The following is a 54,494-nucleotide window of genomic DNA, read 5'->3' as shown; positions in this document are numbered from 1 at the left end:
AGGCCCGCGTCATCGAGCTTGACGATGCCCGCCACCAGGCCATAGACGCCCACGGTCATGATGATCGAGATGCCGACCAGCACCGTCAGCTTCGAGGTGAAGGGCTGGTCCGCCACGGTGCCCAGCGTGATGACGATGATCTCGGCGGACAGGATGAAGTCGGTGCGCACCGCGCCCTTGACCTTGTCCTTCTCCGCCGCGACCACGTCGATCTCAGGCTTGGCGATGGCGTCGACGTGGTGCTTGACCTCGGCTTCGTGCTCGGCCTTGTGCAGGTACTGGTGCGCGAGCTTCTCCACGCCCTCGAAGCACAGGAACGCACCGCCCACCATCAGCAGCGGAATCACCGCCCATGGCAGGAAGGTGCCGATGAGCAGGGCCAGCGGCACCAGGATCGCCTTGTTGATGAACGAGCCCTTGGCCACCGCCCATACGACGGGCAGCTCGCGGTCCGCCTTGACGCCGGACACCTGCTGCGCATTCAGCGCCAGGTCGTCGCCGAGCACGCCCGCGGTCTTCTTGGCCGCCACCTTGGTGAGCATGGCGACGTCGTCGAGCACCGTGGCAATGTCATCCAGCAGCAGAAAAAGGCTCGCGGCCATCGGCAACTCCCTTGCAAGCGAAAAATCAGAGATTCGTCAGCGCCAGCGTCAGCAACGCAGCCACCGACAGGCCGAAGATGCTCAGGCCCAGCTTGCGGCGCCGATGCGTCAGCAGCCACAAGGTCACGCCCGAGAGCGACAGGAAGATCAGGCTGCCGGCCAGCGTGTCGATCAGCAATATCCACGCCACCGGCATGCCGTTGCCCTTGTGCATGCTCGTGAGCGTGGCGATCAAGCCATTGCTCGTCGTGGCCACGCCCACCGAGCGGTTGCCTTGCCAGTAGTCGACCTGCACCGTCTCGCGCGGCCCGCCGAAATTGAAGATCCAGTGCGCAGGCTGCGTGAGTGCGGGCGCGGTCTTGTCGCCCTTCTCGGCCCAGGCCACGGCGCGGCCGGGTTCGATGCGCGTGTTGTTGGGCGGGGCGTTCAGGCGCAATGCATCCTGCAGCCAGGCGGCCATGGCCTCCGGCGTCTCGGGCACCGGATCGGGCAACGCCAGTTGCGCGCGGCTGCGTTCCTGTGCCTGGGGCAGCTTGAGCACGTTGCGATGGTTGAGCCAGATGCCGCTGAAGCCCATCACCAGGCCCAGCACGGCGCCCCAGAGGCCGAACCAGCCATGCATGTCGCGCAACCAGCGCACCAGCGCCGTGCGACGCTGCTGACTCGTGTCGCGCGCGGTAACCGCGGTGGTGGTGTTCATCAGGCGACGCTGCGCTTGAGGCGGACTTCCTCGATCTTGATGCCGCCGACGGAGGTGGTGCGGGCCGTCTTCATCTCGCGCTTGAAGCCGGCGAGTTCATGGAAGCGGATCGCGCGGTCGTTGCGCAGCGGCACCCAGATGGTGACGGAGGTGCAGCCCTCTTCTTCCAGGCCTTCGCGGGCGGCATCCCACAGCGCGACGCCCACACCCTTGCCCCAGTGCTCGGGCTTGACGTAGATGGCCCAGATCTCGCCGGCGGTGGACGGTGTCTTGGGGTCGCGCGAGCGGTCGAAGCCGACGAAGCCGACGACCTGGCCGTCGAGTTCGGCCACGTGGACCTGGGGCTCGCTGAACTCGATGGCTTCGCGCCACTTGGCCTCGCGCGTGGCCGGGGCCAGCGCCTTCAATTGGTCTTCGGGCAGCAGGCCCTCGTAGGCGGCGCGTGCGGCGGCGGCATGGACTTCGGCAACAGCGCGGGAATCGCTCATCTCGGCGGGGCGAACTTGGTAATCAGACATGGATCGAACAACAAACGGAATCGGGGCGCTATTGTCGCTGCCCCGCTAAACTGCCTTGCTTCTTATCCCCTGCACCCCCAACGGAGTTCGTCATGGCCAAAGGTCAACAAAAAACCAACAAGGAATCGAAGAAGCCCAAGAAGGACACTTCGCCCCCCAAGGCGCCAGCGGCCGGCGGCGGCGAACTGGTGCGTCCCACCGTCACCACCGCGGTGATCCCGCGCGGCAAGCTCAAGAACAAGTGAGCGAATCGCCGCCCGCCCAGCCACGCAACCCGCTGCACGGGCTGACGCTGGAAGCCATCGTCACCGCGCTGGCGGATCACTATGGTTGGGAAGGGCTCGGCGAGCGCATTCCAGTGCGCTGCTTCACGCATGACCCGAGCGTCGGGTCGAGCCTCAAGTTCCTGCGCAAGACACCGTGGGCGCGGGAGAAAGTCGAAAGCCTCTACCTCTTCATGCTGCGCGACATCCGCCGCAACCGGCTTGCGGAGCCCGGCGACGATCCATGAGCATGACCCGATGAGCGAAGAAGTTCCAGCGCTCCCACGCTGGACCGTGCGCGTAGAGCCGGCCGGCTATGCCTTCGACGCCGCACCCGGCCAGAGCCTGCTGCGCGCGGCGCAACAGGCCGGCGTGGAACTGCCCAGTTCGTGCCGCAACGGCACCTGCCGCACCTGCCTGTGCCGCATGCTCGAGGGCAGCATCCGCTACCAGATCGATTGGCCCGGCGTGAGCGTCGACGAACGTGACGAGGGCCTGATCCTGCCCTGCGTGGCCGAGGCCACGAGCGACCTCACGCTCGACGTTCCGCTCGCCTACCGGTTCCTGTAGCAACGGCTTTCATGAACGGCCGCCCTGTGCATGGCGGGCCGCGCTTCCCTGTATTGCCTCTTGCGTTCGCATGTGAGGGGGCACATCGTCGCAACCGGTCAGTCTCCGGGCCCGCAAGCGCACCGGGCGCCTCCGGGGTCGCCGGACACCTGCGCTACGCCGTAACCCTGGAGGCTGCGGATAGCCGCAGGATCCTCGCGGCTGCCGCGGCTATTTCCTGGATGGCGTCGCGTCGGCCGTCGCCACGATCCGGTCGCGCCTGGCCAGGGATGGAAACAGCCACAGCCAGCCCACCGCCACCAGCACCGTGCCCACGCCGCCCGCCACCACCGAGCCCACCGGGCCGAGCAAGGCGGCGGTGGCGCCCGATTCGAACTCGCCCAGCTGGTTGCTCGCGCCGATGAAGATCGAATTCACCGCACTCACACGGCCACGCATCTCGTCGGGCGTTTCCAGTTGCACCAGCGTCTGCCGGATCACGACATTGACCATGTCCGCGCCGCCGGACACCGCCAGCGCCAGCAGCGACACGACGAAGTTCTGCGAAATGCCGAACACGATCATGCAGACGCCGAAGGCCGCCACCGCCGCCAGCAGGGTGCGGCCGACCTTGCGCTCGATGGGCCGGCGCGTCAGCGCGATCGAGGTCAGCAGCGCCCCCACGGCGGGTGCGCCACGCAGCAGGCCCAGGCCCCAAGGCCCGGTGTGCAGGATGTCCTTGGCATAGATCGGCAGCAGCGCCACCGCGCCGCCCAGAAGCACCGCGAACAGGTCGAGCGAGATCGCGCCGAGCACGGTCTTGCGACGCCAGATGAAGTCCACCCCCGCGAACAGCGTCTGCAGCGTGACCGGCGCCTTGGGCGGCGGCGCATGGGCATAGCGCAGCCGCGCCACCAGCACGCCGCCCGCGACGAACAGCAGCATGCAGGCGCCATAGACCACGCTGATGCCGGCCACGAACAGCAGCCCGCCGATGGCCGGACCCGCGATGATCGCGCCCTGCGTGCCGGCCGAGCTGAAAGCCATCGCACGCGGCAGCATGATCGGCGGCACCAGCATCGGCGTGAGCGCCTGCTGGGCCGGCATCTGGAAGGCCCGCACCGCGCCCAGCACCAGCGACAGGCCCAGCAGCAGCCCGCGCGAATCGAGTTGCAGGCGGCCGGCGACCAGCAAGGTCAGCGCCACTGCCGCCTGCACGGAAAGACACGCGGCCACGATGCGTCCGCGATGGTGCCGGTCGACGATGTGGCCGGCGTAGAGCGCCAGCAGCAGCGCCGGCACGAACTGGAAAAGACCGACCAGGCCCAGGTCCCACGCCTTGCCAGTGAGGTCGTACATGTGCCATCCGATGGCCACCATCAGCATCTGCGTGCCGGCCGTGCCGAACAGGCGCGACATCCACATGTGCATGAAGGACCGCTCGCGCGTGAGCTCGGAAAATCCTGGGGCGGCTTGGGGCTCGGGCATCGCTTCGAGGATAGCCGAGCACCCACACCCCTAAACTGACCGCCGATGATTCCCCGCGATCACGAAGCCCACGACACTGTCCGCGCGATTCACGAGGATGCGCACCTGCTGGTCCTCGACAAGCCCGCCGGCCTGCTCTGCGTGCCGGGCCGCGGCCCGGACAAGCAGGACTGCCTGAGCGCGCGTGCCCGGCAGCGATGGCCCGATGCGCTGGTCGTCCATCGGCTCGACATGGCCACCAGTGGCCTGGTGCTGATGGCGCGCAGCGCGCCGATGCAGCGTGCGCTGGGCGATGCCTTCGCGGAACGCCGCGTGGACAAGCGCTACGAGGCGGTGGTCGACGGCCTGCTGCCCGTGTCGGCGGACTGGGCCCTGATCGACGCCCCGCTGATCGCCGACTGGCCGCGCCGCCCCCTGCAGAAGATCGATGCCGCCGGCAAGCCGAGCCAGACGCGCTGGCGCGCCCTGCGCCAGGGGCACGACGCCACGCACGTGGAACTGGAACCGCTCACCGGCCGCTCGCACCAGTTGCGCGTGCACCTGCTGTCGATCGGCCATCCGATCCTCGGCGACGCGCTGTATGGGAGCGACGCGGTGCAGGCCCGCGCGCCGCGCCTCCTGCTGCATGCCACGTCGCTGGCCTTCACGCATCCCGCGACGCAGGAGCCGATGCGTTTCGAAAGCCCGGTCCCTTTCTTCATCCCGGACTGACCGTCGCGATCAAGCGAGGCTGCGCGCAGGCGCCTCGGGGTATGGGTCAGGTCTTGACGACGAGCACCGGCATGTGCGCGTCTTGCAGCACGCGCTGCGTCACGCTGCCGAGCAGCAGCTTCTCGATGCCCGAGCGCCCGTGCGAACCCATCACGATCAGGTCGGCGCCGATGGCATGGGCCGTGTCGGTGATTCCTTCATGCACCACGTGGCCGTCGATGACGCGCTGGTCGCTGTGCAGGCCCTCGGCCGCGAGCGCGGCCACGCCGCGCGCGAGCGCCGCATTGGCGCTGGTGGTGGCCGCGGCAAGGTATTCGTTCTGGCCCAACGCATAGTCCGCGCCGACGCCGATGAAGGGGTAGTTGTCGATCACGTGGATCAGCGTGATGCGGCTGCCGAACGCCAACGCAAGCGCGCTGGCCTTGCTGACCGCGGTCATCGAAGTCTCGGAGCCGTCGATCGGAACCATGATGTGATTGAACATGACCACCTCTCCTTCTTGCATGCGGTGCGCAGATCAATTTAACGTGCAGCGGGCACGGTGAATGTAGGACCGCAACAGCAAGCCCACAAGCCCGGCCAACCCTCGGGCGCGCACTTTGGCGGCCCACGCAAGTCGCGGGCCATGCAGGATGTCAGCTGTCGTCGCCCTGGAAGGCGCCGGCCCTGCAGGTGACGACAAGGGTGTCGCGCCAGCCGCCATGGTTCTCGTTCCAGGGCTGGATCGGGGTGGACTCGTGGATGACGCGGGCATCGTCGAGCAGCAACAGGCTCCAAGGCTGGGTCATCGTGAAACGCTCGCCGCGCCGGCCGTTGGCCTCGAAAACACGCGTCTCGCCACCCTTGACGTTGTGCCTGCCGACCAGCGCCACCGCCACCAGGTCGACGCCGTCGCGGTGCGCGCCCTCGGGCGTGGGCCGCCCGATGCCGCCCGCGGTGTCGATGCGGAACTGGTGCGCCTCCACGAACCAGGTCCGCGCACCGCGCAAGGTGCTGGCGGCATGCGCCAGGCTCAGCATCAGTTGCTGCCACGCCGGCTGCACCAGCGTGTGCGCCTCCATCGGCGCGAACCAGCGCTGCATGCCGCCATGCAGCGCGTTGTATTCCACCGGCTGCCAATGGGCGCGGTGCGGCACCAGGTGAAGCACATCGCTGGCCACTGTGAAGCAGGCGTGGCGGCGCTGCCGGTAACGGCCGCCGTCCTTCAGGTAGTCGTCAGGCGGCAGGGTGTCCCAGTCCGGATGCATCGCGTCGAGTTCGTCGAGCGAATGCCCGATCCATTCGGCCACGGCATCCGGGTCCAGCACGGCATAGCCGTCTTCGCGCAGCGCGGTGTCGAGCTGGGCGGGCGAGCAGAAGCGCGGTGCGAACTCCGTCATGGGCGTGCAACCCCGCGCCCTGCACTGTCGTGGGCGCGCATCTACGCCGAGACCTTCACGCCCTTCCAGAACGCCACGCGGTCACGAACTTCTTCGGCCTCGGGCTTCGGGTCGGCGTAGTACCAGGCGGCGTCGGCGTTGAGTTCGCCGTTGACGAGCAGCGAGTAGTAGTTGGCCGAGCCCTTCCAGGGACAGGTGGTCCGGTGGTTGCTGAAGGTGACGAAATCGCGATTCAGCGACGTGATCGGGAAGTAGTGGTTGCCCTCGACCACGACGGTGTCGTCACTCTCGGCGATGGTGGCGCCGTTCCAGGTTGCTTTCATGTAGATGCCTTGCGACGGACTGCCTCTGGCGAGGCATGCGCCCCCTCGGGGGCAGCGATTGCACGCAGTGATGAGCGTGGGGGCGCCCATCTTATCCGGGCGCATCCCGCGCTGCGCGGGCAGCGCCTATTGCGCCGTCGCGACGGGCAGCCAGTGCACGCTGAACAGGCGCTCCGCATCGGTCCACACCGGCCCGATGCCGAAGCCCGCCTTCACCGCCAGCGTGCGCAGCCCGTCGATGCTGAACTTGTGCGAGTTCTCGGTGTGGATGGTCTCGCCTTCGGCAAAGGTGAAGCGCTCGCCGAGCAGGTTCACCGCGTGCGCGCGCCTGCTCACCAGGTGCATCTCGACGCGCTGCAGCGGCGCGTTGTAGAAGGCCGCGTGGGTGAAGTTGCCGGGGTGGAAGTCGGCCCCCAGCTCGGCGTTGGCGCGGTGCAGCAGGTTGACGTTGAAGGCCGCGGTCACACCCTGCGCATCGTTGTAGGCCTCGTGCAGCAGCGCTGGGTCCTTGATCAGGTCCACGCCCAGCAGCAGGCCGCCGCCGCGCAGCATGCGCGCGGCGCTCTGCAGGAAGGCGAGCGCTTCCTCGGGGCTGAAGTTGCCGAGCGTCGAGCCGGGGAAGAAGCCGACGCGGCGGCCACCGTCCATCGCCGGCGCGGGCAGCGCGAAGCGGCGCGTGTAGTCGGCCACGACGGGGACGACTTCCAGGCCCGGGTAGTCGGCGCGCAGGCGCGCCACCGCGCCTTCGAGATGCTCGCCCGAGATGTCGATGGGCAGGTAGCGCCTGGGCGTTTCCAGCGCGTCGAGCAGCAGGCGCACCTTGGTCAGCGACCCCGCGCCGAACTCGACGATCTCCGCCGCCGGCCCGATGTGGTTGGCGATCTCCGCGGCCCGGTCCGTGAGGATGCGCAGCTCGGTGCGCGTCGGGTAGTACTCCGGCAGCGCGCAGATGCGGTCGAACAGCGCCGAACCGGTCCCGTCGTAGAAGTACTTCGGCGGAATGCTGCGCGGCCTGCCGGCCAATCCCCTGAGCATGTCCTGCGCAAAGTCGGAAAGCGGCTGCTCCTGCAGGGCCGGCAGCGAGTCGAGGTCGAAGGATGGATTTCGCATGTCTCAATGCCCCCGCGCGAGCCGCAGCCCGGTGAACTGCCAGCGCGCGGCCGGCGGGAAGAAGTTGCGATAGGTCGCGCGCGCATGCCCGTCCGGCGTGGCCGAACTGCCGCCGCGCAACACCAGTTGCCCGACCATGAACTTGCCGTTGTATTCGGCCGCGATGCCGGGCAGCGGACGGAAGCCGGGGTAGGGGTCGTAGGAGGAACGTGTCCACTGCCAGACATGCCCGGTGAGCTGCCGCATGCCGGGCAGGGTGCTCGCGGCTTCCCATTCGAACTCGGTCGGCAGCCGCGCGCCGGCCCATTCGGCATATGCGGCGGCTTCGTAGAAGCTCAGTTGCGCCACCGGGGCCTCGGGCTCCAGGGGGCGCAGGCCGTGCACGCCGAAGACATGCCAGCCCGCCGCATTGCCGCCACCGTGCAGCGCCATGCGCGGGTCATCCGGCGGCAGCCAGTACGCCGGGCAGCGCCAGGCCTGCGCCTGCACCGCAGCCCAGCCATCGGAGAGCCACAGCTCGGGCCGCTGGTAGCCGCCGTCGGCAATGAACTGGGCATAGTCGCCGCAGGTCACCAGCCGGTCGGCCATCTCGAAAGGCCGCAGCAGCACCTGGTGGCGAGGCGTCTCGTTGTCGAAGGAGAAGCCCTCGCCTCCGTGGCCCACTTCGACCAGGCCGCCTGCATGCCGCAGCCAGCGCACCGGCGCCGGCACGGCCGCCAGCCTCAGCGCGGGGCCGGATGCAGGCCGGTAAGCCGGCAACATCGGGTTGCACGACAACGCATGGAGGATGTCGGTCACCAGCAGCTCCTGATGCTGCTGTTCATGCTGCAGTCCCAGCGTGACGATCGCCTCGACATCCGGCCAGGCCTGGCCGCCCGGCTGTCTCAGCAGCGCATCCACGGCCTCGTCCACATGCGCGCGATAGCCGCGCACTTCCTCGACGGAAGGCCGAGTCAGCAAGCCTCGCTGCGGCCTTGGATGGCGAGGGCCGAGGGCCTCGTAGTAGGAGTTGAAAAGGTAATGAAAGCGGGTGTCGAAAGGACGATAGCCGACGGCATGCGGCTGCAGCAGCACGGTCTCGAAGAACCAGGTGGTGTGGGCCAGGTGCCATTTGGTCGGACTCGCGTCCGGCATCGACTGGATGCACTGGTCCTCGGGCGACAACGGCGCAGCCAGGGCGAGGCTGTGGGCACGCACGGCGCGGTACTGCTGGCGCAGGGTGTGTGCCGCCTGCGCAAGCGGCTTGTCCGGATTCATGCGGTCTCCGATCGCGGGCAAAGCGTGTTTGTAGCCGATTGGGTTGATCGATGCGCGTAGGACGAATTCGCGCAGGCGCCGGGCGGTGGTCAAACCTTTGGGCTACGTCGGGCAAATCGGCCCTGTAACCGATGGTGAATCCCCAGTGGCGACATGGATAATCCGCCGATGAGCACCCTGCCCTCCCCCACTGCGCGTCCTCACATCGTCATCATCGGCTGCGGCTTCGGCGGGCTGGAAGCGACACGGGCGCTGCAGCGGGCGGATGTCGACATCACCGTCATCGAGCGCACCAACCACCACCTGTTCCAGCCACTGCTCTACCAGGTGGCCACGGCCGGCCTGGCGGCACCCTCGATCTCGGCGCCGTCGCGCAGCCTGTTCCGCAACCAACGGAACATCACGACGCTGATGGCCGAAGTCAGCGGCTTTGCGCCGGCCACGCGCGAGGTGATCCTGGCCGATGGCCAGCGCATCGGCTATGACCATCTGGTGGTGGCTGCGGGCACCACGCACAGCTACTTCGGCCACGACGACTGGGCGGCCCATGCACCGGGCCTGAAGACGCTGGCGGACGCATTCACCGTGCGCGGCAAGGTGCTCTTTGCCTTCGAGGCGGCGGAGCGGGAGTCCGATCCGGCAAAGCGCCGCGCCATGCTCACCTTCTGCGTGATCGGGGCGGGCCCGACCGGCGTCGAGATGGCCGGCACGATGGTCGAGATCGCGCGACACACCCTGAAAGGCGAGTTCCGCCACATCGATCCGGCCGAATCGCGGGTGCTGCTGATCGAGGGCGGCTCGCGCGTGCTGCAAGCCATGCCGGCAAGCCTGAGCCAGAAGGCGCAGGCGCATCTGGAGGATCTGGGCGTGGAGGTGCAATTGAACGCCAAGGTCACCGCCATCGACGCCGAGGGCCTGAGCTTCCAGACGGGTGGCGGCGCGGACGGCGCGGCACCCAGCGTGCAAAGGATCGACAGCCACTGCGTGGTGTGGGCCGCGGGCGTGACCGGGTCGCCGCTGGGACGCATCCTGGGTGAGTCTCTGGGCATGAGCGTCGACCGTGCGGGCCGCCTCAAGGTCGAGCCCGACCTGGCCCTCGCCGGCCACCCCGAGATCAGCGTGGTGGGCGACCTGGCCGCCGCCATGAGCTACCCCAAGGGCAAGGAGCCCAAGCCGGTGCCCGGCGTGTCGCCCGGGGCCAAGCAGATGGGCCGCACCGCTGCCGCCAACATCCTGCGGCGGCTCAAGGGCCAGCCGACCGAGCAGTTCCGCTACGCCGACTACGGCAACCTGGCCACCATCGGCCGCAACGCCGCGGTGGTCGACCTGAGCACCCCCTTCGGCCCGCTGCGTTTCAGCGGCCGCATGGCCTGGCTGTTCTGGCTGTTCGCGCACGTGTACTTCCTGATCGGTTTTCGCAACCGGCTGATCGTGCTGATGGACTGGGCCAGCGCCTATGGCACCTACCAGCGCAGTGCGCGGGTGGTGCCCGAGACGCTGCCGGAGCACCGGCCGAAAGACCACGCCTGAGGCGCCGGGGGCGATTCGCGCCCAGGCGCACCGCATCGCCCTCCCGGAGATTTTTCCTTCGCAAGCACGGACATTTCCGCGATGCGCCATGCCGGGTTCCTGCATCGGAAGACGCACGGATGGCGCCCAATCCAGGTTCGCTGGGTCAGTCGAGCCAAGACATCGACCTGAGCACTTCAGCCCGCCTCGGGCGGGTCGTCTTTTTCAGGGAAATTCAAATGAACGACGTTATCGATCAAAAGGGTCAAAAGGACCAGGGCACCACCGCCCTGTTCGACACCGCACTGGCCCTCATCGGGGCATGGATTGAGATCCTGCAGGCCGAGATCCGCTCGCACTGCACTTCCGCCCGCCCGCTGAGCAAGCAGATCCACCCGCTGACGCGAAAGGTTGCCGAGGCCGTCACCGTGGGCCGCAAGCTGCGCCGCAACGACCTCGCCGCCATTACCGCAACGATCGACTTCTATACCTCGCTGATCGAGGCGCGCCGGCAGGAGGAATCACATGCTGCCTGAGGATCCGCTGCTGTTGATCGGCTTCCAGATCTTCATCGGCCTGTGGACCGCGCTGGGGTTGGCGGTCGCGCACCTGGGGTGAGCACGGCCACCTGCCTGCCGCTCACCCCTTCGCCGTCGCCTCCGCCTCCTGCAGCAGCCGCCACATCACCTTGCCGCTCCCGCTCTTCGGCAGCGCATCGACGAACTGCACCTTGCGCGGGATCTTGTAGACCGCCATGTTCTCGCGGCACCAGTCGATGATCTCCTGCTCGGTGGTGTCCTGGTGCGTGGCGCGCAGCACGATCACGGCCTTGACCGATTCGCCGCGGTAGTCGTCCTTCGTGGCGATGACGCAGGCTTCCTGGATCGCGGGGTGCTTGAACATCAGCAGTTCCACCTCGGCCGGCCAGACCTTGAAGCCGCTCGCATTGATCATGCGCTTGAGCCGGTCGGTCATGAAGAAGTAGCCGTCCTCGTCCATGCGGCCCATGTCGCCGGTGCGGAAGAAGCGCTTGCCCTCGAATTCGACAAAAGCGGCGGCGGTCGCGTCCGGGCGCTTCCAGTAGCCCTGGAACACCTCGGGGCCGTGCGTGATGATCTCGCCCGATTCACCGACCGTTAGCTCCTGCAAGGTCTCCGGGTCGACCACGCGCGAGTCGGTGCTCATGTACGGGATGCCCAGGCATTGCTGCTTCGGGTTCTCGAACGGATTGGCATGCGAGGGCGCGGCGGTCTCGGTAAGGCCGTAGCCTTCCTGGTACTTGAGGCCGTAGGAATCCAGCAGGCGCTGCGCAATGGCCTGCGGCATGGCCGCGCCGCCACCGCCGATGTAGACGAGGCTGCTCAGGTCGTAGTTGGCGAAGTTGGGGCTGGCCAGCAGGTCGATGACCATGGTGGGGATATTGGTCCAGCTCGTGACCTTCCAGCGCGATATCAGGCGGCCGGCCACGTCGCGGTCCCAGCGCGGCATGATGACCATGGTGCCGCCGAACACGATGGTCGTGTGCATCAGGCTCACGGTGCCGGTGATGTGGAACATCGGCACCACGGCCAGCATCACGCCTTCCGACGAACCCAGGCCCCAGAGCTGGCTGGCGAAGGCGTTGTGGTTGAGGCTCGAATGGTTGTGGATGCAGCCCTTGGGCAGGCCGGTGGTGCCGCTGGTGTAGGGCAGCAGCGCCATGTCGTTGGCGCCCACCACGTGTTCAGGGGGCGTGTGGCCTGCATTCAAGGCGTCGGTCCAGTGCATCGCCTGGCCGCCGGCCAGCGCGGGCAGCGGGTGGCGCGTGAGCAGCCAGTCGCGCCAAGCCGCTGCCGGCGCCTCGTCGCCCGACACGTCGGTATCGAAGGTATCGGTGAACTGGGTCACGATCAGGTGGGCCAGCCGCTGATCCGCGGGCAGCGCGTCGCTGGCCTTGGCCAGTTCGGCTGCGAGGTCGCCGGTGGTGATCGCGACCTTGGCATCGGGGTCGACGATGTAGTGCTTCAGTTCCTCGGCCCGGTTCATCGGGTTGACCGGCACCACCACCGCATTGGCCCGCAGGATCGCGAAGTGCGCGATCACCAGTTGCGGGCAGTTCTGCATGTCGAGCACCACGCGGTCGCCGCGCTTCACACCGAGAGCATGCAGCGTGCCGGCCAAGCGTTCGGTTTGCGCCAGGAAGTCGCTGTAGGTGATGACGCGGCCGAAGAACACCAGCGCGGGCTTGTCGGGGTAGCGCGCGGCGCTGGTGGCCAGGTTGTGCCAGAGCGAGGTGGCGGGGACGGTGATGGATTTGGGCAGGCGGGCAGGCCAGAACTTGTAATGCGGGCGGTTCATTGGGTCTCCAGAGTCATCCGAGCCTACGCGGCAGCGCAGCATATTCGAATACGGGAAGCCCCCAAGGCGTCACTTCGGCGACCCGGACGGGATGCGCCGCATGACTACAGACAAGCTCCCCGCAACGGCTTACAACCGCTGGTCGTTCAACCCACCGAGGAGTCGAGATGCCCGAAAAGCATGCAAGCGTTCACTGGGAAGGCGCCGGCAAGACCGGCAAGGGCCAGATCAGCACGGAGACCGGCGCACTCAAGGCCTACCCCTACGGCTTCGCCAGCCGCTTCGAGGACGACCGCAAGGGCACCAACCCCGAGGAGATCCTCGGCGCGGCGCACGCGGGCTGCTTCACGATGGCCTTTGCGTTCGCGCTGGAAGGCGCCGGACTCGCGGCCACCAGCATCGACACCAAGGCCGCCGTGCGGCTGGTGAAGGACGGCGACGGCTTCAAGATCGATCGCATCGCGCTGGAACTCGAGGCCGCGATTCCCGGCATCGACGAGGCCACCTTCCAGAAGATCGCGGCCGGGGCCAAGGCCGGGTGCCCGCTGTCGAAGGCGCTGGCGAGCGTGCCGGAGATCACGATGAAGGCGACGCTCAAGACCTGATGTATTTGCAGGGGTGGCGCACACGTCGCCCCGTTGCCCGAACCCTGTTCGCGGGGGTCGTCCGCCGTCGTGCTACCGCGCGGTATGTTGCTTGCAAACATCAACTACCGGCGCACTTCATCGGGGATTTCCCCCGGCCTCATTCGATCTGTCATTCCGGCGACCCGGCCGTTACTTGACGCACTTCAAGAATCGGAGCGGGGCATGGCGTGCGCGCCATCTCCTTCCCTCGATCGATTGAAACCCGGAGACAGACAGATGAAGAAGAGCAGCGTCAAAGCCTTTCGCTTGACCGCCATGTGCGTGGTGTTGGGCAGCGGCCTCGTGGCCTGCGGCGGCGGTGGTGGTGGTGGAGGCTACAGCCTGCCCATCGTGACCACTCCCCAGAAAGCCGACACGCCGCCACCCGACACGCGCGTGGCAATCGCGTCGGTCACCGTCTTCGGCGACAGCCTGAGCGACGTGGGCACCTACAAGGCCGCCACCGGCGACCCGGCCAACCCCGGCAAGTTCACGGTCAACCCCGGCAAGGTCTGGGTCGAGAACATCGCCGACTTCTTCGGCCTGGGCGTGACGCCGAACCGCTCGCTCACGCTGGACGAAACCGCCAGCGGCGTCAAGGGCGCCGGCGTGGGCACGGCCACCGTGATCGGCGGCAACGGCTATGCGGAAGGCGGCGCGCGCGTCGACGCGCTGCCGAGCGAAAGCGGCATCGGCAACAACCAGATCGTGGCGCCGATCTCGCGCCAGATCACCAGCTACCTGGCCAGCCATGCCAAGTTTCCGGCCAGCGAGCTGGTCGTCCTCGACGGCGGCGGCAACGACACCTATGCGCAGTTCAGCTCGGTGTGCTGGGGCACCGACGACAACGGTCCGGGCACCGGCAGCGGCAACGCGACCATCGCCGGCGCGACCAGCGAGATCATGACCGCCGCCTATTCACAGGTCGCCAACATCAAGCGCATCCATGACAACGGCGCGCCGGTGGTGCTGGTGGCGGCGGCCTCCGACTGGAGCGGCAACCCCTTCGGCGCGCACTACCTGAGCGATGCCTACCAGGCCACGGGCTGCTACACCAAGGTGCCTGCGTCGCAGATCACCGCCTGGACCAACCAGTTCAACGCCATCCTCAAGGCCGGCATCGCGGGCATGGGCAACGTGGTCTACATGGACGCGGCGGCCGACTTCGCGGATGCCGTAGCCAACCCGTCGAAGTACGGCTTCGTGAACGTCGACACGCCCGCCTGCACGGTCGCCAGCGCCGCCTTGTGCACCGCCGCCACGCTGCGCGCGCCCGATGCCGCGACGACCTACCTGTGGTCCGATGCGTTCCACCCGACGCCGCGCGGGCACCAGATCTTCTCGGACGCGGCGCTCAATGCGCTCAAGGCATCAACGAAGAAGTCGTCGTGACGGATTGGATTGACGCTTGCTCAGAAGGTGTGAAGATTTCGTAGCGCAGGGCGCCTGCCGGGAGGCCGGTTCGCGGAGCGGAGCCGTACTCCAGTACGGCGAGCACCGCAGACCCGAGATCGGTGGCCGCAGTAGAAATATTCACACCTTCTCGCGGAACAGGCCGTTGAGCTCCACGCCCGATGCCGCGTCCGCGAACCCATCGAACCTGCCGCGTTCCGCCAGCCCGCGGGCGGCGCGCATGAAGCCGCCCCAGGCCGCGCGCGCCAACGCGCCGCCGACACTCACGCGCCGCACGCCCAGCGCCGCGATGTCATGCATCGTCAGGTCGCTGGCCGAGCCGACCAGCAGGTTGACCGGCTTGGGCGACACGGCCGCGACCACGATCTCGATCTGCTCGCGCGTGCGGATGCCGGGCGCGTAGAGGCAGTCGGCGCCGGCTTCCGAGTAAGCCTTGAGCCGGACCACGGCATCGTCCAGGTCCGGCCGGCCGGCGAAGAAGTTCTCGGCGCGGCCAATCAGCAAGGTGTCGCCGCCGGCCTTGTCGATCGCATGGCGGGCCGCCCGGATGCGGGCCACCGCCACCTCGATGTCCAGCAGCGGTTCGGCCGGGTCGCCGGTCGAGTCCTCGATCGACAGGCCGGCCACGCCGGTCTCGATGGCCAGGCGCACGCTTTCCGCGATACCCTGCGGGTCGGGCGCGAAGCCGCTCTCGAAGTCCGCGTTCACCGGCAGGTCGGTGGCGGCCACCATCTCGCGCAGGTGGTCCAGCACCATCTCGCGCGACATGTCGCCATCGGCACGGCCGAGCGACCAGGCACAGCCGGAACTCGTCGTGGCCAGCGCCTTGAAGCCCAGCGCCTTGAGATAGCGTGCGCTGCCCACGTCCCACGGGTTTGGAATGACGAAGCAGCCGCTGGCGTGCAGTTGCCGAAAGGCGCGGCGCCGGGCCGCGATGTCGGAGGAGGAAGGGGTCACGTTTGTCACCTCTGTGGCGTTATCCGGGGCCCATCGTAGCGGGCGAATCCACCCATGGCGCGGAACGTTTGCGCTGTGGCAAGCTCGACCTGCCATGGCTCATCGATCACCCGTCCTGCCTTTTTCGAGGCGCAGCCTCATGCGCGGCGTCCTCCGCGGCCTGTTCGGCGCCGCACTGGCGCCCACGCCGCTCGCCGCTTTCGCGGGCTTCAATTTCTTCACCAGCGAATACACCGCGAGCCGGGCGGAGCTGGAGGCACAGATCGTCAAGCGCTTTCCCGTCCAGCAGCGCTATGCGGAGATCTTCGAAGTGCTGCTGCGCGATCCGCGGCTCGCGCTCGATGCCCGCAACAATCGCGCCGCCATCTCGGCCATCGTGGTCATCGGCAGCCCGTTGATGCAGCCGTCCGCGGTCGGCGGCATCGTGTCGGTCAGCAGCGCGTTGAAGTACGACCCTGCCGCGCTGGCATTGCGGCTCGACCAGCCGCGCGCCGATCGCATCGAGCTGCAAGGCCTCGGCGGGCGCGACGCCGCGCGGCTGCAGCAAGTCGGCGGCCTGGTCGCGCAGGAGTTGCTGCGCGACTACCCGTTGCACACCTTCAAGCGCGAGGAGCTGACCGTGGGCCGCAAGACCTACGAGATCGGCGCGATCACGGTGCTGGACGATGGCATCAAGGTGGAGCTCAAGTGAAGCCTGAAATGACGGCGGGCGTTCGGTGGATGCCGGTGCTGGCATGTGCATTGCTGGCTGCGTGCATCGTGCCACCGGCCTCGCCCCCGGCCGGCTTCGACCTGCAGGCTCATCGCGGAGGCCGCGGCCTCGCGCCCGAGAACACGCTGGCCGCATTCCGTAATGCCATGCGACTCGGCGTGACCACGCTCGAACTCGACATCGGCCTCACGGCCGACAACGTGGTCGTCATCTCGCACGACACCGCGCTCAACCCCGACCACACCCGCGACGCGCAGGGCGCATGGTTGCCGGCCGTCGGCCCGGCCATCCGCACGATGACGCTGGCGCAAGTGCAGGGCTACGACGTCGGAAGGCTGAATCCGGACAGCAGCTACGGCAAGCCCTTTGCCACCCAGCAGCCCAGCGATGGCGAACGCATCCCGACACTGGCCGCCCTCTTCTCCATGGCCCGCGAACGCGGCGACGAGCGAATCCGCTTCAACATCGAGACCAAGGTCGACCCCACACGGCCGGAAGACACCGCCGCGCCCGAGCCGATGCTGCGCGCCTTGCTCGCCGAGATCGACAAGGCCGGCATGGCCTCGCGCGTGACCATCCAGAGCTTCGACTGGCGCACGCTCGCCCTGGTCGGCCAGCTCGCGCCGGACCTGCCGCGCGCCTACCTGAGCACCGCGCGAACCCTGCGCGACAGCCGCTGGACGCTCGGCCTCGATGCCGCCAGCTTCGGCTCCACGCCCTTGCTGGTGCAGGCCGCGTCCGCGGGCGGCAAGGCGCCGGTGATCTGGTCACCCGCTTTCAACGACCTGACTTCCGCGCAAGTACGGCAGGCCCACGCCCTGCGGATGACCGTGCTCCCCTGGACGGTGAACCAGCGCGCCGACATGCTGCGGCTGCTGGACATGGGCGTGGACGGCATCATCACGGACTTCCCGGATGTGCTGGCCGACGTGCTGCGCGAACGCGGCGCCGCGCGTTCGCCAGGCTGACGCGTTCCGTCCACGCAAGCCGCGCGCGGCGCATCCGTCTCACTGGTGGAACTCCCTACTGACGCCATGCGGCATCAGACACATCATCAATTCATACGACCTTGCAATCAAACGCATGACTGCGTTGGACCGCCTTGTTCTGCGCTTTATTGCAAGGTCGTATCACACCACCCCTATAGGGAGCCCCAGTGAAACTTGCAACGTTCCTGTCCCCGGCCGTCTTCGCCGCGACCGCACTGGCCGCGTTCAGCGCCATCGCCGCCGACGTCAACGTCCGCCTCATGCACGTCGACCAGAACCCCGACGTCACGACCTTCTACAACGACGTCGCGCGCCGCTTCGAGGCCACGCACCCCGGCGTGAAGGTGGAGATCCAGTACCTCGAGAACGAGTCGTACAAGAAGAAGCTCACCACGCTGCTGCAATCGCCGGACAAGCCGAACATCCTCTACAGCTGGGGTGGCGGCGTGCTGCGCGAGCAGGTCAGGGCCGGTGTCGTCGAAGACCTGACGACGCCGATGAACAGCGGCTGGAAAGACACGTTGATGGCCGCCTCGGTGCCGCCCTACGCGATCGACGGCAAGGTCTGGGGCGTGCCCTTCCAGACCTCGCAGGTCGGCTTCTTCTACAACAAGGACCTGTTCGCCAAGGCCGGCGTCGACGCCGCCTCCATCAAGACCTGGGACGACCTGCTCGGCGCGGTGAAGAAGTTCCAGGCCGCGGGCATCACGCCGATCATCGCGGGCGGCGGCGACAAGTGGCCCCTGCATTTCTACTGGTCGCACCTGGCCATCCGCATCGGCGGCAAGCCGGCCTTCGACGCCGCCCTGCGCAACGAGGGCAAGGGCTTCGCGTCCGAGACCTTCGTCAAGGCCGGCGAGATGTTCAAGCAACTGGCCGACCTCAAGCCCTTCCAGCCCGGCTACCTCGGCGCCACCTTCCCGCAATCGTCCGGCCAGTTCGGCGACGGCAAGGGCGCGATGGTGCTGATGCTCAACGGCATGCTCGGCTCGATGAAGGCCAACTCGGCCGACAAGGCCGGCATCCCCGACGACAAGCTCGGCTGGATGCCGTTCCCGACCGTGGCCGGCGGCAAGGGTGACCCGAGCGACACCCTCGGCGGCATGAATGGCTGGCTGGTCACCAAGGGCTCGCCACCCGCGACCGTCGAATTCCTGCGCTTCTTCATGGACGCCAGCAACCAGAAGATCGCGGCCGAGAAGGGCCTCTACATCCCGGTGGTAAACGGCACGCAGGAATCGATCAAGCGCCCGGTGCTGCGCCAGCTGGCGGAGAACGTGTCGAAGTCGAAGTACCACCAGATCTACTACGACCAGATGCTCGGCCCGTCGGTGGGCGCCGTCGTGAATGACGTCTCGGCCGACCTCGCGTCGGGCCGCACCACACCTGCGGATGCTGCAAACGCAGTACAGCAGGCCTGGAAGCTGGCCAACTGATACGACCTCGCAATCAAACGCATCACTGCGTTGGATCGCCTTGCCGTGCTACAGCACTGTCTGCGGCGCTCCGCCTTGTCCTGCGCTTGATTGCAAGGTCGTATGAGCCCCCGCTTGAACACCGAGCCGCGGTCGACGCCGTGGGGCCGGCTGCGCATGGCCCACGGCGCGCGCGCCTCGGCCACCGTCGTGCTGTTCTTCCTGCCGCCGGCGCTGCTGCTGTTCACGCTGTTCGTGGCACTGCCGATGGGCGAGGCGGCGTGGTACAGCTTCTTCAACTGGAGCGGCTACGGCCCTCCAACCCAGTGGGTCGGCTGGCGCAACTTCCAGCTGCTGTTCCAGACGCCGGCCTTTCGCACGGCGCTGGGCAACAACCTGCTGATCATCGTCGCGTCGCTCGTCGTGCAGTTGCCGCTCGCGCTGGCGATGGCGGTGCTGCTGTCGGACAAGGTGCGCGGCACCACCACGTTCCGCCTCATCTTCTTCCTGCCCTACATCCTGGCCGAGGTCGCGGCCGGACTGATCTGGCGCTTCGTCTACGACGGGGACTACGGCTTCCTCGCCAGGATCTGGGGCATGTTCGGGGCCACGCCGCCCTACGTGCTGGCGGAGCCCGAACTCGCGATGTACGCGATCCTCGTCGTGGTGATCTGGAAGTACTTCGGCTTCCACATGATCCTCTACATCGCCGGCCTGCAGCAGATCGACCGCAACCTCAACGAAGCCGCGCGCATGGACGGCGCAAGCGACTGGCAGATCTTCTGGCGCATCACCCTGCCCTTGCTGGCGCCGACGATCCGGCTGTCGGTGTTCTTCGCGATCCTGGGCTCGATCCAGCTCTTCGACGTGATCATGCCGCTTACCAAGGGCGGCCCCTCCGACAGCACGCAGACCATGGTCACCTTCCTCTACACCTACGGCGTGACACGCATGCAGATCGGCTTTGGCAGCGCAGTGGGAGTGGTGCTGTTCTGCATCTGCGTGGTGTTCGCTTTCGGCTACAAGAAGACGTTGATGCGCAATGACTAGCAGATCCTTCGGCGACCCCTCGTCCATCACCGGCTCGATGTCGCCCCTGCTGCGCTATGCGGTGCTGTTCATCGTGGCGGCGATCGTGCTGGTGCCGCTGTTCGCGACCGCGCTGGGCGGCTTCAAGACACTGGGCGACCTGCGGGTGAACCCGTTCGGCCTGCCCGCGCACTGGGAGTGGAGCAACTACTGGGACATCCTGGGCGGCGGGCGCTACTGGCGCCTGATGCTCAACTCGCTGGTGATCGCGGTGCTGACGGTGGTGCTGACCGTCACCGTCTCCGCGATGGCCGCCTTCACCTTCGTGCACGTGCGCTTCTACGGCTCGGACTTTCTCTTCAACTACCTGCTGCTGGGCCTGATGTTCCCGGCGGCGACGGCGATCCTGCCGCTGTTCATCAAGATCCGCGACCTGGGCCTGCTCGACACCTACTGGGGCGTGGTGCTGCCGCAGGTGGCCTTCGGCCTGGCGACGAGCATCCTGCTGTTTCGCAACTACTTCAAGCAACTGCCGCCCGACCTGTTCGAGGCATCGCAGATCGACGGCTGCGGCTACTTCCGGTTCTTCTGGTACATCGTGCTGCCGCTGTCGCGGCCGATCCTGGCGACCGTCGCGGTGATCGTGTTCGTGCACAGCTGGAACGGCTACCTGCTGCCGCTGGTGGTGTTCAACCGCGACACCCTCTACACCTGGCCGCTCGGGATCATGGCCTACCAGGGCGAATACTCGACCGACTGGCACCTGGTGCTGGCCTTTATCACGCTGACGATCCTGCCCGCGGTGGTGATGTTCTTCGCGGCGCAGAAACACATCGTGGCGGGGCTGACCTCGGGTTCCGTCAAGGGATGAAACGATGCATGCGGCGCCCGCGCCTTACCGGATTCCCGGCCAGTGGGCGGGATCACGCCGACGGCGTACTCCACTCCGCGAATGTCCCCCGCCCTGCGGGCTCCTCCTTTATTTCGCTGCGTGGAGCACACCATCGACGTGATCTCGACGCGCAGTGGTTGGTCGGAGGGGAATACCCGCAGCCCTCGGCCCGCGCCGCTGCCTCGCTAGAGTTTCGTACGTCGCGGAAGCCGAACAGTCTCATGGCGCAGTGAATGACCCCTCAACGAAAGACACCTGAATGAGCAAAGTCGGCATCGGCATCATCGGCTGCGGCAACATCAGCGAGGCCTACCTCAAGGCGGCATCGACCTTTCCCATCCTCGACATCCGCGGACTGGCCGACTTGAACCCGCGGGCCGCGCAAGCGCGTGCGACGCAGTTCGGGCTGAGGGCCTGTTCCGTGGACGAGTTGCTGCGCGACCCCTCCATCGAGATCATCGTCAACCTCACCATCCCGGCGGCACACGTCGAGGTCGGGCTGCAGGTCCTGCGCGCCGGCAAGCATGTGCATTCGGAAAAGCCGCTGGGCCTCACCACAGCCCAGGCACGCACGCTGCTCGAAGAGGCCGACAAGCGCGGCCTGCGCGTCGGCTGCGCGCCCGACACCTTTCTCGGCGGCTCGCACCAGACCTGCCGCAAGCTCATCGACGAAGGCGCCATCGGCCAGCCGCTGGCAGGCAGCGCCTTCTTCATGTGCCCGGGCCATGAACGCTGGCATCCCAACCCGGCCTTCTACTACGCGGCCGGCGGCGGGCCGATGCTCGATATGGGGCCGTACTACATCACCGCGCTGGTGAACCTGATCGGGCCGGTGGCGCGCGTTTCAGGCGCGGTGGCGCGGGCGCGTTCGGAGCGCATCATTACCAGCGAGCCGCTGAAGGGCACGAAGATCCCGGTTGAGGTGGCCACGCACGTCGCCGGCACGATGGAGTTCGCCAGCGGCGCCCTGGTGTCGATTGCCACGAGCTTCGACGTGCCCCGGCATCGCCATTCGCACATCGAGCTGTACGGCACCGACGCCAGCCTGAGCGCCCCGGATCCCAACCGCTTCTTCGGCGCCATCGAGATCGCCCGCGCCGGCCTGGACTGGGTGCCGCAACCCACCGAACATCCCTACGCCACCGGCAACCACCGCATCATGGGCGCGGCCGACCTGGCGCATGCCATCCGCAACAACCGCCCGCACCGCGCGTCGGGCGCGCTCGCGCTGCATGTGCTCGAGGTGATGGAGGCCTTCCAGACATCGTCGGACAGCGGCCGCCACGTCACGATCGAGACGCGGCCGGAACGTCCGGCGATGCTGCCGACCCATCTGCCCCCGGGCGAACTCGACTGATCAACCCACGGAGAAATGCCAAAAATGCGTGAAGCACTCATCGTCTGGGGCGGCTGGGCCGGCCACGAGCCCGAACAATGCGCCGGCATCGTCGCCGGCATGCTGGCGTCGCACGACTTCAAGGTGCGCATCGAGACCACCACCCGGGCCTTCGCCGATCCGTCCATCGCCGACCTGAGCGTAATCGTGCCGATCTTCACCATGTCGAAGATCGAAAAGGACGAAGTCGCCAACCTGGCCCAGGCCGTGCGCAACGGCGTCGGCCTGGCGGGCTTCCACGGGGGCATGTGCGATGCCTTCCGCGACTCGGTCGACTACCAGTTCGTGACCGGCGGGCAGTGGGTCGCACACCCCGGCAACGTCATCGACTTCCGAGTCGACATCGCGCGGCCCGATGACCCGGTGATGGCCGGACTTGACGGCTTCGACTACCGCTCCGAGCAGTACTACATGCACGTCGATCCCTCGAACGAAGTGCTGGCGACGACCACCTTCAATGGCGAGCACGCGCCCTGGATCAAGGGCGTGGTGATGCCGGTGGTGTGGAAGCGCAAACACGGCCAAGGCCGCGTTTTCTACAGCGCGCTGGGGCACGTGTCGAAGGAGTTCGAGGTGCCGCAGATGCGCACGATCTTCGAGCGCGGATTGCTGTGGGCGGCGCGGTGACCACTCGGCTTTGAGAGGCCCCGGCGATTCGTGGCGCGAGCGTGCAACTGATCACGCCGGAGGCCTTCTTCGACCGGCCGGCCACTGGATTGCCGCTACGACAAAAGTTAGTCTGGACGCGGGAGTTTCAAATCCGTCGAGGCCGTTCGTTCTAAGTCTGCGAGCCGCGAGAACGGATCCCCCGCGAAAGGACACGCCATGAGCACGCACATTGAACTGATCGTCGACGAGCCCATACCGGGCCACTATTGCTGGGTCCTGCTCAAGCAGGAATCGCCCGACCAGAACCCGGTGCCGGTCGACTACGCCGCCGGCCCGATGCCCACCTACACGGCCGCGATGATGGCCGGCATTGCCGCCCTCGAGCGCCGCGCCGAAGCGCACGCGGCGCAGGACGGGCCGAACACGCTCCACTGATCCAGCCCCCGCGCTATCAGCGCGGACGCGGGTGCTCCTGGCGCCAGGTCCATGGCGCCACCGGATCGTCGTCCTTCCACAGCCCCGCGTGCTTCGCCCTTGCCTCGTACTCCGCAAACTCATACTGGCCGCGCTCCTGCGGCGTCTGTTCCCTCGCGAAATGCGGCTCCCACCACGCCAGGCCCAGCGTGACCATGGCGAGCCCCGCGTCCAGCGTCCTGGCACACGGCTCTCGCGTGCATGAAGACGGCGCGACCATCACCCTGCACACGCTCCTGCCGTAGCGATCCGGGCTGGCACGGCATTCGAGCGCCACCATCCTGTCGAGCACGAGCCCCTGCAATGCCTGCCTGGCGCGATGCCCGAAAGCCTGGTTGCTCTCCGGTGCATCGATGCCCGCGAGGCGAACCGTGACGAGGTTCTGCGGCAGCGCTGCTTCGTCGCAGAGCGCCTTGAGGGTGTCGCCATCCGAGACGGAGAGGACGAGGCAAAGGATGGCGGCGGCGGCAATGGGCATGAAGCATATGGTGCCAAACAAATCGAGTTGCGCTACGCTCAATGCCGCCAGCCTCGATCGCGGCTGAATGGAGTACATGTGGCAAAGGAACAGAAGAAGAAGCTCGCCGCGCCAGCGCAACCACGCCTATCGCGCGCCGAACAGCAGGCGCTCGGCAAGGGCATGCGCGAGAAGTGCCCGCGCGAATCGCACGCCGCGTGGCAACCGTCGTCCCGCCGCCCCGACCCGTTGGCCGTGTTGGCCCAGGCCAACCAGGGCCGCGACCCGCAGCTGGTGCCGCTGCGGATGGGCCGCATGGTGCGCACGCCCTTCACCTTCTATCGCGGTGCCGCGCTCAACATGGCGGACGACTTGGCGCACACGCGCGTCACCGGCATGCGCGTGCAGGCGTGCGGCGACTGCCACCTGATGAACTTCGGCGCCTTTGCCACGCCGGAGCGGCGGATGATCTTCGACATCAACGACATGGACGAGACGCTCCCCGCGCCCTGGGAGTGGGACGTCAAGCGGCTGGCGGCCAGCTTCGTGGTCGCAGGCCGCAACAACGGGTTCAGCGCGAGCGCCGCGCGCGATGCGGCGCTTGCCTGCGTGCGCAGCTATCGCGAACGCATGGACGAGTACAGCCGGATGTCGGTGCTGGACGTCTGGTATTCATGCGTCGAGATCGAGGAGGCGCTGAAAACCATCGGCGACGACTCGACCCGCAAGCGCATGCAGAAGCGCGTGGACGCGGCACGCCAGCGCAGCGTGCTCGAGCACGACTTTCCCAAGCTCGCAGCACTGGCGGGAGCGGCGCCGGCCATCAAGGACAACCCGCCGCTCATCTACCACCCGCGCGACGAGCACGAGCAATCCCTGCTCGACCGCACCCGCGAGGCCTTCGGCACCTACCGCGAATCGGTGCAGGAAGACAGGCGCGCCCTGATCGACCGCTACGAAATCAAGGACGTCGCGATCAAGGTGGTGGGCGTCGGCAGCGTCGGCACCTTCTGCGCCGTGATGCTGCTGATGGCCGGCAAGAGCGACCCACTCTTCCTGCAGGTGAAGGAGGCGCGCGCGTCGGTGCTGGAGGCCTACGCCGGCAAGAGCCTGCACCCCAACCACGGCCAGCGCGTGGTGAACGGCTACCGCCTGATCCAGTCGGCCAGCGACATCTTCCTCGGCTGGACCGAGGGCGGTCTCGGCCGCCATTTCTTCGTGCGGCAACTCCGGGACATGAAGGTCAGCGCGCTGGTCGATGCCTTCTCTCCGGGCGTCATGAACGACTACGCCATGCTGTGCGGCTGGACGCTCGCGCGTGCCCATGCGCGCTCCGGCGCGCCCGCGCAGATCAGCGGGTACCTCGGCAAGAGCGACGCCTTCGACAAGGCGATCGCCAAGTTCGCAAGCGCCTACGCGGACCAGAACGAACGCGACCACGACGTGCTGAGGAAGGCCGTGCTGTCGGCACAGGTCGAGGCAGTCGTCGAGCCCGACTGAACGGGCGCGACTGGCGGTGGCCGGCTACGTCGCGGCGACTGCCGTCGGCAACACGTAGTCGCGGTACTGTTCGCGCAGCTTCATCTTCAGCAGCTTGCCGGTGGCGGTGTGCGGCAGTTCGGGCACGAACAGCACCTCGTCGGGCAACCACCACTTGGCGATGCGTTGGCCGAGAAATTCGAGCACCTGCTCGCGCGTGACTTCGTGCCCCGGCCGCCTGACGATGAGCAGCAGCGGCCGCTCCTGCCAGGTCGGATGCGACACGCCGATGATGCAGGCCTCGGCGACGCCGGGGCAGCCCATCGCCGCGTTCTCGACGTCGATCGACGAGATCCATTCGCCGCCCGACTTGATCACGTCCTTGGCGCGATCCACCAGTTGCAGGAAGCCATCGGGGTCGATGGTCGCGATGTCGCCGGTGCGGAAGTAGCCTTCGGCGTCGAGTGGCGATCCGCCTTCGCCGCGGTAGTAGCCACTCGCAATCCACGGGCCGCGCACGTAGAGGTGGCCGAAGGCCTTGCCGTCCCAGGGCTGCACCGTGCCCTCGTCGTCGACGATCTTCAGGTCCACGCCCCAGACGCCGCGGCCCTGCTTGAGCTTGATCCTGAGCTGGTCTTCCTCGGGCATCCGCTTGTGCTTGTCCAGCAGCGTGTTGATGGCGCCGATGGGGCTGGTCTCGGTCATGCCCCATCCCTGGACCACCTCGGCGCCGAAATCGCGCTCGAAGCGCTCCAGCATGGCGCGCGACAGCGCCGCACCGCCGATGCCGATGCGCTTGATGCCGAGCGCGCGCGCATCCAGTTCGGGATGCGCATCGAGGTACTGGAACAGCAGCATCCACACCGTGGGCACGCCTTGGGAGAAGGTCACCCTCTCGTCGCGCATCAGCGTGTAGACGCTGTGACCGTCGAGGTGCGGGCCGGGGAACACCATCTTGGCGCCCACCATGGCCGCGGCATACGGCGTGCCCCAGCCGTTGGCATGGAACATCGGCACGACCAGCAGCAGGGTCTCGGTCGAGCTGATGCCGAAGGTGTCGGGCGCCAGTTCCATCAGGCTGTGCAACACGGTCGAGCGATGCGAATACAGCACGCCCTTGGGGTTGCCGGTGGTGCCCGAGGTGTAGCAGAGCGACGAGGCGGAACGTTCGTCGAACTCGGGCCAGATGTAATCGGTGCCCTGCGCACTGACGATGTCTTCGAAGCACAGCAAGTTGGGCAGGTCGGCCGCTGGCATGTGCGCGCGGTCGGTCATCGCGACGAAGGCCTTCACGGACTGCAGTTTCGGCGCCAGCTTCTCGACCAGCGGTGCGAACATCACGTCGAACATCAGCACGCTGTCCTCGGCGTGGTTGATGATGTAGTCGATCTGCTCCGGAAAGAGCCGCGGGTTCACGGTATGCAGCACCGCGCCCATGCCCGACACGCCGTAGTACAGCTCCAGGTGCCGATGGGAATTCCACGCCAGCGTACCGACGCGATCGCCCGGCCGCACACCCAGCGCGCCCAGCGCCCTGGCGACCTGCTTGGCGCGGTCCCGGATGCCGCGCCAGTTCGTGCGGTGCACCGTGCCCTCGGGCAGGCGCGAGACGATCTCGGTGTCCGGATGAAAGGTGGCCGCATGCTCGACGAGCGAAGAGATAAGCAAAGGGCGGTCCTGCATCAATCCCAGCATGGGCGTGTCTCCGTGGTTTCGTGAAGATGGAAAAGTCGGCGAGCACATCGTCGCCTCTGGATGGGCGCGTGGCAATCCGGGCCAGCCTCATGCAACGTGGCGCAGGCCCGCCCGTGCCCCGCCTTATCATCGCCGCCGATGTCCCACACTCCATTGCCGCCCGCAGGCGCCATCACCGACGTCGCCGGCATCGAGGTCGGCCACTTCTCCGACACCCGCCGTCCGACCGGTTGCACCGTGATCCTCACGCGCGAAGGCGCGGTCGGCGGCGTCGACGTGCGCGGTGCTGCGCCCGGCACGCGCGAGACCGATCTGCTGGCCCCTGGCAACCTGGTCGAGCGCGTGCATGGCGTGATGCTCGCCGGCGGCAGCGCCTGGGGCCTGGCCGCCGCGGAAGGCGCGGTGCGCTGGCTGGAGGAGCGCGGCGTGGGCATGGATGTGCGCTACGGCACGCTGCCCATCGTGCCGGCCGCCGTGCTGTTCGACCTGCCGATGGGCGACCCGCGCATCCGGCCCGACGCGGCGGCGGGCTACGCGGCCTGCCAGGCGGCTTCGCGCCAGCCGCCGGCCGAAGGCAATGTCGGGGCCGGCAGCGGCGCGCTGGTGGGCAAGCTGTTCGGCATCGACCGGGCCATGAAGGGTGGCATCGGCACGGCTTCCGTGACCGTGGCCGGCGTCACGGTCGGCGCGCTGGTCGCATGCAACGCACTGGGCGATGTGATCGACCCCGACACCGGCCAGGTGGTGGCCGGCGCGCTCACGGCGGACGGCCGCTCATTGCTCGACACCCGCCGTGCGCTGCTGCGCGGCGAGTTGCCCCAGCCATTGCTGGCCGGCACCAACACGACACTCGGCGTGGTCGCGACCGATGCGGTGCTGACCAAGGTGCAGGCCAATCGCCTCGCGATGGCGGCGCACGATGGGCTGGCGCGCAGCATCAACCCGGTCCACACGATGAGCGACGGCGACACGCTGTTCGCGCTCGCGACCTGCCGCACGCCCGACACCGGCGCCACGCCGGGCATGACCGTGCTGAGCGCGATGGCGGCCGAGGCAGTGGCGCGGGCGACGCTACGCGCCGTGCGTGCTGCGGAATCGCTGACGGTGGGCGGCCGCCATGCGCTGGCCGCGCGGGACCTGCGGTAGCGGCGGCGCTGCGAAGGCAGCCGGCACGCCCGGCTTCGCGCGCGGCCCGATCGTCGGTGCGTGGTCGAGCGAAAGCTTGTCGAAGTCGCCCCGCACGACAGCCACCAGGTCCAGTGCGACGAGGACCAATCCGCATCCCGCCGCGCAACGCACCAAGTCGCTGACCAGCCGAAATTCGGGAAAGATGTCCTGCCCCGCCAGCACGGCAAGCAATCCGATCGATACCACCTGCACCGCGACCTGCGCGGCAACCGGAAGACGCAGGCTTTCTTGTGTCATAGGCACACCTCCCGCTCGGTAGGTTCAGGCCGCCGCCCATCGGCACGATGACTGGGAGGCGTTTTCATGCGGCCTGGCCGATGTCGACGAGCAGCGAACCGGCCCATGAAATGTAGATATTGGACGGTCTCGTATCAATTCCCCCGCTTGGGTGCATTCATTCCTGCATACCTGGTTTGTATGCCATGCGTGCATGCCGCGCGGTCAATCATTTGGCCTCGCGAGATCGGGCTGGGTCGCCAGGATCATCGAGACCAGTTCGGTCCGGTTCTTCACGCCGCATCGGCGCATGAGCGGGCTGATCCTGCTCTTGATGGTTTCGGCGCTCTTGCCGAGCAACTGGCCGATCTCCTTGTTGGTCTTGCCCTGAATCAGAAGTCGGACGATGTCGGTTTCCACCGGTGTCAACCTGAGGCGCCTGGCCGGTGCATCGGGCACCGCCATCGGCGACGGCTGCACCCGACACAGTGCCCTGTGAAGCGCAGGCAGCAGCGCATGCTTCAGCGCTTCGCCGCGTGCCTCGAATTCGGGCGGCACGTTGTACAACGCAATCGAGGCCATGAAGTGCTCCGGTCCGTGCGCAAAAATACCCGTCAGGCCCAGCAGGTTGTACAAGCCGGCACCCGTGAAACCGGCCAGCCACCGGGGGTCCAGGCCCTCGATGTCGCCTGCGCGGCCCGCGTCGAAAAAGAGGTGCCCCTTGTTGGAGGACATGATCCGGGTCATCAGCGGGCTGATCACATTCGCACCAAGCCGCACAATCGATTTCAGGTACGGCTCGGGAAGGCTCGCGTTGATCAGCTGTATCCCGGTATAGCCGGCCGAATGGGCCAGGGCCTGGCCAGCCACCGCCGCACGATGCGGCACCAGCTCCTGAAGCGGCCCATCCATCCACTGCATCAGTGAATTGGCATGATCGACCTTTTCCAGGCTCATGGCCCAGCCGGCGCCCGGCGTTTGTATAGTCACTTCATTCCCCCTGAAAGGCCGCTCGTGCGGAAGACGCAGCCTGCTTTCAACGCACGACGATCACACTGGCGTGTTACCAAGTGCAACGCGTCTGCCATTCTCACGACGAGACGGAAGGCGCGTCAAATGCTTTGCCTGCAGCAGCCCCTACCTGAACACTTTCGATGCACATGCCACGCGCACTTCGTCTCTTTCTGCTGACCATCCGGGACCTGATCGTCTCGGTCGGGCCTGTGATCTTCATCGTGATCGGGCTGCTGATCGCGGCGTACTGGTACCTCGACCCGCAGCCGCCCAAGAGCGTCGTGCTGGCGACCGGGCCCCAGGGCAGCGCCTATGCCGAGTTCGGCAAGCGCTACCAGCAGGCGCTCGCCGCCAGCGGCATCAAGGTCGAGTTGAAGACCACCGAGGGCGCGCTCGACAACCTGGCGCTGCTGCGCAGCGGCGGCGCCGACGTGGCCTTCGTGCGCGGCGGCGCGGCCGATGCGGTGGCGGATGAAGAGGCGGGCATCACCTCGCTGGGCAGCCTGTTCTACGAGCCGGTGTGGGTGTTCTACCGCGAGGAGGCGGGCCGCAAGATCGACCGCAAGACGGGCTTGCTCACGTCGTTGGCGCAACTGAAGGGCCTGCGCGTCAATGTCGACAAGCCCGGCAGCGGCGTGCCGCAGATCATGGACAAGCTGTTCGCCGCCAACCACATGGACGCGAAGGACATGGAGCTTTCGAACCTCGACCCGGCGCCGGCCGACGCGGCGCTGCAGGCCGGGCTGATCGATGTGGTCGTGCTCGCGTCGGCGCCGCAGTCGCCGCTGGTGCGTGAACTGATGCGTGCGCCGAACATCAAGCTGATGCCCTTCGACCAGGGCGACGCCTACGCGCGGCGCTTCGCCTTCCTGTCTCCCGTGGCCTTGCCGCGCGGCGTGGTCACGCTGGACAAGGACATTCCGCCGCACGACGTGGCGCTGCTGGCCGCCACGACCTCGCTGCTGTCGCGCGAGCAGACCCACCCGGCCTTGCGCCAGCTGTTCGCGCAGACCGCGCAGAAGCTGCACGGCGAGGCGGGCTGGTTCAATCGCGCACGCGATTTCCCCAACACGCGCACCAGCGAACTGCCGGTCAGCCCCGAGGGCGACCGCGCCATCAACGGCACGCCGCCGTTCTGGCAACGCTACCTGCCGTTCTGGGCGAGCAATCTGGTCGAGCGCATGTGGCTGGTGATCGGCGGCCTGATCGTGCTGATGCTGCCGCTGTCGAAGGTGGTGCCGCCGCTCTACACCTTCCGCGTGCGCTCGCGCGTGTTCCGCTGGTACGCGCGGCTGCGCGAGGTGGAGGCGAAGCTGGAAAACGGCACCGGCGAGCACGATGCGCTCCTCAAGGAGCTCGACGACATCGACCGCAAGGTCAACAAGGTGGCCGTGCCGCTGTCGTATGCCGACGAGCTTTATGCGCTGCGCAACAACATCTTCGCCGTGCGCAAGCGGGTGCTCGCCGCACGGGAGTGAAGTGTCCGGTCAGCGCGTGAGGCGCAGCAGCTTGCCGCTGGCGCCATCGGTCAGCACGTAGAGCCAGCCGTCCGGCCCCTGACGCACATCGCGGATGCGCTCGACGCGCTCGGCCAGCAGGCGCTCTTGCGATGTGACCGTATCGCCGTTGAGCGTCAGGCGCCACAACGAAACGCCGGCAAGCGCCCCGACGAACAGGTTGCCTTGCCATTCCGGGATGTTCGACGCCGAATAGAAGGCAATCCCACTCGGCGCGGTCGACGACTTCTGCGTGCCCGGCGTCCAGGCCGATCCGTCGAACTTCTGCCAGTACCAGGCGGGTTGCTCCATGCCGGCCTTGGCCGTGCCTTCGCCCACCTGGGTCAGCGTGCCGTATTCCTGGCCGTAGCTGATGATGGGCCAGCCGTAGTTGCGGCCCGCCTGCGTCAGGTTGACCTCGTCGCCGCCTTGCGGGCCGTGCTCGCTGGTCCACAACTGGTTGGTCCCGGGCCGCATGGCCGCGCCCTGCGGGTTGCGGTGACCGTAGCTCCAGATGGCCGGCTGCGCGCCCGCCACGCCGAAGTTCGGGTTGCCGGGCGCCGGAGCGCCGTCGGTGGTGATGCGCACCACCTTGCCATTGCCTCGCGTCAAGTCCTGCGCAAAGCCGCGCTGGGTGTCGAGCTGCCGCTCGCCCATCGTCACGAACAGGTAGCCCTGGTTGTCGAACGCGAGCCGCGAGCCGAAGTGCCCCTCGCTCGCGACTTTGGGCGCCTGTCGATAGATGACCGTGACATTCGACAGCGTGCGGTTGTCCGCATCGATCACGGCGCGCAGCACTGCGGTGCCGTTGAGCGTGGCATCGGCGGCGTCGCTTTCGGCGAAGGTCATGTAGATGCGCCTGTTGGCGGCAAAGGCCGGATCGAGCGCGACATCGAGCAAGCCGCCCTGGCCCGTGCTGTCGACCGCGGGCACGCAGCACACCACATCGTTGCCGCCATTGATGGCAGAGGCATCGGCATTGCGGATGTGCAATCGGCCCGTGCGCTCCGTGATGAGCATGCGGCCATCGGGCAGGAAGGCGAGCGACCAGGGAGAAGGCAGGCCCGTGGCCACCTCGGTCACTTTGAGCGGACCCGACGGCGGCGCTGGCGTCGGCGCGGCAGCGGGTGGTGGCGCGGCGACCGGGGTTCCGGCGGCGGGGGGGGCCGGAGGTCCGGCTGAAGGTCCGGGCGCTGGAGCGGGTGCGGATGGCGGTCCGGCAACGGGCGTGCCGGCAGGGGACGGTGCGGGTGGCGTGGTGCCGGCAGGCGCCGGTGCAGGTGCCGGCGCGCCCTCCGTCGCGGTCGGGCTGACCGCCGCGACGGGGAATGCGACGCCACCGCCACCGCCCCCACCGCCACAACTCGCCAGCAACACGGGTGCGGCGGCCCAAAGCAAACGCATCGACGTTGTCATCCCTGACCTTCTTTCTTTATCGGTGATCTACGACAGCATATGGTGCCCATGGTGCGACTGTCGGGGCACCAGACGCTCAAAAAAAACCGCCTTGCGGCGGTTTCGTTTGTAAGCGCAGGCCCCGTTTGGGGGCCCTTGTAGCCCAGGCGTTCTACTTGAGCGCCTTGTACCGCATGCGATGCGGCCGCGCGCCTTCTTCACCCAGGCGCCGCTTCTTGTCGGCTTCGTACTCCTGGTAGTTGCCGTCGAAGAAGGTCCACTGGCTGTCGCCCTCGGCCGCGAGGATGTGCGTGGCGATGCGGTCGAGGAACCAGCGGTCATGGCTGATGACCAGCACCGAGCCGGCGAATTCGAGCAGCGCATCTTCCAGCGCGCGCAGCGTTTCAACGTCGAGGTCGTTCGACGGTTCGTCCAGCATCAGCACGTTGCCGCCCGCGATCAGGGTCTTGGCCAGGTGCAGGCGACCGCGCTCGCCGCCCGACAGCGTGCCGACCTTCTTCTGCTGGTCGCTGCCGTTGAAGTTGAAGCGGCCCGCATACGCCCGGCTGGCCATCTGGAACTTGCCGACGTTGATGATGTCGAGGCCGTTCGAGATGTCTTCCCAGACGGTCTTGTTGTTGGCGAGTTCGTCGCGGTGCTGGTCGACGAAGGCCATCTTCACGGTGGAGCCGACGATGACTTCACCCGAATCCGGCTTTTCCTTGCCCGCGATCAGCTTGAACAGCGTCGACTTGCCGGCGCCGTTCGGGCCGATGATGCCGACGATGGCGCCTGCCGGCACGTTGAAGCTCAGGTTGTCGATCAGCAGGCGGTCACCGAAGGACTTGCTGACGTTCTTGAACTCGAACACCTGGTTGCCCAGGCGCTCGGCCACGGGGATGAAGATTTCCTGCGTCTCGTTGCGGCGCTGGTATTCGACATCGCTCAGCTCCTCGAAGCGGGCCAGGCGCGACTTGCTCTTGGCCTGGCGTGCCTTCGGGTTCTGGCGCGACCATTCGAGTTCCTTCTTCAGCGCCTTGGCATGGGCCTCTTCGCTCTTCTGCTCCTGCGCCAGGCGCTCGCCCTTTTGCTCGAGCCAGGTGCTGTAGTTGCCCTTCCATGGAATGCCGCGACCGCGGTCCAGCTCCAGGATCCACTCGGCTGCGTTGTCGAGGAAGTAGCGATCGTGGGTGATGGCCACGACGGTGCCGGTGAAGCGCTTGAGGAACACTTCCAGCCACTCGACGGATTCGGCGTCAAGGTGGTTGGTGGGTTCGTCGAGCAGCAGCATGTCGGGCTTGGACAGCAGCAGGCGGCACAGCGCGACGCGGCGCTTTTCACCGCCAGACAACACGCCGATCTGGGCGTCCCACGGCGGCAGGCGCAGCGCGTCGGCAGCGATCTCGAGTTGGTGCTCGGAGTCGGTGCCGGCGGTAGCGATGATGGCTTCGAGTTCGGCCTGCTCGGCGGCCAGCGCATCGAAGTCCGCGTCTTCGGCCGCGTACAGCTCGTACACCTGTTCGAGCCGGGCCTTGGCCGCGTAGACCGCGCCCATCGACTCTTCCACGGACTCGCGCACCGTGTGCTCGGCGTTGAGCTTGGGTTCCTGCTCGAGGTAGCCGATGGTGAGGCCGGGCATCGGGATGGCCTCGCCTTCGATCTCCTTGTCGACGCCGGCCATGATCTTCAGCAGCGAGGACTTGCCGGAGCCGTTCAGGCCCAGAACGCCGATCTTGGCGCCGGGGAAGAAGCTGAGGGAGATGTCCTTCAAGATCTGTCGCTTGGGCGGCACGGTCTTGCTGACGCGGTTCATTGTGTAGACGTACTGGGCCATGTTGGGTGTCTTTGTCTTTACTGGGGTGAAATCAGGTTGATCTTGGGAAAGTAGGTCTTGTAGCGGGCGCGGTCGCGTGACACGAGCGTGCACCCTAGCAGTTGGGCATGCGCGCCGATGTAGAAATCAGGCAGCAGCGAAGGTCGCGTGCCGCCCGCCTTGCGGTATTTTCGGAACGCCACCGCCGCACCGCGTGCAGCGGCATACGGCAGCTCCAGCCGCTCGTAAAGCCGCGCGGGCAAAGCGGCATCGGTGTCGCGGTCGGAGTTGAAATAGGCCGACACCTCGGCATAGATGAGCGGGTTGATGGCCAGCTTGCCGCGCCCGAGGCAGTCGGTGATGGCAGCGGCGGACCAGTCCATCCACTTCGGGTCTTCATGAATCACGTCGATCAGCACGTTGCTGTCGATCAGGAACATCTCGCTCACTTCAGCGCGCGCCCCGCGTCATCTCGAGCCACTCGTCGGCCGACATGTCGAGATTGGACGTGGCGCTGCCACGCAGCAAGGCGATGGCTTCCTCGGCAGGCGTGTTCTTGCGCTTCACGGGACGGACCACGATCTGCTTGTTCTTGTATTCGAATTCAACCTCGTCGTAGGGCTTGAGCCCGGCGAGTTCGCGGATGTTCTGGGGAATGGTGACCTGCCCCTTGGAAGTGAGTCGCATGCCGCGCTCCTGGTAATACTGGCGTGGTAAGAGTTTAACGCATGACCCCAGCGCATCGGTTGCGGGGGCCGGGCGGGCCCGTTTGCAGGAACCTGGACAAGGCCTTTCGGAAGCGTCCGGGTCGCGGTTTTGCCGAGTCATGCGACAATACGGGTCGTTGCCGGGTCCAGTTGCCCGCAACAGCGGCTCTTCCGCCGGGGACAAGTCGGCTTATCACAGGCCTTCGGCTCCCACCCTTGATCTCATCAGCCTTTACTGGCCGGGTCGCTCCCAAACAAAAGAGCACCACGGCGGGCCGATGCCACTGCGCCATGGAAGGCGCTATTACTCTCAATGAACTTTGACGATCTGAAGTTGGCTCCGGCCATCCTGAAGGCTGTGCACGAGCACGGCTACGACACCCCCACCCCCATCCAGGCACAAGCCATCCCCGTGGTCCTCGAAGGCCACGACCTGCTGGGCGGCGCCCAGACCGGCACCGGCAAGACGGCAGCCTTCACGCTGCCGATGCTGCATCGCCTGGCCACCGGCGAGACGGCCACCAACAAGTTCGGCGGCATCGGCATCCGTGCCCTGGTGCTGACCCCCACGCGTGAACTCGCGGCCCAGGTCGAGGAGTCCGTGCGCACCTACGGCAAGTACCTCGAACTCGACTCCACCGTGATCTTCGGCGGCGTCGGCATGAACCCGCAGATCAGCAAGCTCAAGAAGGGTGTCGACATCCTCGTGGCCACGCCGGGCCGCCTGCTGGACCTGCAGCAGCAAGGCATGCTGGACCTGGCGCAAGTCCAGATCCTGGTGCTCGACGAAGCCGACCGCATGCTCGACATGGGCTTCATCCATGACGTGAAGAAGGTGCTGGCACTGGTGCCGAAGGACAAGCAGAGCCTGCTGTTCTCAGCCACCTTCAGCGACGAGATCCGCGATCTCGCGGCCACGCTGCTGAAGAATCCGCAAAGCGTGCAGGTCACGCCGCGCAACACCACGGTGCAGCGCATCACGCAAGTGATCCATCCCGTGGGCCGCGGCAAGAAGAAGCAACTGCTCGCGCACATCATTAACGAGCACAACTGGAGCCAGGTGCTGGTGTTCACGCGCACCAAGTTCGGCGCCAACAACGTGGCCGAGTTCCTGACCAAGAACGGCATCGAAGCGATGGCGCTGCACGGCAACAAGAGCCAGAGCGCGCGCACCCAGGCGCTGGCCGGCTTCAAGAGCGGCGACATCCGCGCGCTGGTCGCCACCGACATCGCTGCCCGCGGCATCGACATCGACGAGTTGCCGCACGTCGTCAACTACGAGATCCCGAACGTCAGCGAAGACTACGTCCACCGCATCGGCCGCACCGGCCGCGCCGGCAACAGCGGCGAGGCCGTGAGCCTGGTCTGCCTCGACGAAGAAGGCTTCATGCTGGAGATCGAGCGCTTCACCAAGCAGACCATCCCGGTCAAGCTGGTCGACGGCTTCGGCCCCGAATCCGGCGAACGCGCCGAGCCGATCGCCATGGGTCGCCAGACGATCTGGGGCGGCGCCGGCCGTCCGCCGAGCCGTGAAGTCATGCAGGCGGCTGCGAAGGCTGCGCGCACCGAGATGCTGCAGCGCGTTCGCGAAAACAAGGCTACGCAAGGTGGCGAGCGTGGCGGCAACGGCGGCGGTCAACGTCGCGGTGGCGGCGCAGGCAATGCAGGTGGTGAAGCCCGCAACGCAGGTGGCGCAAACCACGGCGCCAATGGCGGTGGTACAGGCGGCGGTGCTGGCGGCCAGGGTGGACGTCGCCGTCGCGGCGGAGCAGGTGCCGGCGCAGGCGCTGGCGGTCACCAGGGCGCTGCCCGCGCACCGCAGCCGCACGCCACGCATCACGGCCATCAAGCCAACCACGGCATGCCGCACGAAGAGCGTCAACCGCGCCATCACGGCAACAGCCACAGCCCGACGCAGGCCGACCAGGTCGCGCATCGCCGTGCTGAATCGGTCGTCAGTGGTGTAGCTGCAGGCCAACCGGATCCGTTGCGCACCAGCGTCGACAGCATGGGCGGCGGCCGCGGTCGTCGCACCGGCGGCGGTGGTGGTGGTGGCGGTGGTGGCGGCTACGGCGGTGGCAACCGCTCCGGCGGCGGCGGCCGCTCGAGTGGCGGTGGCTTCGGCGGCGGCGGCGGTGGCCGTTCGGGTGGCGGTGGCTACGGCGGCGGTGGCCGTTCCGGCGGCGGACGCTCGTACTGAGTACGCACCTGCGGACCCAGCATGAAAGGCGCTTCGGCGCCTTTTTCCTTGGGCGGAATGCGTTGCCCACCCTTACACTGGCCGCCCCTCTCGCTCATCCCAACAGGAGACTGCGATGACCAGCACGCTCAGGTACGTCATCTACATGGCCATCTTCAGTTGGCTGCTGCTGCTTGTCGCGAGCCTCATTCGCGTCAGGGGATGGACCTTTGCGGGAACGATGCTCGCCCTCGGCAACCGCGAGAAGATGCCCGAGGCGACACCGTTGGCTGGACGCGCCCTGCGAACGGCGCAGAACACCCTCGAGAATTTCGTGCTCTTCGCGGCGGTCGCGCTGGTCGCCCATGCCGCAGGCGTCGACGGCCCGAAGGTCGCGGCGGGCGCGCAGATCTTCTTCTGGGCCCGCGTCCTCTACGTACCGGTCTACTACGCCGGCATCACCTACCTGCGCACCGGCCTGTGGGTGGTCAGCATCGTTGGCCTGGCCATGATGCTCTCTGCGATCCTGTAGCGGCGCTCGCGATCCGCGGCAGCGCCAGTCAATCCGCTCGCCGATGCTCCTGGTGCTCCTTCTCGAACCGCCGTTCGGCCCCGACAAGGTGGCTGATCAGCACATGCGAGATGAGGTTGACGCCAATACCGCCGAACATCAGCGGGAACAGGTACAGGGCAAATGAAATCTCCGACAGGAACAAGGCGTCATCGGCCAGGGACGGGGTCTTTGCGGCGGCCGCGGCCATGTGCCGCAGGAAGTAGATGTCGACGCCGGCAAGGATGACCAGCGTGACGCCCAGCACGAGCACCGTGATGCGTGATACGGCGCGCTTGTAGAGAAGCGCAACGTAGATACCGATGGGAATGGCGATCGAGCCGATCGCCATGAGCCAGAAGTCCAGTTCCGCAAATACCGAATCGCTCATCTGTGGTGGGGTTGTGCTTGAACGGAGCCGATTCTGCAGGCAAAGCGTTAGATTGCGCCATGCCCGACATCCCTCCCAACTTCGCCACCCTCTTCCTTGCCACCGGCAACCTGCTGAACCTGGCGCTGCCGAACCGCCTCTATTACGAGAACCAGGACGGCTACACGAAGCAGGAGTACGAACGCAAGATCGCATGGACCGGGGAGCGCTTCCGCGCGCTCAACGCGGACGTACTGGCGGTGCAGGAGGTGTGGGATGAAGCGGCGTTCAAGGACGCGATCGGCGCCAGCGGCCTGCGCTATGACTTCGTGTCGGTGCCGGGCGCGGAGAACACGCCGCCGGCCGGAGGCGCGCAGGGCACGCCGTGCGTGGGTATCGCGACGCGCCTGCATGTGGAAAATGTTCGCTCGTTCACCGAGTTCGAGCCGGGCTTCGTCGTCGACGTGCCGGGGCTCGGTCCGCACACGCGCTTCGAGCGCCCGCCGTTGCTGGCCACGGCGCGCATGAAGCATGGCCAGTTGGTGCATGTGATGTCGGTGCACCTGAAGTCGAAGCGGCCCAAGTTCCTGCAGGACGCCAACGGCAATGCCATCGAGGACCGCGACGACCGCAAGGTGGCGGCGCGCGCGTCACTGCGCTCGCTGCTGATGCGCGGCGCGGAGGCGGCTGCGCTGCGCTGCATCGTCATCGACCTGCTGCGCGGCTCCGGCACGCCGCTGGTCGTGATGGGCGACTTCAACGACAGCCCGCACAGCGTGACCACGCAGCTCGTCGCCGCGACTTCGGACGTGGCCTACGACAAGGCCGCGCGCGACGTGGCGCTGTTCAACGCCTACGAGATGCAGGGCGAGTCGGCGCTGAAGAAGGACGTGGCCTATTCGCACATCCACCAGGGTTACCCGGAGGTGCTGGACCAGATCCTGGTCAGCGAGGAGTTCATGCCCGGCAGCCACCACAACCTGGGCGACGTGCGCCGCGTCGACTACTTCAACGACCACCTGCACGAAGGGCGCGACCGCTCGCGCTCGGACCACGGGTTCGTGCGGGCGCTGCTGCGGCTGCGGACGAACTGATCGCCCGGGGGCCGTCAACTTCAGGGAAGCAACTCGAACTTGAGGTCGGCCAGCGGCGTGACCTTCTCGTCGCGCGTCAGCTTGTATTCGGTGTTCGGCCCGAGCCACTTGGCCCAGAGCTTGTCGATCTCGCCGGCCTTGTCGAGCGCGTAGAGCGCGGCGTTGACCTTGGCGAGCAGCACCGGCTCGTCCTTCTTCATGCCGATACCGACCGGCTGCAGCACCATCGGCTCCTTGATCATCTTCAACTCCACGCCGGAAGTCTTCGATTGGTTCACGAGCTTGGTGATGGTCATGGTGTTGGCGACCATGCCCATCGACTTGTTCTGCTGCACGGCCATGAAAGCCGAGCCGGTGTCCTGGAAGGTGACGGGCTCGGAGCCGTTCATCTTGATCGACAGTTCGGAGGTCGAGCCCTTGGTCGAGCTCAGGCGCTTGCCCTTGAAGTCAGCCTTGGTGGTGCCGGGGTCCGACGCCTTCACAGCCAGCATTTCCTTGGCGACGTAGTACGGGTCGCTGAACTGGATCTGCTCGCCGCGGCTCTTGGTATAGGCCAGGTTGGCGACGGTGACGTCGACGCGGCCGAGCTTGACCTCGGGCACGCGCGCTTCCACCGACAGCGGCGTGACCTTGGCCGCGACGCCGAGCTGCTTGGCGAGCGCGTTGCAGAGATCGACGTCGAAGCCCACCATCTCGCGCGTCTTCGGATCGGGTGCGGCGAAGGGCGGCACGTCGGCGAAGGTGCCGCACTTGAGTTCCTTGCGTTGCTGGATCTCGGCCCACTGGTCGGCATGGGCCAGCATGCCCAGCGTGGAAAGGCAGCAGCCGATGGCGGCGAGACGGAAGGCGGTCTTCTTCGACATGATGATGGAACTCCGGTTGGATGATGTGTGAACGTGGTTGGAATCAGTGCGCGCGCAGGTCCGACAGGAAGCGCTTGGCGCGCGGGTGCTGCGGGCTGTTGAAGAAGGTCTCGGGATCGGCCTTTTCGAGGATCTGGCCGGCGTCCATGAACCAGACGCGGTCAGCGACCTCACGGGCGAAGTTCATTTCATGCGTGACGCACATCATGGTCATGCCGTCATTGGCCAGGCTGCGCATCACCGACAACACCTCGCCGACCATCTCGGGGTCCAGCGCGCTGGTCGGTTCGTCGAAGAGCATGGCGGGCGGCTCCATCGCGAGCGCGCGCGCGATGGCCACGCGTTGCTGCTGGCCGCCCGACAACTGCGCCGGATAGGCGCCGGCCTTGTTCGCCAGGCCCACGCGTTCCAGCAACTGCATCGCCTTCTCGCGCGCTGCCGAACGCTTCACGCCGAGCACGCGCATCGGCGACAGCATGATGTTCTCGAGCACCGACAGATGCGGGAACAGGTTGAAGCTCTGGAACACGAAACCGATGCGGCTGCGCAGCTTGTTCAGTGCCGCGCTGCCCATCGGCGCATGGATGTCGTGCCCGTCGAACAGCAGCTGGCCCGACTTCACTTCCTCCAGCCGGTTGACGGTGCGGATCAGCGTCGACTTGCCGGAGCCCGAAGGCCCGCAGACCACGACGACCTCGCCCTTCTTCACTTCGGCACTGACGTCGGTGAGCGCCTGGTAGTCGCCGTACCACTTGTTGATGTTGTTGAACAGAATCATCGGGATGTCCTCGGCGCCTTGCGGGCGGCCCTGGGCTGGAACGGGGGTCATGCGTTTGTCTCCGGATGTTCTGGTTCGGATCGTCTTGTGCGACCTCAGGGAAGGAGGGTTGCCACCGGCGGCGGCAATGCAGCGGCGTCGTCGTCGAGCGCCTTGACCGGCGCGGCACCCCGCCGCTTGTGCGCGATGCGCCGTTCCACCCAATGCGCCAGTTGCGTGAGGCTGAAGCAAACGACGTAGAAGGTCATCGCGAGGATGAAGAAGACCTGGAAGGGCTTGGTCAGCAACTGGTTGTTGATCTGGTTCGCGGCGAAGGTGAGTTCCTGCACGTTGATCACGTAGCCCAGCGTGGTCTCCTTGATGGTGGAGATGAACTGGCTCAGCATGCTCGGCAGCATGTTGTAGAGCGCTTGCGGCAGGATCACGTACCACATGGTTCCGAGATGGCTGTGGCCCAGCGCGCGGGCCGCCTCCGACTGGCCCTTGGGCAAGGACTGGATGCCCGCCCGCACCACTTCCGAGAGATAGGCTCCTTCGTAGATCACCAGCGTGCAGAGCATGGTGGTGAAGCCCGAGACCTCGCGTCCGATCACGATCGGCACCAGGAAGTAGACCCAGAGGATCACCATCAGAAGGGGCACGCCGCGCACCACGTACACCAGCACCGCGGCCGGCCAGCTCAGCAGCTTCCAGGGCGAGAGCCGTGCCAGCGCCAGCAGCACCGACAACGGGAACGCGAGCACGATGCCGAGCACCGACAGCACCAGCGTTGCCACGATGCCGCCCATCGGGCCGTTGGGGTACTGGCCGACGAGCAGCAGCAGCCAGTTGTCGCGCAGGATTTCGTAGATGCTGTACATGGTTCCTACCTCGCGCCGGCAATGCGATAGCGGCGTGCGACGCCGGCGCCGATGGCCATGATCGCCAGCGAGAACACCAGGTACAGCACCGTGGCCACGCTGTAGGCCTCGAAGGCGCGGAAGCTCTGGCTCTCCACCTCCTTGACCGCGTGCGTGAGTTCGGCCACGCCGATGGCCATCGCGAGACTGCTGTTCTTGAAGAGCGACACGCTGTGGTTGATGAGTGCCGGGATCGCGTTGCGAACGGCCTGCGGCAGCATCACGTGCCGCATCGATCCGATGTAGCCGTGGCCGAGGGCGCGCGCAGCCTCGGCCTGCCCTGCCGGGATGGAGCGCAAACCGGAGCGCATGTCTTCGCTGAAGTACGCGGCCTGACACAGGCCGAGCGCGATGATGGAGATGAGCGCCTCGGCGTTGTGGTTCGACAGCCACTCCTGCACGCCGTCCGGCAGCAGGCTGAAGATGCCGAAGTACCAGAGCATCAGCTGCACCAGGGTCGGCACGTTGCGGTGGTAGGAAACATAGGCGGCGACCGCGCGTTCGGCCACGCGATTGGTGCTCAGCCGCACGACCAGCAGCAATACCGCGATGGCCATGGCCAACAGCCAGGAGCCGGCCGCGATCTTCAAGGTCATGACCACGCCGTGCAGCAGCAGGTCGCCAAACTCCGGCTTCAGCAGGATCGCGAGAAGGTCGAAGTCTTTCATGCGCGGGTCCTTGTCGTCGTGTCGAGCGTTGCGGCGGCGTGTGTGCTCAGGCCCGCGGCACTTCGGGCCGGGTGGTGGAGAGTCCGCCGGGCACCTGGAGCGTCGGCGTGATTTCCATGTGGCCCACATTCACCGCGATCGGCGCGGCGATGGCGAAGGCAATGGCGTTGGCGATGTCCTCGGCCTTCGGCAATTCGAAGCCTTCGACGAAGCGCTTGTAGGTCTCTTCGGAGTCGCCGTGGACGTGGGCGAAGATGTCCGTCGCCACGCGGCCCGGGCAGATCTCGGTGACGCGCACGCGCTTGCCGAAGAGGTCGATGCGCAACTGGCGCGACAGCATGCTCACGGCCGCCTTGGTCGCGTGGTAGGTGCTGTTGCCGCCGAAGTTGTAGGCGGCTGCGATCGAGCTGATGTTGATGACGTGGCCGTTGTCCCGCTCGGCCATGCCGGGCACGACGAGGCGGCACAGGTGCAGCACGGCGCGCAGGTTGACGTCGACGAGCAGGTCGATGCCTTCCGCGTCGGCCTTGAGGATGGAGCCGGGGCGATCGACGCCGGCGTTATTGACGAGTACGTCGAAGGGGACTTCGGCCGCCAGCTTGGTCATCGCCTCGAGATTGCTCACGTCGAAGGCATGCGGGATGCAGCCTGTGCGCGCAGCCAGTTCAGCGAGCTTGTCGACGCTGCGGGCCACGGCGTGGACTTGAAGCCCTTCCTTGCAAAGACGCTCGACGACGGCCGCGCCGATCCCTGATGAGGCACCTGTCACCAGCGCGGTCTTGTAGTCGGAAAACGGCATCGTTGCTTCTTTCTTGAGGGAGTGGTTTCACTGTATCGAGCACGGCCCGATGGCGCCAAGACGGAATGTCTGTGGAGAGATAAGGCAGCCTTATGTTGCGAGTTGGTGCGATATGGGCACCACCTTGCCGGCGGCTTCGACGACCTCGCGCACGGCCCGTGCGAGCGAGACCGCGCCGGGCGTGTCGCCGTGCAAGAGGATCGAGCGGACCTTCATCGGAATCCGGTTGCCGCTGTAGGTCGTGACCGTGCCGTCGCCAAGCAACTGGCGCACGCGCGCCAGCACGGCCTCGCGGTCGTGGATGACCGAATCGGGCAGCCTGCGCGGCACCAGCAGGCCATCGTCGTCGCAGGCGCGATCGGCAAGGAAGGTGGTGGCGACGCGCAGGCCGCACTCGGCGGCGGCGTCTTCGATCGCGCGGCTGGCCGACGAGCTGATGATGAGTTGCGGGTCGAAGGCGGCGACGGCACGCACCAGCGGCGCGGCCAGTGCCGCGTCAGCCGCAGCCATGTTGCCGAGCGCGCCGTGGAAGCTCATGTGCGTCATGCGATGCCCCGCGGACCGCGCCATGCCGGCGAGTGCGCCGAGCTGGTAGGTGACGTAGGTCGCGAGCTCCGCAGGGTCGATCTGCATCTGGCGCCGGCCGAATCCGAGCAGGTCCGGGAAGCCCACGTGCGCGCCGACATCGACGCCGCGCGCCTGCGCCATGCGCACGGTGCGGTCCATGATGACTGGATCGCCGGCGTGGAAGCCGCAGGCCACGTTGGCGGAGGAGACGATTTTCAGCAGCGCTTCGTCTTCCCCCATGCGCCAGGGTCCGAAGCCTTCGCCGAGGTCGGCGTTCAGGTCGATGTCCATGATGAGACAGTCCTTTGGTTCATTCAGAAGCGTGAAGGTCGATCAGCGGCTCGCCCCAGCCCACGGCCCGGCCGCTGTCGACGCGAAGCTCGGCGACCACGCCGGCCAGCGGTGCGGTCACTGGCTGGAGCAACGGGCCGATTTGCAGCAGGCCGAGGGTTTGGCCCGTCGACACCGGGTCGCCGACGCTGGCCAGTGCGCTCGTATGCATCGGATGCGCTTGCAGGAAGACGCCCACTGTGGAAGCGCCAACGACTGTCGTCTCCGACGGAGCCATCGTGGCGTCGCTGCCCAGTTCCTCGATCGCGTTCGAACCGCCGGTGCGCCCAAGGCGGATCGATCCCGTCGGCGTGCGCAGGTCCAGAAGGCCAATGTCCGTGCCGGCCAGCCACTCGATCAATTGCTGTAGTTGTTCGATACGCTGCATGTCAGTTCTCCATTGCACCGTGCGCCGCGCGAGGCGCACGGTGCGCGAACGCGGACAGAGACACTGGCAAGCGCACGGTCAGGGGTGGGGTCCGAGGGCGGCGGGTATCCCCCTCCGCGAATGTCCCCCGGCCTTCGGCCTCCTCCTTTATTTCGCTGCGGGGGACACCCACCACCCTCGGCCCAGGACACGCCGCGTCGTGCCGGCCGTTCAACGACAGCGCGCCTGGATCACGTCGATGGTGTGCTCCACGCAGCGAAACAAAGGAGGAGCTGCGACAGCCGGCAGCCGCAGGCTGACGGCGGGGCACATTCGTGGAGGGGAGTACGCCGTCGGCGTGATCCCGCCCTTGGCTCGTGGAACCGGCTGAGCGTGACGGTCGCAAGATTTGGCGCTGCGTCATGTCAATTCACGCGCGGTGCGCTGCGATGCAGGTCGACGACGCGCTTGACCTTGTCGAGCCACGCTTCGACTTCGTCCAATGCAGCTACAGCCTCGTCCCAGTTGACTTCCACGAAGCGAATGCGGCTGCCGATCGGCGCCTGCCCCAGCCGCCACAGGTCGGCCTCGATGACCGTGCCGAACTTCGGATAACCGCCCGACGGCTGCGCGTCGCGCATCTGGATGATCGGCTGGCCGCTGTGCGGCACCTGGATCACGCCCGGCACGATGCCGTGCGAACGCATCTCCATGGGCGCGATCGGGCGCAGCGCTTCTCCTTCCAGCCGGTAGCCGTAGCGATCGCTCTGCGCGGTGATCTTCCATTCGCCGGCCCAGAATTCGGCGCGCGAGCTTTCCTCGAAGGCTGCATATTCGGCGGACGGCAGCACGCGAACTGCCAGCGCGTCGTCCTTGCGCAGCGGCAGCGCCAGCGAGGGCGGCACCAGGCCGAAACCGGTCTTGCACGGCTGCCCTGCGCCGGCGGCTCGCAACGTGTCGCCGCGGCGCAAGGCGCGGCCTTCATGACCACCGAATGCGCCGCGCAACTGCGTGCTGCGTGAGCCCAGCACTTCCGGTACGTCGACGCCGCCGGCAACGCACAGGACGGCACGGCTGCCCCGCTGCGCGCCGCCCTGCGGCAGGCCCAGCGTCAACACCTGGCCGGCGCGCGCCTGGTGGCTCCACCAGGGCATGAGCGGTTGCTCGTCCAGGCGGGCGGCGCAGTCGGCACCGGTCAACGCGAAGGCGCAGTCTTCATCGAAGCGCACCTTGAAGGGAAACACCGGCACTTCGATGCCGGCTGCATTGGCGTCGTTGCCGAGCATGATGTTGCCCGCCGCCAGCGCCAGGTTGTCCATGGCGCCGGAGGTGCCCACGCCCCAGCGCAGGCTGCCGGGCCGCCCGAGGTCTTGCACGGTGGCCAGCGCCGCGGAGGAAAGCACTTCGATCATTGGACGATCCTTTCGACGCGGAAGCGGATCATGTCGCCCGGCTGCAGCAACGCGGGCGGGTCTTGCGTGGGGTCGAAAAATGACATCGAGGTGCTTCCGATGGTGTTCCAGCCGCTCGGCCCGGCCGACGCCGACACGCCGGTCTGCGCGCCGCCGATCGACACGGCGCCGCCGGGAATGCTCAGCACCGGCACCTTGCGTCGCGGCGTGGCGATGCGCGAGTCCATTCCGCCGAGATAACAGTAGCCGGGGTGGCTTCCCAGCGCGTAGACCGGGTAGGTCGGCGCGCTGTGCATCTCGACGATTTCCTCCACGCTGAGACCGGTGTGCGCGACCACATCCGCCATGTGCGGGCCGCCTTCGCCGCCATAGACCACGGGAAGCTCGATCAGGCGGCCCTCGATCGGCAATTCGACAGCCGCGGCCCACGCGGCCTGCAGGCGGGCTTCCAGTTCTTCCAGCGCAACGGCGCTGCGCGGCGGGCGGACGAAAGTCAGCATGAGGTTGTTCATGCCGGGCACCGATTCGCGCACCTCGGGCCAGGCCTGCGTCTCGCGTGCCAGCGCCCAGATGCGCTTCTGCGAAGCCAGTTCCAGTTCGCCGGGCGCTTCGAAAAGCAGTGCGGTGGTGCCGAGCAGGCTGATGGAGGCAGGGGGAGCTTTCTTCACCGATGCGGTTTTCTTGCGCGGGGTCGCGCCGCTTGCGCGCGGGCCTGCTGCTCTTGGATCTGTGGTCGTGCTCACGCCGCACTCCTTTGCTGAAGCCAGCGTTCGAGGTGATGGATGTCCACGCCGCCCGTGGCAAAGCCTTCGTCACGCAGCACGTCGCGGTGCAGCGGCACGTTGGTCGAGATGCCTTCGATGTGCATCTCCGCGAGTGCGAGCCGCATGCGGTCGAGCGCGTCGTCGCGCGTGCTGCCGTGCACGATGAGCTTGGCGATCATCGAGTCGTAGTACGGGGGCACGCGGTAGCCTGCGTTCGCATGCGAGTCCACGCGCACGCCGAAGCCGCCCGGCACTTGCCATCCGGTGATGCGGCCGGGCGACGGCGCGAAGGTCTCGGGATCTTCCGCGTTGATGCGGCACTCGATCGCGTGGCCCTGGCATCGGATGTCGGCCTGCGTGAGAGCCAATGGCTCGCCGCGCGCCACGCGAATCTGCTGCTGCACGATGTCGATGCCCGCCGTCATCTCCGTCACCGGATGCTCGACCTGCAAGCGCGTGTTCATCTCGATGAAGAAGAACGCGCCGCGCTCGTAGAGGAACTCGAAGGTGCCGACGCCGCAGTAGCCGATCTGCCGGCAGGCAGCAGCGCAGCGCTCGCCCACCTCGGCCACCAGCGCCTCGTCGATGCCCGGCGCGGGCGCTTCCTCGATCACCTTCTGGTGCCGGCGCTGCAAGGAACAGTCGCGGCTGCCGAGCCACACCGCGTTGCCGTGGCTGTCGGCCAGGACCTGGATCTCGACATGGCGCGGATGTAGCAGGAATTTCTCGATGTAGACCTCGGGGTTGCCGAAGGCGCGCCGCGCTTCCTCGCGCGTGAGCGCCATCGCATCCAGCAGGGCGGCCTCTTCGTGGACGACGCGCATGCCGCGCCCGCCGCCACCGCCAGCCGCCTTGACGATGACCGGGTAGCCGATATCGCGCGCCAGTGCGAGCACCTGCGCCGGATCGCCCGGCAACCCTTCGTCCGGGCCCGGCACGCAGGGCACGCCGGCGCGGCGCATCGCATTCTTCGCAGCCACCTTGTCGCCCATCGTGCGAATGCAGGCGGCGCTCGGGCCGATGAAGGTCAGCCCAGCGCGCTCCACTTTTTCCGCGAACCCGGCGTTCTCCGACAGGAATCCGTAGCCCGGATGAATGGCCTGCGCGCCGCTGACCTCGGCCGCGAACAGGATCGCCGACTGGTTCAGGTAGCTCTGCCCCGGCGCTGCCGGCCCGATGCACAGCGCCTGCTCGGCCTGCGCAACGTAGCTGGCGTCGCGGTCGGCCTCGGAATGCACCACCACGGTCTTGAGGCCGAGGCCCCGGCAGGCGCGCAAGATGCGCAGGGCGATTTCCCCGCGGTTGGCGATGAGGACGGTGTCGAACATGCGCTTCATCCTTCCTGCGTGAACCGGAACATCGGCTGGCCCGCCTCGACTTCCTGGCCCGATGCGACCAGCACCTCGAGCACCGTCGCATCCCGCTCGGCCCGCACTTCGTTGAAGACCTTCATGGCCTCGATGACGCACAACGCCTGGCCGGCCTTGACCGCCTGGCCGACCTGCACGAACGGCGCTTCGCCCGGTGTCGCCTGGAGATGCACCACGCCGTACAGGGGCGCCAGGCATTCGTTCAGTGCCGCCGCGGTTTCCTGCTTCGCCGCAGGCCGCTGCGCTGCGCCGCCGCCAAATCCCCGGCGCACCGGCGCGATCCGGCGCGGCGCCGCGTCCGCCAGCGCCGACTGCTTCACCAGCCGCAGCGTGCTGCCGTTCTCGCTGAACTCCAGCTCCGACAGGTCGGAGCCTGCCAGTGCATCGATGAGGGTCTTGATCTGTTCCTGGTTCATGCATCGAGCCCGCCGTCGAGGCGGGGCATCCGGTGAGGGCCGACGCATCCAGCGGACGCGTGACGGCATGCATGAAAGGTAACGGCCGCCGGGCTTCCTGCCAAAGACGGATTGGCTGTGCCGGGATAAGGGGGGCTTATGACACCGGGTATGACACCGCGGTCAGGACAAGGCGGTCAGCTCGGGCGCGGGCGTGGTCGATGCGACGGTGCCGGCGAGATCCACCACCAGTTCCAGCAGGATGTCCTTCACCGCCTGCGCCGGCTCCGACAGCGGCAGATGGTCGGACAGGCACAGCGCCAGCGGCGCCTCGATCACCGGCTCGACGATCTGGAACTGCCAGGCGCCGCAGGCCGCCACCACCTCCCGCGCCATCGAGGCCGGCAGGATGCTGGCGCCCAGGCCGTCGGCAATCGCGGCGGTGAGCGTGAAGGCCGATTCGATCTCGGCCACCACGTGCGGCACCATGCCCGCGCGCACGAAGGCCGCATCGACCAGCTTGCGCACGACGTTGTAGGGGCGCGGCAGCATCAGTTCCATGTCGCGCAGGTCGGCCAGCTTGACCGGCTGCGCAGGCGGCGGCGTGGAGGCCGGGCCGACCAGGAACAGCGGCTCCTTGAGCAGCGGCAGGAAGGTCAGGCCGTGGATGGCCTTGTCGCCGTAGAGGACGGCCATATCCATGCGCCCGTTCATGATGAGTTCGCTGAGCGTGGTGCCGTAGTTCTCGTTGAGGTAGAGCAGGATGCCCGGATGCCGCGCGCGCACGGTGCGCAGCAGGGGTAGCGACAAGGCCGAGGCCGCAGTGCCGGGTGCCAAGCCGACCGACACCTGCCCCGACAAGCCCTCGCCCGCCGCCTCCATGTCCACCCTCGCCTGCTCGCACTGCCGCAGGATGATCTGCGCGTGCCGGTAGAGCACCTTGCCCGCTTCGGTGGGCGTCACCCCGCGCTTGGTGCGCACGAGCAACTGTTGCCTGACCTCGCCTTCGAGCGTCGCCAGTTGCTGGCTCAGCGCGGGCTGGGCAATGAAAAGAACCTCGGCCGCCTGCGTCAGGCTGCCGATGTCCACGATCTTCACGAAGTATTTGAGGCGTCGCAGGTTCACGGGGGGTCCCACGCAAAAGCCGAGCCTAGCACCGGGCGGTCGGGCTGCCTATCGGACGGCGCCCACGCGAGCGTCGAAGCTTTTCTCATCGTTGCGTCCACGCGCATAGCGCAGGCCCGTCGGGCGCAGTCATAAGCTGAGCCTATCGATACAGACCGATCTTGTCTTGGCCTTGGCGCGGCGATCTGCGTACCGTTACGCCCCATGCACCGCTCACTCCAAGGAAGTTCCGTGAACACCCCCTCCCGCATTGCCTCGCGCGTCCGGCGCATCAAGCCGTCGCCGAGCACCTCCGCCGCCGACCGCGCCAACGAACTGCGCCGGCAAGGCAAGTCCATCGTCAACCTGGTCGTGGGCGAACCCGACTTCGACACGCCGGCCCACATCCGCCGCGCCGCCACCGAGGCGATGGACAAGGGCGCGACGCGCTACACATTGATGGCCGGCACAGTAGAACTTCGGCAAGCCATCGTGGCCAAGCTGAAGCGCGAGAACGGGCTGGACTATGCGATGAACGAGATCATCGTCACCAGCGGCGCCAAGAGCGCGATCTACAACGCCTTCGCCGTCACGGTGGAGCCCGGCGACGAAGTGATCATCCCCGCGCCCTACTGGGTGTCGTACCCCGACATGGCGATCGCCTGCGAAGGCACGCCCGTCACCGTCGCCTGCCCCGAGGCCAACGGCTTCAAGCTCACGGCCGCGCAGCTCGAAGCGGCCATCACGCCGCGCACGCGCTGGCTGCTCATCAATTCGCCGAGCAACCCCACGGGCGCCAGCTACACCGCCAGCGAATACCGCGCACTGGCCGACGTGCTGCTGAAGCACCCGCACGTGATGGTGATGACCGACGACATCTACGAGCACATCCGCTTCGATGGCGAGGCCACCGCGCACATCCTGACCGTCGAGCCGGCGCTGCGCGACCGCACGCTGGTGGTAAACGGCGTCTCCAAGACCTATGCCATGACCGGCTGGCGCATCGGCTTCGCGGCCGGCCCCGCCGACCTGATCACGGCGATGGACACCCTGCTCTCGCAGACTTCCGGCAACTGTTGCTCGGTCAGCCAGGCGGCCGCGACCATGGCGCTCAACGGCGATCAAAGTTTCGTCGCGGAGAGCGTGGCGGTCTACAAGCAGCGGCGCGACCGCACGCTGGCGAACATCAACGCCATCCCCGGCCTGAGTTGCGCGACGCCCCCGGGTGCGTTCTACCTCTACATCAACTGCAACGACCTGATCGGCAAGAAGACGCCAGCCGGCAAGCCGTTGCAGCAGGACGGGGATGTCGTGATGTACCTGCTGGAAAGCGCGGGCGTGGCCACGGTCGCGGGCACGGCGTATGGCCTCTCGCCCTACTTCCGGTTGTCGATTGCCACGTCCATCGAGATCCTCGATGAAGGCTGCAAGCGCATCGCCGGCGCTGTCTCCGAACTGCACTGATCAACAACACGACAACACCAAGGACATCCCGTGCAATTCAAAGCCATCCGCAAGAACCCCTCCGCCCCGCAGGCCGACGCGAAGATCCTCGAAGCGCTGCGCGACATTCCCGTTGCCGCGCTGAGCGACAACATGCATCGCAACATCGGCAGCGTGGGACTGCGGCCCTATCACCGCGCCGGCAAGAAAACGATGGCAGGCACGGCCGTGACGCTCAAGTCGCGCGGCGGCTGCAACCTGACGATGCTGCGTGCGTTCGAGTTCTGCCGGCCCGGCGACGTGCTGGTGATGGACGGCAGCGGCGACATGTCCAACGCGATGATCGGCGGCATCCTGTCCTTCTATGCCGCGAAGATCGGCACGGTGGGCGTGGTGCTCGACGGCTGCATCCGCGACCTGGCGGAAATCGCGGAGCGCGAGTTCCCCGTGTATGCGCGCGGCGTGAACCATCGCGGGCCGTACAAGGATGGGCCCGGCGAGATCAACGTGCCGGTGTCGGTGGGCGGGATGGTGGTGAACCCTGGCGACATCGTGGTCGGGGACATGGACGGGCTGATGGCTTTTTCCGCCGACGATGCTGAGTGGCTGATCGAGAAGGCACGCGCGCACCTCGCGACGGAGGCCGAGACGATCCGCGCAATGACCGAAGGGCGCTGGGACCGTTCGTTCATCGATGCGCTCGAGGCGCGTTGCCCGAACTGATGCTCTCAAACATCGAACAAACTCCCCGGAGACATCTTGCGCCCTTCCGTCCTGGCAACCCGTGCCACCTTCCCCGACATCGCCGACCGCTTGCACCCTTACTTCGACGTCGAAGACAACCCCCACGACACCATCTGGAGCCCCGCCGAACTCCGCCAGCGCCTGCAGGGCAAGCACGGCGTGATGAGCACCGGCAGCGAGCGCATCGACGCCGCGTTGCTCGATGCATGCCCGCAGCTCAAGGCGGTGTGCAACGTGGGCGTGGGCTACAACAACGTCGACGTGGCGGCGTGTACCGCGCGCGGCGTGCTGGTGACCAACACGCCCGACGTGCTGACCGAGACCACCGCCGACTACGGCTTCGCGCTGATGATGGCCACCGCGCGCCGGATCGCGGAGTCTCAGGACTTCGTGCGCCGCGGCGAATGGAACAAGCCGGGCATCCACGACATGTTCGTCGGCGGCGACGTGCATGGCGCGACGCTCGGCATCCTGGGCATGGGGCGGATCGGGCGCGCGATTGCACGGCGCGGCGCGCTGGGCTTCGGCATGCGGGTGATCTATCACAACCGTTCGCAGTTGCCGGCCGAGGCGGAGGCCGAGTTCGGTGCGCGCTACGTGGACAAGGCAACGCTGCTGAAAGAGGCCGATCACCTGGTGCTGGTGCTGCCCTATTCGCCGCAATCGCACCACGCCATCGGCGCCGCCGAACTGGCGCAGATGAAGCCTTCGGCCACGCTGACGAACATCGCGCGCGGCGGCATCGTCGATGACGCCGCACTGGCCGAAGCCCTGCGCGCCGGCACCATCGCGGCCGCGGGCCTCGACGTGTTCGAAGGCGAGCCCGCCATCCACCCCGGACTGCTCGGCTTGCCGAACGCGCTGCTCACACCCCACATCGGGAGCGCATCGGTACAAACGCGCCGGGCGATGGCCGCCCTGACGATCGACAATCTGATCGCCGCGCTCGGCTTCGGCCCGCAGGCCGGCAAACCGCCCACGCCCGTCAACCCCGAAGTGCTGGCCGCCCGCTGAACGATACAGGAGACCTGTTTGAATTCTGTCCTCAAGAGCTTCGACCTCACCGGGCGCACCGCCCTCATCACCGGCTCCAGCGCCGGCATCGGCTTTGCACTGGCGCGCGGACTGGCCGGCGCGGGCGCACGCATCGTGCTCAACGCGCGCAACGCCGACAAGCTCGAAGCCGCCGCCAACGTGCTGCGTGCCGAGGGTGCGCAAGTCGTCACCTCCGCCTTCGATGTCACCTCGGGCGAGGCCGTCAACGCCGCCATCGAGAAGATCGAAACCGGCACCGGCCCCATCGACATCCTCATCAACAACGCCGGCATGCAGCGCCGCAACCCGCTCGACCAATTCGAGGAAGCCCACTGGCACGAGATCATCAAGACCAATCTCGACAGCGTGTTCCTCGTCGGGCAGGCGGTGGCCAAGCGCATGATCCCGCGCAAGCGCGGCAAGATCATCAACATCTGCTCGGTGCAGAGCGAGCTGGGCCGGCCCGGCATCGCACCCTACGCCGCGACCAAGGGCGCGCTGAAGATGCTGACCAAGGGCATGGCGATCGACTGGGGCCAATATGGCATCCAGGTCAACGGCATCGGGCCGGGTTACTTCAAGACCGAACTCAACGATGCGCTCGTCAAGAACGCGGAGTTCTCTGCCTGGCTGATCGGCCGCACGCCATCGCGGCGCTGGGGCGACGTGGAAGACCTGGTGGGCGCCGGCGTGTTCCTCTCCAGCGACGCGTCGAACTTCGTCAATGGCCACATCCTCTATGTCGACGGCGGCGTGACCGCTCAACTCTGATCAAGGCACATCATGGAAGCCCTCGTCATCCACGCTCCCGGCGACCTGCGCGTCGAGCAATACGAAACCGCCGAACTCGGCTCCGACCAGCTGCAGGTGCGCGTGCGCTGCGGCGGAATCTGCGGCTCCGATCTGCACTACTACCAGCATGGCGGCTTCGGCACCGTCCGCATCAAGGAGCCGATGGTGCTGGGTCATGAAGTGGCCGGCATGATCGAAGCCGTCGGCGCCCAAGTCACGAAGTTCAAGGTGGGCGAGCGCATCGCCATCAGCCCGAGCCGGCCCTGCGGCATCTGCAAGTTTTGCCAGGAAGGACTGCAGAACCATTGCCTCGACATGCGCTACTACGGCAGCGCGATGCGCACGCCGCACGTGCAGGGCGCCTTCCGCCAGCAGATCGTGGTGGAGCAGCACCAGGCGCACTTGCTGGCCGACTCGGTGAGCGACGGCGAAGGCTCGATGGCCGAGCCCTTCGCGGTGGCGCTGCATGCCGCGCGGCGCGCAGGTCCGTTGCTGGGCAAGCGCGTGCTCGTCACGGGTTGCGGGCCGATCGGAGCCCTGGCGATCATCGCGGCACGTCGCGCGGGCGCGAGCCACATCGTCGCCACGGACGTCGGCGCGCACACGCTCGGCAAGGCCTTGAAAGTCGGCGCCGACGAGGTCGTCAACGTGGCCGAAGATCCACAAGGCCTGGCCCGCTTCACCGCGGACAAGGGCAGCTTCGACGTGCTCTTCGAAGCCAGCGGCAATGCACGCGCCCTGGTCGGCGCCTTCGATGCGCTGCGCCCGCGCGGCATCATCGTGCAACTGGGCCTGGGCGGCGACTTCACGCTGCCCATCAACACCATCGTCGCCAAGGAGTTCGACCTGCGCGGCGCCTTCCGCTTCCACGAGGAATTCGCGGTCGCCGTGGAGTTGCTCAACAAGGGCCTGGTCGACGTGAAGCCCTTGATCTCCGCCACGCTCTCGTATCGGGATTCGGCCCGTGCCTTCGCGCTCGCGGCCGATCGCACACAAGCGATGAAAGTGATCCTGAATTTCGATTGAGGGCTCGCCTTCAAAAGCCGGCACGCGGGCAATCGAGGTCAGGCGGACATTCGATTGACTCTGTGCGCTAACGAACATACGAGATCCGCCCCGCTTCCTATACTTCGGCCGGCACTCTGCAGGGGGGCGCCGACTGGGCAGAGTCCTTGCCCGTTGCGTCAAGGAGCTTTGCGGATGTCCACGCCCGATCCCCGGGAGAACCGGCTGCTGGCCGCGTTGCCCACTGC

60 protein-coding genes (2 of these 60 running past the window's edge) are annotated in these 54,494 nt (G+C 67.1%); 28 read left to right on the top strand and 32 right to left on the bottom strand.

What is annotated here, in order from left to right; genetic code table 11:
• The 3 genes in view from HCU76_RS28180 to HCU76_RS28170 are tightly spaced (at most 25 nt apart) and all read right to left on the bottom strand, a layout consistent with a single transcriptional unit that may run on beyond the window.
• On the bottom strand, window positions 1-602 hold the 5' portion of the coding sequence (locus HCU76_RS28180) for a DUF808 domain-containing protein (protein WP_218511157.1). Its footprint begins 301 nt before the window's first position; the window shows 602 of its 903 coding nt (coding positions 1-602); the start codon lies at window positions 600-602; its stop codon lies beyond the left edge, outside the window.
• Between the two features lie 25 nt (window positions 603-627).
• Window positions 628-1,302 carry a PepSY-associated TM helix domain-containing protein gene (locus HCU76_RS28175; RefSeq protein ID WP_218511156.1) on the bottom strand — a complete coding sequence of 225 codons (675 nt, stop codon included), beginning with the start codon at window positions 1,300-1,302 and terminating at the stop codon, window positions 628-630.
• The gene (locus HCU76_RS28170; RefSeq protein WP_213958325.1) at window positions 1,302-1,820 is read right to left on the bottom strand and encodes a GNAT family N-acetyltransferase; all 519 of its coding nucleotides are present in this window, start codon (window positions 1,818-1,820) and stop codon (window positions 1,302-1,304) included. The genes HCU76_RS28175 and HCU76_RS28170 overlap by 1 nt, the downstream gene beginning before the upstream one ends.
• 92 nt (window positions 1,821-1,912) lie before the next feature.
• Here HCU76_RS28170 and HCU76_RS28165 point away from each other — a divergent pair, with 92 nt between their 5' ends.
• From HCU76_RS28165 to HCU76_RS28155, 3 genes are read left to right on the top strand one after another with little or no spacing between them, the layout of a single operon-like run.
• Window positions 1,913-2,065 (top strand): hypothetical protein, encoded by a 153-nt coding sequence (locus tag HCU76_RS28165; RefSeq protein ID WP_213958326.1) that lies wholly within the window; start codon window positions 1,913-1,915, stop codon window positions 2,063-2,065.
• Window positions 2,062-2,331, top strand: a complete 270-nt coding sequence (locus HCU76_RS28160) for a VF530 family protein (protein ID WP_213958327.1) — start codon at window positions 2,062-2,064, stop codon at window positions 2,329-2,331. The genes HCU76_RS28165 and HCU76_RS28160 overlap by 4 nt, the downstream gene beginning before the upstream one ends.
• A 10-nt stretch (window positions 2,332-2,341) precedes the next feature.
• On the top strand, window positions 2,342-2,653 hold the full coding sequence (locus HCU76_RS28155; protein ID WP_213958328.1) for a 2Fe-2S iron-sulfur cluster-binding protein: 312 nt from the start codon (window positions 2,342-2,344) through the stop codon (window positions 2,651-2,653).
• A gap of 210 nt (window positions 2,654-2,863) precedes the next feature.
• Here HCU76_RS28155 and HCU76_RS28150 read toward each other — a convergent pair whose 3' ends face one another.
• Window positions 2,864-4,120: an MFS transporter gene (locus HCU76_RS28150; protein ID WP_256354523.1), complete on the bottom strand. Its 1,257-nt coding sequence runs from the start codon at window positions 4,118-4,120 to the stop codon at window positions 2,864-2,866.
• Window positions 4,121-4,165: 45 nt separating this feature from the next.
• On the opposite strand from HCU76_RS28150, the gene HCU76_RS28145 reads away from it, so the two are divergent.
• Window positions 4,166-4,831 carry an RluA family pseudouridine synthase gene (locus HCU76_RS28145; protein WP_213958329.1) on the top strand — a complete coding sequence of 222 codons (666 nt, stop codon included), beginning with the start codon at window positions 4,166-4,168 and terminating at the stop codon, window positions 4,829-4,831.
• 46 nt (window positions 4,832-4,877) lie between these two features.
• Here HCU76_RS28145 and HCU76_RS28140 read toward each other — a convergent pair whose 3' ends face one another.
• The 5 genes from HCU76_RS28140 to egtB all read right to left on the bottom strand — a co-directional run bounded on the left by HCU76_RS28140 (window position 4,878) and on the right by egtB (window position 8,900).
• Entirely contained in the window at window positions 4,878-5,315 is a 438-nt protein-coding gene (locus HCU76_RS28140; protein ID WP_213958330.1) for a universal stress protein, read from the bottom strand.
• A gap of 151 nt (window positions 5,316-5,466) precedes the next feature.
• Window positions 5,467-6,210 carry a 2OG-Fe dioxygenase family protein gene (locus tag HCU76_RS28135; RefSeq protein ID WP_213958331.1) on the bottom strand — a complete coding sequence of 248 codons (744 nt, stop codon included), beginning with the start codon at window positions 6,208-6,210 and terminating at the stop codon, window positions 5,467-5,469.
• Between the two features lie 41 nt (window positions 6,211-6,251).
• Entirely contained in the window at window positions 6,252-6,533 is a 282-nt protein-coding gene (locus HCU76_RS28130; protein ID WP_213958332.1) for a DUF427 domain-containing protein, read from the bottom strand.
• Window positions 6,534-6,659: 126 nt separating this feature from the next.
• Entirely contained in the window at window positions 6,660-7,643 is a 984-nt protein-coding gene (gene egtD, locus HCU76_RS28125; RefSeq protein ID WP_213958333.1) for an L-histidine N(alpha)-methyltransferase, read from the bottom strand.
• Window positions 7,644-7,646: 3 nt separating this feature from the next.
• Entirely contained in the window at window positions 7,647-8,900 is a 1,254-nt protein-coding gene (gene egtB, locus HCU76_RS28120) for an ergothioneine biosynthesis protein EgtB (RefSeq protein WP_213958334.1), read from the bottom strand.
• A 168-nt stretch (window positions 8,901-9,068) separates the two neighbouring features.
• Between egtB and HCU76_RS28115 the strand changes: the two genes are divergently transcribed.
• Both HCU76_RS28115 and HCU76_RS28110 read left to right on the top strand, forming a co-directional pair.
• Window positions 9,069-10,430 (top strand): NAD(P)/FAD-dependent oxidoreductase, encoded by a 1,362-nt coding sequence (locus tag HCU76_RS28115; protein ID WP_213958335.1) that lies wholly within the window; start codon window positions 9,069-9,071, stop codon window positions 10,428-10,430.
• Window positions 10,431-10,549: 119 nt separating this feature from the next.
• The gene (locus tag HCU76_RS28110) at window positions 10,550-10,945 is read left to right on the top strand and encodes a hypothetical protein (RefSeq protein ID WP_213958336.1); all 396 of its coding nucleotides are present in this window, start codon (window positions 10,550-10,552) and stop codon (window positions 10,943-10,945) included.
• Window positions 10,946-11,048: 103 nt separating this feature from the next.
• On the opposite strand, the gene HCU76_RS28105 is transcribed toward HCU76_RS28110, so the two are convergent.
• Window positions 11,049-12,746 carry a long-chain fatty acid--CoA ligase gene (locus HCU76_RS28105; RefSeq protein WP_218511155.1) on the bottom strand — a complete coding sequence of 566 codons (1,698 nt, stop codon included), beginning with the start codon at window positions 12,744-12,746 and terminating at the stop codon, window positions 11,049-11,051.
• 167 nt (window positions 12,747-12,913) lie between these two features.
• Between HCU76_RS28105 and HCU76_RS28100 the strand changes: the two genes are divergently transcribed.
• Both HCU76_RS28100 and HCU76_RS28095 read left to right on the top strand, forming a co-directional pair.
• A complete protein-coding gene (locus HCU76_RS28100; protein ID WP_213958338.1) occupies window positions 12,914-13,351 on the top strand; it encodes an OsmC family protein in 438 nt (145 codons plus the stop codon).
• A 258-nt stretch (window positions 13,352-13,609) separates the two neighbouring features.
• Window positions 13,610-14,764 (top strand): SGNH/GDSL hydrolase family protein, encoded by a 1,155-nt coding sequence (locus tag HCU76_RS28095; protein ID WP_213958339.1) that lies wholly within the window; start codon window positions 13,610-13,612, stop codon window positions 14,762-14,764.
• Window positions 14,765-14,905: 141 nt separating this feature from the next.
• Here the strand turns inward: HCU76_RS28095 and HCU76_RS28090 are convergent, their stop codons facing one another.
• Complete coding sequence (locus tag HCU76_RS28090; protein ID WP_345944773.1) at window positions 14,906-15,751, bottom strand: isocitrate lyase/phosphoenolpyruvate mutase family protein; 846 nt, start codon at window positions 15,749-15,751, stop codon at window positions 14,906-14,908.
• A 130-nt stretch (window positions 15,752-15,881) separates the two neighbouring features.
• Between HCU76_RS28090 and HCU76_RS28085 the strand changes: the two genes are divergently transcribed.
• From HCU76_RS28085 to HCU76_RS28050, 8 genes are all read left to right on the top strand, one after another.
• Window positions 15,882-16,433, top strand: coding sequence for a DUF1439 domain-containing protein (locus HCU76_RS28085; protein ID WP_256354522.1), 552 nt, complete (start codon window positions 15,882-15,884; stop codon window positions 16,431-16,433).
• Window positions 16,430-17,422: a glycerophosphodiester phosphodiesterase gene (locus HCU76_RS28080; RefSeq protein ID WP_345944774.1), complete on the top strand. Its 993-nt coding sequence runs from the start codon at window positions 16,430-16,432 to the stop codon at window positions 17,420-17,422. The genes HCU76_RS28085 and HCU76_RS28080 overlap by 4 nt, the downstream gene beginning before the upstream one ends.
• A 188-nt stretch (window positions 17,423-17,610) precedes the next feature.
• Window positions 17,611-18,879, top strand: a complete 1,269-nt coding sequence (locus HCU76_RS28075) for an extracellular solute-binding protein (protein ID WP_218511154.1) — start codon at window positions 17,611-17,613, stop codon at window positions 18,877-18,879.
• Window positions 18,880-18,993: 114 nt separating this feature from the next.
• Window positions 18,994-19,908 carry a carbohydrate ABC transporter permease gene (locus HCU76_RS28070; protein WP_218511153.1) on the top strand — a complete coding sequence of 305 codons (915 nt, stop codon included), beginning with the start codon at window positions 18,994-18,996 and terminating at the stop codon, window positions 19,906-19,908.
• A complete protein-coding gene (locus HCU76_RS28065) occupies window positions 19,901-20,758 on the top strand; it encodes a carbohydrate ABC transporter permease (protein WP_218511152.1) in 858 nt (285 codons plus the stop codon). Before HCU76_RS28070 ends, HCU76_RS28065 begins: the two co-directional genes overlap by 8 nt.
• A gap of 280 nt (window positions 20,759-21,038) precedes the next feature.
• Entirely contained in the window at window positions 21,039-22,136 is a 1,098-nt protein-coding gene (locus tag HCU76_RS28060; protein ID WP_218511151.1) for a Gfo/Idh/MocA family protein, read from the top strand.
• 24 nt (window positions 22,137-22,160) lie between these two features.
• The gene (locus HCU76_RS28055; RefSeq protein ID WP_218511150.1) at window positions 22,161-22,802 is read left to right on the top strand and encodes a ThuA domain-containing protein; all 642 of its coding nucleotides are present in this window, start codon (window positions 22,161-22,163) and stop codon (window positions 22,800-22,802) included.
• 198 nt (window positions 22,803-23,000) lie between these two features.
• Window positions 23,001-23,219, top strand: a complete 219-nt coding sequence (locus HCU76_RS28050; RefSeq protein ID WP_218511149.1) for a hypothetical protein — start codon at window positions 23,001-23,003, stop codon at window positions 23,217-23,219.
• 16 nt (window positions 23,220-23,235) lie between these two features.
• Here the strand turns inward: HCU76_RS28050 and HCU76_RS28045 are convergent, their stop codons facing one another.
• Window positions 23,236-23,736: a thermonuclease family protein gene (locus tag HCU76_RS28045; protein ID WP_218511148.1), complete on the bottom strand. Its 501-nt coding sequence runs from the start codon at window positions 23,734-23,736 to the stop codon at window positions 23,236-23,238.
• A gap of 78 nt (window positions 23,737-23,814) precedes the next feature.
• Here HCU76_RS28045 and HCU76_RS28040 point away from each other — a divergent pair, with 78 nt between their 5' ends.
• Window positions 23,815-25,215 (top strand): DUF2252 domain-containing protein, encoded by a 1,401-nt coding sequence (locus HCU76_RS28040; RefSeq protein WP_371319912.1) that lies wholly within the window; start codon window positions 23,815-23,817, stop codon window positions 25,213-25,215.
• Between the two features lie 24 nt (window positions 25,216-25,239).
• Here HCU76_RS28040 and HCU76_RS28035 read toward each other — a convergent pair whose 3' ends face one another.
• On the bottom strand, window positions 25,240-26,889 hold the full coding sequence (locus HCU76_RS28035; protein ID WP_218511147.1) for a 3-(methylthio)propionyl-CoA ligase: 1,650 nt from the start codon (window positions 26,887-26,889) through the stop codon (window positions 25,240-25,242).
• A 138-nt stretch (window positions 26,890-27,027) separates the two neighbouring features.
• Here HCU76_RS28035 and HCU76_RS28030 point away from each other — a divergent pair, with 138 nt between their 5' ends.
• Window positions 27,028-28,035, top strand: coding sequence for a P1 family peptidase (locus HCU76_RS28030; RefSeq protein WP_218511146.1), 1,008 nt, complete (start codon window positions 27,028-27,030; stop codon window positions 28,033-28,035).
• Here the strand turns inward: HCU76_RS28030 and HCU76_RS28025 are convergent.
• Both HCU76_RS28025 and HCU76_RS28020 read right to left on the bottom strand, forming a co-directional pair.
• A complete protein-coding gene (locus HCU76_RS28025) occupies window positions 27,961-28,314 on the bottom strand; it encodes a hypothetical protein (protein ID WP_218511145.1) in 354 nt (117 codons plus the stop codon). The two genes, HCU76_RS28030 and HCU76_RS28025, sit on opposite strands and share 75 nt — an antisense overlap.
• Window positions 28,315-28,518: 204 nt before the next feature.
• Window positions 28,519-29,250 (bottom strand): LuxR C-terminal-related transcriptional regulator, encoded by a 732-nt coding sequence (locus HCU76_RS28020; RefSeq protein ID WP_218511144.1) that lies wholly within the window; start codon window positions 29,248-29,250, stop codon window positions 28,519-28,521.
• Window positions 29,251-29,447: 197 nt separating this feature from the next.
• On the opposite strand from HCU76_RS28020, the gene HCU76_RS28015 reads away from it, so the two are divergent.
• Window positions 29,448-30,785 (top strand): TAXI family TRAP transporter solute-binding subunit, encoded by a 1,338-nt coding sequence (locus HCU76_RS28015; RefSeq protein WP_218511143.1) that lies wholly within the window; start codon window positions 29,448-29,450, stop codon window positions 30,783-30,785.
• Window positions 30,786-30,794: 9 nt separating this feature from the next.
• Here the strand turns inward: HCU76_RS28015 and HCU76_RS28010 are convergent, their stop codons facing one another.
• The 4 genes from HCU76_RS28010 to HCU76_RS27995 all read right to left on the bottom strand — a co-directional run bounded on the left by HCU76_RS28010 (window position 30,795) and on the right by HCU76_RS27995 (window position 34,698).
• Window positions 30,795-32,207 carry a PQQ-dependent sugar dehydrogenase gene (locus tag HCU76_RS28010; protein ID WP_213958354.1) on the bottom strand — a complete coding sequence of 471 codons (1,413 nt, stop codon included), beginning with the start codon at window positions 32,205-32,207 and terminating at the stop codon, window positions 30,795-30,797.
• A gap of 163 nt (window positions 32,208-32,370) precedes the next feature.
• Window positions 32,371-34,032, bottom strand: coding sequence for an energy-dependent translational throttle protein EttA (gene ettA / locus HCU76_RS28005; protein ID WP_213958355.1), 1,662 nt, complete (start codon window positions 34,030-34,032; stop codon window positions 32,371-32,373).
• A gap of 17 nt (window positions 34,033-34,049) precedes the next feature.
• The gene (locus HCU76_RS28000; protein WP_256354528.1) at window positions 34,050-34,451 is read right to left on the bottom strand and encodes a type II toxin-antitoxin system VapC family toxin; all 402 of its coding nucleotides are present in this window, start codon (window positions 34,449-34,451) and stop codon (window positions 34,050-34,052) included.
• Window positions 34,452-34,461: 10 nt separating this feature from the next.
• Entirely contained in the window at window positions 34,462-34,698 is a 237-nt protein-coding gene (locus tag HCU76_RS27995) for an AbrB/MazE/SpoVT family DNA-binding domain-containing protein (RefSeq protein ID WP_218511141.1), read from the bottom strand.
• A gap of 333 nt (window positions 34,699-35,031) precedes the next feature.
• Here HCU76_RS27995 and HCU76_RS27990 point away from each other — a divergent pair, with 333 nt between their 5' ends.
• Both HCU76_RS27990 and HCU76_RS27985 read left to right on the top strand, forming a co-directional pair.
• Window positions 35,032-36,918 (top strand): DEAD/DEAH box helicase, encoded by a 1,887-nt coding sequence (locus HCU76_RS27990; RefSeq protein ID WP_218511140.1) that lies wholly within the window; start codon window positions 35,032-35,034, stop codon window positions 36,916-36,918.
• Window positions 36,919-37,033: 115 nt separating this feature from the next.
• Complete coding sequence (locus tag HCU76_RS27985) at window positions 37,034-37,429, top strand: MAPEG family protein (protein WP_213958359.1); 396 nt, start codon at window positions 37,034-37,036, stop codon at window positions 37,427-37,429.
• Between the two features lie 28 nt (window positions 37,430-37,457).
• Here the strand turns inward: HCU76_RS27985 and HCU76_RS27980 are convergent, their stop codons facing one another.
• Window positions 37,458-37,838, bottom strand: coding sequence for a hypothetical protein (locus HCU76_RS27980; RefSeq protein WP_213958360.1), 381 nt, complete (start codon window positions 37,836-37,838; stop codon window positions 37,458-37,460).
• 59 nt (window positions 37,839-37,897) lie between these two features.
• On the opposite strand from HCU76_RS27980, the gene HCU76_RS27975 reads away from it, so the two are divergent.
• Window positions 37,898-38,911 carry an endonuclease/exonuclease/phosphatase family protein gene (locus tag HCU76_RS27975; protein WP_218511139.1) on the top strand — a complete coding sequence of 338 codons (1,014 nt, stop codon included), beginning with the start codon at window positions 37,898-37,900 and terminating at the stop codon, window positions 38,909-38,911.
• 20 nt (window positions 38,912-38,931) lie between these two features.
• Here the strand turns inward: HCU76_RS27975 and HCU76_RS27970 are convergent, their stop codons facing one another.
• The 12 genes from HCU76_RS27970 to nac form a co-directional block, all read right to left on the bottom strand.
• Complete coding sequence (locus tag HCU76_RS27970; protein ID WP_218511138.1) at window positions 38,932-39,774, bottom strand: ABC transporter substrate-binding protein; 843 nt, start codon at window positions 39,772-39,774, stop codon at window positions 38,932-38,934.
• A gap of 43 nt (window positions 39,775-39,817) precedes the next feature.
• Window positions 39,818-40,552 carry an amino acid ABC transporter ATP-binding protein gene (locus HCU76_RS27965; RefSeq protein ID WP_213958417.1) on the bottom strand — a complete coding sequence of 245 codons (735 nt, stop codon included), beginning with the start codon at window positions 40,550-40,552 and terminating at the stop codon, window positions 39,818-39,820.
• Between the two features lie 95 nt (window positions 40,553-40,647).
• Window positions 40,648-41,412, bottom strand: coding sequence for an amino acid ABC transporter permease (locus HCU76_RS27960; RefSeq protein ID WP_213958363.1), 765 nt, complete (start codon window positions 41,410-41,412; stop codon window positions 40,648-40,650).
• 5 nt (window positions 41,413-41,417) lie between these two features.
• Complete coding sequence (locus HCU76_RS27955; protein WP_213958364.1) at window positions 41,418-42,119, bottom strand: amino acid ABC transporter permease; 702 nt, start codon at window positions 42,117-42,119, stop codon at window positions 41,418-41,420.
• 46 nt (window positions 42,120-42,165) lie between these two features.
• Window positions 42,166-42,918, bottom strand: coding sequence for an SDR family oxidoreductase (locus HCU76_RS27950; protein ID WP_213958365.1), 753 nt, complete (start codon window positions 42,916-42,918; stop codon window positions 42,166-42,168).
• A 90-nt stretch (window positions 42,919-43,008) separates the two neighbouring features.
• The gene (locus tag HCU76_RS27945) at window positions 43,009-43,776 is read right to left on the bottom strand and encodes a LamB/YcsF family protein (RefSeq protein ID WP_213958366.1); all 768 of its coding nucleotides are present in this window, start codon (window positions 43,774-43,776) and stop codon (window positions 43,009-43,011) included.
• A gap of 19 nt (window positions 43,777-43,795) precedes the next feature.
• Window positions 43,796-44,203, bottom strand: a complete 408-nt coding sequence (locus tag HCU76_RS27940) for a biotin/lipoyl-containing protein (RefSeq protein WP_213958367.1) — start codon at window positions 44,201-44,203, stop codon at window positions 43,796-43,798.
• Window positions 44,204-44,607: 404 nt separating this feature from the next.
• On the bottom strand, window positions 44,608-45,594 hold the full coding sequence (locus HCU76_RS27935) for a biotin-dependent carboxyltransferase family protein (protein ID WP_213958368.1): 987 nt from the start codon (window positions 45,592-45,594) through the stop codon (window positions 44,608-44,610).
• Window positions 45,591-46,262, bottom strand: a complete 672-nt coding sequence (pxpB, locus tag HCU76_RS27930) for a 5-oxoprolinase subunit PxpB (RefSeq protein ID WP_213958418.1) — start codon at window positions 46,260-46,262, stop codon at window positions 45,591-45,593. The genes HCU76_RS27935 and pxpB overlap by 4 nt, the downstream gene beginning before the upstream one ends.
• A 71-nt stretch (window positions 46,263-46,333) precedes the next feature.
• Window positions 46,334-47,686: an acetyl-CoA carboxylase biotin carboxylase subunit gene (accC, locus tag HCU76_RS27925; protein WP_213958369.1), complete on the bottom strand. Its 1,353-nt coding sequence runs from the start codon at window positions 47,684-47,686 to the stop codon at window positions 46,334-46,336.
• 5 nt (window positions 47,687-47,691) lie between these two features.
• A complete protein-coding gene (locus HCU76_RS27920; RefSeq protein WP_213958370.1) occupies window positions 47,692-48,144 on the bottom strand; it encodes an acetyl-CoA carboxylase biotin carboxyl carrier protein subunit in 453 nt (150 codons plus the stop codon).
• Between the two features lie 162 nt (window positions 48,145-48,306).
• A complete protein-coding gene (nac, locus tag HCU76_RS27915; protein WP_213958371.1) occupies window positions 48,307-49,248 on the bottom strand; it encodes a nitrogen assimilation transcriptional regulator NAC in 942 nt (313 codons plus the stop codon).
• Between the two features lie 204 nt (window positions 49,249-49,452).
• On the opposite strand from nac, the gene HCU76_RS27910 reads away from it, so the two are divergent.
• The 6 genes from HCU76_RS27910 to HCU76_RS27885 form a co-directional block, all read left to right on the top strand.
• Window positions 49,453-50,691: an aspartate transaminase gene (locus tag HCU76_RS27910; RefSeq protein ID WP_213958372.1), complete on the top strand. Its 1,239-nt coding sequence runs from the start codon at window positions 49,453-49,455 to the stop codon at window positions 50,689-50,691.
• A gap of 30 nt (window positions 50,692-50,721) precedes the next feature.
• Window positions 50,722-51,393, top strand: coding sequence for an RraA family protein (locus HCU76_RS27905; RefSeq protein WP_213958373.1), 672 nt, complete (start codon window positions 50,722-50,724; stop codon window positions 51,391-51,393).
• Window positions 51,394-51,429: 36 nt separating this feature from the next.
• Entirely contained in the window at window positions 51,430-52,428 is a 999-nt protein-coding gene (locus HCU76_RS27900; RefSeq protein ID WP_218511137.1) for a D-glycerate dehydrogenase, read from the top strand.
• An 18-nt stretch (window positions 52,429-52,446) separates the two neighbouring features.
• The gene (locus tag HCU76_RS27895; RefSeq protein ID WP_218511136.1) at window positions 52,447-53,220 is read left to right on the top strand and encodes an SDR family NAD(P)-dependent oxidoreductase; all 774 of its coding nucleotides are present in this window, start codon (window positions 52,447-52,449) and stop codon (window positions 53,218-53,220) included.
• Between the two features lie 12 nt (window positions 53,221-53,232).
• Window positions 53,233-54,267, top strand: coding sequence for an L-idonate 5-dehydrogenase (locus HCU76_RS27890; protein ID WP_213958376.1), 1,035 nt, complete (start codon window positions 53,233-53,235; stop codon window positions 54,265-54,267).
• Window positions 54,268-54,441: 174 nt separating this feature from the next.
• Window positions 54,442-54,494 carry the 5' portion of a Crp/Fnr family transcriptional regulator gene (locus tag HCU76_RS27885; RefSeq protein ID WP_213958377.1) on the top strand. 679 nt of this gene lie beyond the right edge of the window, so the window shows 53 of its 732 coding nt (coding positions 1-53); its start codon is at window positions 54,442-54,444; the stop codon falls past the right edge of the window.

It is taken from the genome of Variovorax sp. dw_308, assembly GCF_019207085.1.
In the GTDB taxonomy this organism is placed as follows: domain Bacteria; phylum Pseudomonadota; class Gammaproteobacteria; order Burkholderiales; family Burkholderiaceae_C; genus Variovorax.
The sequence above is the reverse complement of the archived record's forward strand: the minus strand, read 5'-3'. Positions and strand labels throughout refer to the sequence as shown.

Excerpts from the sequence above, each read along its gene's own strand:
- HCU76_RS28175 (WP_218511156.1), bottom strand. The coding sequence starts at position 1,302 with ATGAACACCACCACCGCGGTTACCGCGCGCGACACGAGTCAGCAGCGT.
- HCU76_RS28170 (WP_213958325.1), bottom strand. The coding sequence starts at position 1,820 with ATGTCTGATTACCAAGTTCGCCCCGCCGAGATGAGCGATTCCCGCGCT.
- HCU76_RS28165 (WP_213958326.1), top strand. The coding sequence starts at position 1,913 with ATGGCCAAAGGTCAACAAAAAACCAACAAGGAATCGAAGAAGCCCAAG.
- HCU76_RS28155 (WP_213958328.1), top strand. The coding sequence starts at position 2,342 with ATGAGCGAAGAAGTTCCAGCGCTCCCACGCTGGACCGTGCGCGTAGAG.
- HCU76_RS28150 (WP_256354523.1), bottom strand. The coding sequence starts at position 4,120 with ATGCCCGAGCCCCAAGCCGCCCCAGGATTTTCCGAGCTCACGCGCGAG.
- HCU76_RS28145 (WP_213958329.1), top strand. The coding sequence starts at position 4,166 with ATGATTCCCCGCGATCACGAAGCCCACGACACTGTCCGCGCGATTCAC.
- HCU76_RS28140 (WP_213958330.1), bottom strand. The coding sequence starts at position 5,315 with ATGTTCAATCACATCATGGTTCCGATCGACGGCTCCGAGACTTCGATG.
- HCU76_RS28135 (WP_213958331.1), bottom strand. The coding sequence starts at position 6,210 with ATGACGGAGTTCGCACCGCGCTTCTGCTCGCCCGCCCAGCTCGACACC.
- HCU76_RS28130 (WP_213958332.1), bottom strand. The coding sequence starts at position 6,533 with ATGAAAGCAACCTGGAACGGCGCCACCATCGCCGAGAGTGACGACACC.
- egtD (WP_213958333.1), bottom strand. The coding sequence starts at position 7,643 with ATGCGAAATCCATCCTTCGACCTCGACTCGCTGCCGGCCCTGCAGGAG.
- egtB (WP_213958334.1), bottom strand. The coding sequence starts at position 8,900 with ATGAATCCGGACAAGCCGCTTGCGCAGGCGGCACACACCCTGCGCCAG.
- HCU76_RS28115 (WP_213958335.1), top strand. The coding sequence starts at position 9,069 with ATGAGCACCCTGCCCTCCCCCACTGCGCGTCCTCACATCGTCATCATC.
- HCU76_RS28110 (WP_213958336.1), top strand. The coding sequence starts at position 10,550 with ATGGCGCCCAATCCAGGTTCGCTGGGTCAGTCGAGCCAAGACATCGAC.
- HCU76_RS28105 (WP_218511155.1), bottom strand. The coding sequence starts at position 12,746 with ATGAACCGCCCGCATTACAAGTTCTGGCCTGCCCGCCTGCCCAAATCC.
- HCU76_RS28100 (WP_213958338.1), top strand. The coding sequence starts at position 12,914 with ATGCCCGAAAAGCATGCAAGCGTTCACTGGGAAGGCGCCGGCAAGACC.
- HCU76_RS28095 (WP_213958339.1), top strand. The coding sequence starts at position 13,610 with ATGAAGAAGAGCAGCGTCAAAGCCTTTCGCTTGACCGCCATGTGCGTG.
- HCU76_RS28085 (WP_256354522.1), top strand. The coding sequence starts at position 15,882 with ATGCGCGGCGTCCTCCGCGGCCTGTTCGGCGCCGCACTGGCGCCCACG.
- HCU76_RS28065 (WP_218511152.1), top strand. The coding sequence starts at position 19,901 with ATGACTAGCAGATCCTTCGGCGACCCCTCGTCCATCACCGGCTCGATG.
- HCU76_RS28060 (WP_218511151.1), top strand. The coding sequence starts at position 21,039 with ATGAGCAAAGTCGGCATCGGCATCATCGGCTGCGGCAACATCAGCGAG.
- HCU76_RS28055 (WP_218511150.1), top strand. The coding sequence starts at position 22,161 with ATGCGTGAAGCACTCATCGTCTGGGGCGGCTGGGCCGGCCACGAGCCC.
- HCU76_RS28050 (WP_218511149.1), top strand. The coding sequence starts at position 23,001 with ATGAGCACGCACATTGAACTGATCGTCGACGAGCCCATACCGGGCCAC.
- HCU76_RS28045 (WP_218511148.1), bottom strand. The coding sequence starts at position 23,736 with ATGCCCATTGCCGCCGCCGCCATCCTTTGCCTCGTCCTCTCCGTCTCG.
- HCU76_RS28035 (WP_218511147.1), bottom strand. The coding sequence starts at position 26,889 with ATGCTGGGATTGATGCAGGACCGCCCTTTGCTTATCTCTTCGCTCGTC.
- HCU76_RS28030 (WP_218511146.1), top strand. The coding sequence starts at position 27,028 with ATGTCCCACACTCCATTGCCGCCCGCAGGCGCCATCACCGACGTCGCC.
- HCU76_RS28025 (WP_218511145.1), bottom strand. The coding sequence starts at position 28,314 with ATGACACAAGAAAGCCTGCGTCTTCCGGTTGCCGCGCAGGTCGCGGTG.
- HCU76_RS28020 (WP_218511144.1), bottom strand. The coding sequence starts at position 29,250 with ATGAGCCTGGAAAAGGTCGATCATGCCAATTCACTGATGCAGTGGATG.
- HCU76_RS28015 (WP_218511143.1), top strand. The coding sequence starts at position 29,448 with ATGCACATGCCACGCGCACTTCGTCTCTTTCTGCTGACCATCCGGGAC.
- HCU76_RS28010 (WP_213958354.1), bottom strand. The coding sequence starts at position 32,207 with ATGCGTTTGCTTTGGGCCGCCGCACCCGTGTTGCTGGCGAGTTGTGGC.
- ettA (WP_213958355.1), bottom strand. The coding sequence starts at position 34,032 with ATGGCCCAGTACGTCTACACAATGAACCGCGTCAGCAAGACCGTGCCG.
- HCU76_RS28000 (WP_256354528.1), bottom strand. The coding sequence starts at position 34,451 with ATGTTCCTGATCGACAGCAACGTGCTGATCGACGTGATTCATGAAGAC.
- HCU76_RS27995 (WP_218511141.1), bottom strand. The coding sequence starts at position 34,698 with ATGCGACTCACTTCCAAGGGGCAGGTCACCATTCCCCAGAACATCCGC.
- HCU76_RS27990 (WP_218511140.1), top strand. The coding sequence starts at position 35,032 with ATGAACTTTGACGATCTGAAGTTGGCTCCGGCCATCCTGAAGGCTGTG.
- HCU76_RS27985 (WP_213958359.1), top strand. The coding sequence starts at position 37,034 with ATGACCAGCACGCTCAGGTACGTCATCTACATGGCCATCTTCAGTTGG.
- HCU76_RS27980 (WP_213958360.1), bottom strand. The coding sequence starts at position 37,838 with ATGAGCGATTCGGTATTTGCGGAACTGGACTTCTGGCTCATGGCGATC.
- HCU76_RS27975 (WP_218511139.1), top strand. The coding sequence starts at position 37,898 with ATGCCCGACATCCCTCCCAACTTCGCCACCCTCTTCCTTGCCACCGGC.
- HCU76_RS27970 (WP_218511138.1), bottom strand. The coding sequence starts at position 39,774 with ATGTCGAAGAAGACCGCCTTCCGTCTCGCCGCCATCGGCTGCTGCCTT.
- HCU76_RS27965 (WP_213958417.1), bottom strand. The coding sequence starts at position 40,552 with ATGATTCTGTTCAACAACATCAACAAGTGGTACGGCGACTACCAGGCG.
- HCU76_RS27960 (WP_213958363.1), bottom strand. The coding sequence starts at position 41,412 with ATGTACAGCATCTACGAAATCCTGCGCGACAACTGGCTGCTGCTGCTC.
- HCU76_RS27955 (WP_213958364.1), bottom strand. The coding sequence starts at position 42,119 with ATGAAAGACTTCGACCTTCTCGCGATCCTGCTGAAGCCGGAGTTTGGC.
- HCU76_RS27950 (WP_213958365.1), bottom strand. The coding sequence starts at position 42,918 with ATGCCGTTTTCCGACTACAAGACCGCGCTGGTGACAGGTGCCTCATCA.
- HCU76_RS27945 (WP_213958366.1), bottom strand. The coding sequence starts at position 43,776 with ATGGACATCGACCTGAACGCCGACCTCGGCGAAGGCTTCGGACCCTGG.
- HCU76_RS27940 (WP_213958367.1), bottom strand. The coding sequence starts at position 44,203 with ATGCAGCGTATCGAACAACTACAGCAATTGATCGAGTGGCTGGCCGGC.
- HCU76_RS27935 (WP_213958368.1), bottom strand. The coding sequence starts at position 45,594 with ATGATCGAAGTGCTTTCCTCCGCGGCGCTGGCCACCGTGCAAGACCTC.
- accC (WP_213958369.1), bottom strand. The coding sequence starts at position 47,686 with ATGTTCGACACCGTCCTCATCGCCAACCGCGGGGAAATCGCCCTGCGC.
- HCU76_RS27920 (WP_213958370.1), bottom strand. The coding sequence starts at position 48,144 with ATGAACCAGGAACAGATCAAGACCCTCATCGATGCACTGGCAGGCTCC.
- HCU76_RS27910 (WP_213958372.1), top strand. The coding sequence starts at position 49,453 with ATGCACCGCTCACTCCAAGGAAGTTCCGTGAACACCCCCTCCCGCATT.
- HCU76_RS27890 (WP_213958376.1), top strand. The coding sequence starts at position 53,233 with ATGGAAGCCCTCGTCATCCACGCTCCCGGCGACCTGCGCGTCGAGCAA.